General features: G+C 57.8%; 40 protein-coding genes. 18 read left to right on the forward strand and 22 right to left on the reverse strand.

The window, feature by feature from the left end; all coding sequences use genetic code 11:
* Positions 1-264: 264 nt before the first annotated feature.
* From ACYSMN_RS24000 to ACYSMN_RS24025, 6 genes are all read left to right on the forward strand, one after another.
* Positions 265-405 (forward strand): hypothetical protein, encoded by a 141-nt coding sequence (locus ACYSMN_RS24000; protein ID WP_488926467.1) that lies wholly within the window; start codon positions 265-267, stop codon positions 403-405.
* Positions 406-744: 339 nt separating this feature from the next.
* Entirely contained in the window at positions 745-996 is a 252-nt protein-coding gene (locus tag ACYSMN_RS24005; protein ID WP_488926468.1) for a hypothetical protein, read from the forward strand.
* A gap of 48 nt (positions 997-1,044) precedes the next feature.
* On the forward strand, positions 1,045-1,188 hold the full coding sequence (locus ACYSMN_RS24010) for a hypothetical protein (RefSeq protein ID WP_488926469.1): 144 nt from the start codon (positions 1,045-1,047) through the stop codon (positions 1,186-1,188).
* Between the two features lie 375 nt (positions 1,189-1,563).
* Positions 1,564-3,114: a hypothetical protein gene (locus ACYSMN_RS24015; protein WP_488926470.1), complete on the forward strand. Its 1,551-nt coding sequence runs from the start codon at positions 1,564-1,566 to the stop codon at positions 3,112-3,114.
* Positions 3,115-3,815: 701 nt separating this feature from the next.
* The gene (locus ACYSMN_RS24020) at positions 3,816-4,508 is read left to right on the forward strand and encodes a hypothetical protein (protein WP_488926471.1); all 693 of its coding nucleotides are present in this window, start codon (positions 3,816-3,818) and stop codon (positions 4,506-4,508) included.
* A 281-nt stretch (positions 4,509-4,789) separates the two neighbouring features.
* On the forward strand, positions 4,790-5,854 hold the full coding sequence (locus ACYSMN_RS24025) for a DUF6340 family protein (protein ID WP_488926472.1): 1,065 nt from the start codon (positions 4,790-4,792) through the stop codon (positions 5,852-5,854).
* A 126-nt stretch (positions 5,855-5,980) separates the two neighbouring features.
* On the opposite strand, the gene ACYSMN_RS24030 is transcribed toward ACYSMN_RS24025, so the two are convergent.
* Together ACYSMN_RS24030 and ACYSMN_RS24035 are read right to left on the reverse strand one after the other, a co-directional pair.
* The gene (locus tag ACYSMN_RS24030) at positions 5,981-6,412 is read right to left on the reverse strand and encodes a hypothetical protein (RefSeq protein WP_488926473.1); all 432 of its coding nucleotides are present in this window, start codon (positions 6,410-6,412) and stop codon (positions 5,981-5,983) included.
* Positions 6,413-6,567: 155 nt separating this feature from the next.
* Positions 6,568-7,329, reverse strand: a complete 762-nt coding sequence (locus ACYSMN_RS24035) for a hypothetical protein (RefSeq protein WP_488926474.1) — start codon at positions 7,327-7,329, stop codon at positions 6,568-6,570.
* Between the two features lie 809 nt (positions 7,330-8,138).
* On the opposite strand from ACYSMN_RS24035, the gene ACYSMN_RS24040 reads away from it, so the two are divergent.
* The 5 genes from ACYSMN_RS24040 (at position 8,139) to ACYSMN_RS24060 (ending at position 11,928) form a co-directional block, all read left to right on the forward strand.
* Positions 8,139-8,819 (forward strand): hypothetical protein, encoded by a 681-nt coding sequence (locus ACYSMN_RS24040; protein WP_488926475.1) that lies wholly within the window; start codon positions 8,139-8,141, stop codon positions 8,817-8,819.
* A gap of 283 nt (positions 8,820-9,102) precedes the next feature.
* Positions 9,103-9,621 carry a hypothetical protein gene (locus ACYSMN_RS24045; RefSeq protein ID WP_488926476.1) on the forward strand — a complete coding sequence of 173 codons (519 nt, stop codon included), beginning with the start codon at positions 9,103-9,105 and terminating at the stop codon, positions 9,619-9,621.
* A gap of 191 nt (positions 9,622-9,812) precedes the next feature.
* Complete coding sequence (locus ACYSMN_RS24050; protein ID WP_488926477.1) at positions 9,813-10,553, forward strand: metal-dependent hydrolase; 741 nt, start codon at positions 9,813-9,815, stop codon at positions 10,551-10,553.
* A 279-nt stretch (positions 10,554-10,832) separates the two neighbouring features.
* Positions 10,833-11,570 carry a hypothetical protein gene (locus ACYSMN_RS24055; RefSeq protein WP_488926478.1) on the forward strand — a complete coding sequence of 246 codons (738 nt, stop codon included), beginning with the start codon at positions 10,833-10,835 and terminating at the stop codon, positions 11,568-11,570.
* A gap of 73 nt (positions 11,571-11,643) precedes the next feature.
* Positions 11,644-11,928, forward strand: coding sequence for a hypothetical protein (locus ACYSMN_RS24060; protein WP_488926479.1), 285 nt, complete (start codon positions 11,644-11,646; stop codon positions 11,926-11,928).
* 277 nt (positions 11,929-12,205) lie between these two features.
* Here the strand turns inward: ACYSMN_RS24060 and ACYSMN_RS24065 are convergent, their stop codons facing one another.
* The 4 genes from ACYSMN_RS24065 to ACYSMN_RS24080 form a co-directional block, all read right to left on the reverse strand.
* The gene (locus tag ACYSMN_RS24065; protein ID WP_488926480.1) at positions 12,206-12,694 is read right to left on the reverse strand and encodes an ankyrin repeat domain-containing protein; all 489 of its coding nucleotides are present in this window, start codon (positions 12,692-12,694) and stop codon (positions 12,206-12,208) included.
* A gap of 228 nt (positions 12,695-12,922) precedes the next feature.
* Complete coding sequence (locus tag ACYSMN_RS24070) at positions 12,923-14,083, reverse strand: NAD(P)/FAD-dependent oxidoreductase (RefSeq protein WP_488926481.1); 1,161 nt, start codon at positions 14,081-14,083, stop codon at positions 12,923-12,925.
* Between the two features lie 542 nt (positions 14,084-14,625).
* Positions 14,626-15,288 carry a DUF2461 domain-containing protein gene (locus ACYSMN_RS24075; RefSeq protein ID WP_488926482.1) on the reverse strand — a complete coding sequence of 221 codons (663 nt, stop codon included), beginning with the start codon at positions 15,286-15,288 and terminating at the stop codon, positions 14,626-14,628.
* A gap of 75 nt (positions 15,289-15,363) precedes the next feature.
* On the reverse strand, positions 15,364-15,816 hold the full coding sequence (locus ACYSMN_RS24080; RefSeq protein ID WP_488926483.1) for a DUF4174 domain-containing protein: 453 nt from the start codon (positions 15,814-15,816) through the stop codon (positions 15,364-15,366).
* Positions 15,817-15,917: 101 nt separating this feature from the next.
* Between ACYSMN_RS24080 and ACYSMN_RS24085 the strand changes: the two genes are divergently transcribed.
* Complete coding sequence (locus ACYSMN_RS24085) at positions 15,918-16,622, forward strand: hypothetical protein (protein WP_488926484.1); 705 nt, start codon at positions 15,918-15,920, stop codon at positions 16,620-16,622.
* On the opposite strand, the gene ACYSMN_RS24090 is transcribed toward ACYSMN_RS24085, so the two are convergent.
* Entirely contained in the window at positions 16,612-17,580 is a 969-nt protein-coding gene (locus ACYSMN_RS24090; protein ID WP_488926485.1) for an alpha/beta hydrolase, read from the reverse strand. The two genes, ACYSMN_RS24085 and ACYSMN_RS24090, sit on opposite strands and share 11 nt — an antisense overlap.
* 167 nt (positions 17,581-17,747) lie before the next feature.
* Between ACYSMN_RS24090 and ACYSMN_RS24095 the strand changes: the two genes are divergently transcribed.
* The 3 genes from ACYSMN_RS24095 to ACYSMN_RS24105 all read left to right on the forward strand — a co-directional run bounded on the left by ACYSMN_RS24095 (position 17,748) and on the right by ACYSMN_RS24105 (position 20,440).
* Entirely contained in the window at positions 17,748-18,497 is a 750-nt protein-coding gene (locus tag ACYSMN_RS24095) for a L,D-transpeptidase family protein (protein ID WP_488926486.1), read from the forward strand.
* Positions 18,498-18,551: 54 nt separating this feature from the next.
* Positions 18,552-19,115, forward strand: a complete 564-nt coding sequence (locus tag ACYSMN_RS24100) for an NUDIX hydrolase (protein WP_488926487.1) — start codon at positions 18,552-18,554, stop codon at positions 19,113-19,115.
* A gap of 230 nt (positions 19,116-19,345) precedes the next feature.
* Complete coding sequence (locus ACYSMN_RS24105) at positions 19,346-20,440, forward strand: TolB family protein (RefSeq protein WP_488926488.1); 1,095 nt, start codon at positions 19,346-19,348, stop codon at positions 20,438-20,440.
* 287 nt (positions 20,441-20,727) lie between these two features.
* Here ACYSMN_RS24105 and ACYSMN_RS24110 read toward each other — a convergent pair whose 3' ends face one another.
* Positions 20,728-22,125: a DUF5723 family protein gene (locus ACYSMN_RS24110; protein WP_488926489.1), complete on the reverse strand. Its 1,398-nt coding sequence runs from the start codon at positions 22,123-22,125 to the stop codon at positions 20,728-20,730.
* A gap of 109 nt (positions 22,126-22,234) precedes the next feature.
* Between ACYSMN_RS24110 and meaB the strand changes: the two genes are divergently transcribed.
* Positions 22,235-23,212 (forward strand): methylmalonyl Co-A mutase-associated GTPase MeaB, encoded by a 978-nt coding sequence (gene meaB, locus ACYSMN_RS24115; RefSeq protein WP_488926490.1) that lies wholly within the window; start codon positions 22,235-22,237, stop codon positions 23,210-23,212.
* A 527-nt stretch (positions 23,213-23,739) separates the two neighbouring features.
* Here the strand turns inward: meaB and ACYSMN_RS24120 are convergent.
* The 12 genes from ACYSMN_RS24120 to ACYSMN_RS24175 form a co-directional block, all read right to left on the reverse strand.
* Complete coding sequence (locus tag ACYSMN_RS24120; RefSeq protein WP_488926491.1) at positions 23,740-26,346, reverse strand: DUF5916 domain-containing protein; 2,607 nt, start codon at positions 26,344-26,346, stop codon at positions 23,740-23,742.
* Between the two features lie 242 nt (positions 26,347-26,588).
* Positions 26,589-27,335 (reverse strand): alpha/beta fold hydrolase, encoded by a 747-nt coding sequence (locus tag ACYSMN_RS24125; RefSeq protein ID WP_488926492.1) that lies wholly within the window; start codon positions 27,333-27,335, stop codon positions 26,589-26,591.
* A gap of 328 nt (positions 27,336-27,663) precedes the next feature.
* The gene (locus tag ACYSMN_RS24130; protein ID WP_488926493.1) at positions 27,664-30,303 is read right to left on the reverse strand and encodes a M56 family metallopeptidase; all 2,640 of its coding nucleotides are present in this window, start codon (positions 30,301-30,303) and stop codon (positions 27,664-27,666) included.
* A complete protein-coding gene (locus ACYSMN_RS24135) occupies positions 30,300-30,713 on the reverse strand; it encodes a BlaI/MecI/CopY family transcriptional regulator (protein WP_488926494.1) in 414 nt (137 codons plus the stop codon). Before ACYSMN_RS24135 ends, ACYSMN_RS24130 begins: the two co-directional genes overlap by 4 nt.
* Positions 30,714-30,997: 284 nt before the next feature.
* Entirely contained in the window at positions 30,998-31,801 is an 804-nt protein-coding gene (locus ACYSMN_RS24140) for a DUF4097 family beta strand repeat-containing protein (protein WP_488926495.1), read from the reverse strand.
* A gap of 55 nt (positions 31,802-31,856) precedes the next feature.
* The gene (locus tag ACYSMN_RS24145; protein WP_488926496.1) at positions 31,857-32,573 is read right to left on the reverse strand and encodes a DUF4097 family beta strand repeat-containing protein; all 717 of its coding nucleotides are present in this window, start codon (positions 32,571-32,573) and stop codon (positions 31,857-31,859) included.
* A gap of 42 nt (positions 32,574-32,615) precedes the next feature.
* Positions 32,616-33,395: a DUF4097 family beta strand repeat-containing protein gene (locus ACYSMN_RS24150; protein ID WP_488926497.1), complete on the reverse strand. Its 780-nt coding sequence runs from the start codon at positions 33,393-33,395 to the stop codon at positions 32,616-32,618.
* Positions 33,396-33,564: 169 nt separating this feature from the next.
* On the reverse strand, positions 33,565-34,446 hold the full coding sequence (locus ACYSMN_RS24155) for a HEAT repeat domain-containing protein (RefSeq protein ID WP_488926498.1): 882 nt from the start codon (positions 34,444-34,446) through the stop codon (positions 33,565-33,567).
* Positions 34,447-34,479: 33 nt separating this feature from the next.
* On the reverse strand, positions 34,480-35,019 hold the full coding sequence (locus ACYSMN_RS24160; protein ID WP_488926499.1) for an RNA polymerase sigma factor: 540 nt from the start codon (positions 35,017-35,019) through the stop codon (positions 34,480-34,482).
* A gap of 240 nt (positions 35,020-35,259) precedes the next feature.
* The gene (gene folB, locus ACYSMN_RS24165; protein WP_488926500.1) at positions 35,260-35,616 is read right to left on the reverse strand and encodes a dihydroneopterin aldolase; all 357 of its coding nucleotides are present in this window, start codon (positions 35,614-35,616) and stop codon (positions 35,260-35,262) included.
* 242 nt (positions 35,617-35,858) lie between these two features.
* A complete protein-coding gene (locus tag ACYSMN_RS24170; RefSeq protein WP_488926501.1) occupies positions 35,859-36,890 on the reverse strand; it encodes a DivIVA domain-containing protein in 1,032 nt (343 codons plus the stop codon).
* 115 nt (positions 36,891-37,005) lie between these two features.
* The gene (locus tag ACYSMN_RS24175) at positions 37,006-37,938 is read right to left on the reverse strand and encodes a WD40 repeat domain-containing protein (protein WP_488926502.1); all 933 of its coding nucleotides are present in this window, start codon (positions 37,936-37,938) and stop codon (positions 37,006-37,008) included.
* Positions 37,939-38,196: 258 nt separating this feature from the next.
* Here ACYSMN_RS24175 and ACYSMN_RS24180 point away from each other — a divergent pair, with 258 nt between their 5' ends.
* Both ACYSMN_RS24180 and ACYSMN_RS24185 read left to right on the forward strand, forming a co-directional pair.
* Entirely contained in the window at positions 38,197-38,865 is a 669-nt protein-coding gene (locus ACYSMN_RS24180) for a 4'-phosphopantetheinyl transferase superfamily protein (protein WP_488926503.1), read from the forward strand.
* A gap of 67 nt (positions 38,866-38,932) precedes the next feature.
* Positions 38,933-39,538 (forward strand): redoxin domain-containing protein, encoded by a 606-nt coding sequence (locus tag ACYSMN_RS24185; protein WP_488926504.1) that lies wholly within the window; start codon positions 38,933-38,935, stop codon positions 39,536-39,538.
* A gap of 184 nt (positions 39,539-39,722) precedes the next feature.
* Here ACYSMN_RS24185 and ACYSMN_RS24190 read toward each other — a convergent pair whose 3' ends face one another.
* Entirely contained in the window at positions 39,723-40,598 is an 876-nt protein-coding gene (locus tag ACYSMN_RS24190) for a transglutaminase-like domain-containing protein (protein ID WP_488926505.1), read from the reverse strand.
* 367 nt (positions 40,599-40,965) lie between these two features.
* On the reverse strand, positions 40,966-42,117 hold the full coding sequence (locus tag ACYSMN_RS24195; protein ID WP_488926506.1) for a hypothetical protein: 1,152 nt from the start codon (positions 42,115-42,117) through the stop codon (positions 40,966-40,968).
* Positions 42,118-42,773: the final 656 nt, after the last annotated feature.

A 42,773-nucleotide genomic window follows, 5' to 3' on the forward strand; every position in this document is an offset into this window, starting at 1 on the left:
CAATCATTGTCAATCATTGTCAATCATTGTCAATCATTGTCAATCATTGTCAATCATTGTCAATCTACGTCTGCTAACAATGCTTTTCTTCTTTCACTATGCTACAGATAGTGACATAGCTGGTGTACATGATTTTCGCTCTACAAGCTCCTTCCAGATCATTGATGCTATACCCGCTGATAATAGGCGCGGGAGCTACAGATTTTGCGTTACTGCCAGCAGCCCCGCAGCCGCAAGGAGATTCTGGTGCATGTCGGGCGAGGATTGTCCCGTACCAACTCTGCCCGCTACCTCACTCCGCTGGCCGTGGAAGGCTACCTCGCTTATACTATTCCCGAAAGTATCAACAGCCGCTTGCAACAGTACGTCACCACGGCCAAAGGACTGCGGGCAGTGGTGGGCTAGTGTACATGTATTGTACATGTAGTGTCAAGACTTACGCACGACGTCTTATTGTTAGCCCCAGCGGGGCGGCATGTTGGTAGTCACCCGGTGGTTGTCAGGACCAAGCCCCGGCGGGGCGGCACGTACGGTAGGTGTCGCCCCGCCGGGGCTTGGGATCATGCATGCAACTGGTTACTACCGATATACCGCCCCTACGGGGCTACCAACAGGCCCGCCGTGCGTAAGTCTTAAGTGTACATGTAGTGTACATGTCAGGCAGTAAAAAAGCTCTTCGCAGCCCCCAAATGCCATTTGCACTGACAATGTAGTGTACATGTAGTGTATATGTAGTGCACACCGATGAACCGCAATCAAGACGCTTACCTCTGGCTGGATATCGACTGGTTTGCTGCCGACACCAACGGCTACCTCGTGCACTTTGCCTCCGGCGGTGGCCGGCTGCCGGTGTCGGTGGTATCGGCTACTGAGGCGGAGAGGGACTACTTGCGTGAGTACTTCCAGAATCTGCCGATACTGACCTCCGATGTACGTGTGAACGAAGACAGCACCCGCATCAGCGGCAGCCTAGACGACTACCTGCATTGCGCCTAGCACGGCTTGTTCTCCTTCGATAAGACCAACCTGCACTCGTCTCACGATATGCACTATACCCTCATAGCGGCTCCCGCGCAAGTGCTGCTCCTAGACGATTTACCCACCGACGTGGCCGCTCTGGTAGCCCGCACGCGCTTGCCTTTCGCCATAGTCGGCCTGAGCAGCATCGATACTTCGGTCATTGCTTAGATTCAGCCAGCATTCGCCGGAAAATTCTCTACTGTGATTCATCACCTCAGCGGGCTAAACTTATTTTTCCGGAAGCTCATCAGCGTCCGCATAAGTCGCTTATCTTGCACACTAAGCCCGCCTATCCAGCCGGCCCAAACCTCCACGCTTCACTGCTACTTCTGCCGCTTTAGGCTTCTTTGTTCTTTCTATGTAATGACGTCGTAACAGGAATCTAGTACCCTAACACAATCATTGCTGTAGCGAAGCAGAATGTTTTATATACTTAATTATATATACAAAGACTTAGTACCATTATTCTACTTACATAATATTATAAAGGATGTACAATTTGTATTTATCAACTAAATAAACCTTCACATACACTATGAACTAATGCCAAAGTATCTGTCTACTGAAGATTTCGCAGCGCTGGTCAGAGGAGAATTCACAAACAAGGATGAGTACAAAGAATGCTACAAAGAGGCTGGCAAGATTCTGTTAAAAGATGCAGAAATTACGTCAATCAATCTTGATGCAGAAAGGACATATAACCATGATATATACTTATCTGATTGTACAATATTAGATAGTTCTACAATATCTTCAGGAGACTTTCAAAGATTGGAGTTCAGCAATGTATCCTTTATCAATAAATCATCATCAATTATTAATGGAGGAAATTTCCAAAATATAAGATTTGAGAGGAAATGTCAAATTCCTCATTTTGTAATCAATAATGGAGTAATATCACACCTCGTACTAATCGAATGCGAATTTCATAATTTTAATATATACAGAGGAAATTTTGAGTTGATTGAAATTATGAGGGTTAAATCAATTACTGGTATAGGTATATGGGGCGGTGAATACAAGCAATTTAATATATCTGGCTCGAACAGAGCAAACGAATGCTTCATACCTGTAGTTGAAATAATTCACGGAAATTTTGATAATTTTTTAATTAGAGGCACATTTGAAATAGAAAAGATAAATATTAAATCTGGTAGCTTTAAGGAAGTAACGATACAAAGCAACAGTTTAAAAGAATTCTCAATCATTAGAGATAAAGAAAATACATTTCAAAGGCCTCTTAAACTTGAAAAAGTAAATTTCATTTCAATCAATAAACTAAACATAGAATTAATAAATGTAAATATAGAATCCGTATTTTTTACCAATTGTACCGCTGCCAGGGATTCTATAATAAAATTCATAGGGGTTAACATGGAAAATCTTGAGTTTAACAACTTCATTAATTATGGTCAAATTACCTTTATTAATTTTCAGTTAATCAATAAACAGAGGTTAGTCATTAATAAATCAGATTTGGGAAAGACTACATTTATTGATAGTAGAATCGACAACTCTACTTTAGCTTTTGACAGCTCTAAAATAACAGAAGTATTTGCAGTCGGAACAAAATTACCGAGTAACATCACAACTTCGCCTGACAATAAAAGACTTATATACGGTCAAATAAAAAAAATCTACGAAAATAGAGGTGATCTAATAGAAGCAAACAGCTTCTATTCTAAAGAAATGAACGCATATTACGACACCCTGACGTTTAAAGAATCTTTTTGGGAGAAAACTAACATTTTTTTCAATAAGTATTCAACCAATCACGGACAAAGTTGGAAGACAGGACTACTTAGCACTTTACTTGTCAGTGTATTTTTATACTATATATATTGTATGATTATTGGGATCGAAATCTCACACAAATTTGACGAACAAAGTATTTATAATTTCAATAGGATATTATCGTTTTTTCTTGATTATATCAATCCGGTTCACAAAACCGATTTAATCATAGATGAATTAAATATATCTAATTTAAATAATGTTGCCTACGCTAGAATATGGGAAGGTTTGAGCAGAATATTCACCGCTTATTTCATATACCAGTTAATCCAAGCATTTAGAAAGCACGGAAAAAAGTGACGCATGACCAATAGTATAATGCGAGTTTACCTAGTACTTATCTTCGAGCAAGGTCATACTTAACAACACAGTGGAAGAGCATTCTGATCTGTCACCCTAGCGAACTGGTATTCTTCTACCTATCCGCTTCCTTATCCACTGCAACCACCTCGGCAGCCCAGAGCAACTGCTTATACATTCGTTGCCAGGGCTTCTATGTCGATAATCATTGCTTTAAGAGCACTTTAGAAGCTTCTAAGGATGTTGAAGAGGGGGTTAAGAAGGTTTTGGGCGGTCCGTCCCAACAGCGGGGCCAGTTTGTGCTGGCTGTTTGCGGTTTCGCTTCTTCAGTCGCCCTCAACTCCCCCACCAGCCCGCCCCGCGCGGGCTGGTTTGGTTATCGGCCAGTCATTTCGGAGCGGTGGCGGCTCCGCTGACTGTTCCCGCCGTTCCGAAGGACCTTCCCGCCACTCCGACGCCTCTTCCCGGCGTTCCGATGGGTCTTCTCGCCGCTCCGGCGCCCGTTCCCGCTGTTCCGATGGGCTTTCTCGCCGCTCCGATGGGTCTTCCCGCCCTTTCGATGACCTTTCCCGCCGTTCCGAAGCCTGTTCCCGCCGCTCCGGAGCGTCTGCCCGGCGGCGAGCGGTGGCGTGGGTGACTTGTATATACTATTTTATTCATGTATTCTTATAAAATCATTAACCCTCTTTCTTTAAACACTTATGAGTAAGTCAGAAGTACGTCTCTATTCTGAACCCGATGCCGACATGCGCCAGCGGATGCGCACCATGCACGGACACTTTACTACCGATGCGGCCGCTTTCGGCAACTTTAATCCTGAACTGGCCGGCGGCTTCGGAGCCAACTGGCTGGCCGCCATCGACGCGGCGGACAAGGCCACCCCTACCACCGTGCGGGTGGGCGAGCTGAAGGAGGACACGACCGAGGTGGAAACCTACATGGCGCAGGCCCGGCAACAGGTGCAGGCGCTGTTTTACTACGTGGGTCAGGCCTTCCCCGACAACGAGGCCCGGCTGGAGCAGTACGGCAAGAAGCGCTACGAGAAAGCCCGCGACAACCACGAGCTGATGCGCGCCTTGGTGGAGTTGGCCGTGCAGTCGGCTACGCGCGATGAGGCGGCGCTGACCCCCAAGGGCTACTCGGCGGCCAAGCGGCTGGAGTTGCAGCAGCTCGGCGCGCAACTCACCACGGCCAACACCGCCCAGGAGCAAAAGAAAGGCACCAACCAGGAGGACACCAACGCCTACATCCGGCTCCAAAACACGGCCTTCGGCTTCGGGCAGCAGCTCAGCAAAGCCGCCAAGGTGGTCCTCATCGAAAACCCCACCCGGCAACAGCTCTACCGCCTCTCCGACCCCGACCAACCCGCCGGCCCGCCGCCGCCCGCCGTTTAGCCCTGGCCCTGCATATAGCTAGTACGGCTTGAGTACCCCGGCTCGCCCTCACGGCGGGCCGGTTTTGTGTCCGGTTGTTGCCGTTCCGCTATCCAAGCCAGAGCCTACTATCCATTGCTTCCGAAGGCAACAGGGGCAGAAGTTGGGCAGCTACTCCGCCTATTTTGGCATTTTCATTGCTCCCGGCCGGACGGTGGCGGTAAGAAGCGTAGACCGGATGGCGCTGCGTTCTGTTTTCGCCAGCCGCAGTTGAACCCGGCATCTTACCGTGCCTTTATGCTTTGCCTCACGTCTACGCTTACTTTCTGATGTTGCTCACGTTCCGAAAAACCGCGCTGGCCGGTAGCTGCTGGCTGGCTCTTAGTGGCTTGCTGACAGGCTGCGCGGCCTTGCTGCCGGCCCAATTCCAGCCTACTATAGCCATCAAGGCAACCGAGCCAGCCGACATATTCCTGGTGCCCACCGCCCGGCAAGTGGCCGTCATTAGCCGCTACGACGCGGCCCGGCTGCCTTATTCCAAGGAGCGCAAGGTGGAAGTAATGCGGGCCGGAGCAGCGCAAGCCCTGGACGCGGCCCTGCGCCAGCTCAGCACCGAGCCCGGCTTTCGAGCCGTGCGCCATGATACGCTGGTGCAAGCCGCCGCGGGCGAAGTCTCGCCGTTGCCTGCCGCTACGGTGCAGGCCTTGTGCCGCCGCTGGAACGTGCCGAGTCTGCTGGCTCTGGAAGGTTTTGAAGCCTCTATGCGCCAGGACCAGGTAGTGAAAGAGAAGAGCAGCGATGGCAGCACGTCCAAAACCGCCGCCTACTCTCTGGTGGTACGCACGCACTGGACGCTCTACAATGCGCAGGGCCAGGTGCTCAACCACTCTAGCACGGAGGCCGCCCGGCCCTATCAGCAACGGGCGGTGGTGAGTGGACTACTGGCAGCCGGCCCCGCCCTGGCCGCCGATAATGCCGTGCAGGAGCTGGCTCAGCAGGCGGGCACCCACTACGCGCATCGCTACAGGCCCACCCAGCTCACCTTGGAGCGCGACTACTACACCAGCAGGGGCCTCGAAGCCGCCACGCCCGCCCTTGCGCAGCGCGACTGGCCCGCCGCCCTCAAGCCGCTTCAGCAACTAGCCGCCACCTCCGATACCAAGCTCGCCAGCCGCGCCGCCTACAACCTCTCCGTGGTCTACGAAGCCCTCGACAACCTGGAAGAAGCCCTGCGCTGGGCCAGCCAAGCCGAGCAAAAAGCTCCTACTGATAAACACGCCCACCGGGTGCAAGCCCTCCGCCAACGTCAGCAAGCCGCCGCTATCTGGGAAGCGCAGCGGGCCGCTACCGGGACGGCTGAACGGTAGCAGCAGACTGGTTTCGCTGGTTGTAATAACAGGCATCGCGAATACCGTAGCTCCCGCAGCAGCCTCTTATCAACCGGGCGCTTCTATATTGGTATCGAGCGTTCCTACGTGTATTTTGAACGCCTCTCACCTAGGCATATACTTGGGAGGGGGCGGCGGCGGCGCTTCTTCGGGCAGTTGCGGTGGCACCGTTACCGCTTTATCCACTATCCAGGCATCTCGCACCGATGAAGCTTTCCAGATGGGCTTATCGATGTACCATCTCTTGCCAGATCGGGAAGACTGGCGAGCTGCGGCCAGCGTACTATCGACCAAATGCGTCACGCGCCGCTTAAACACCGCTGGCAGAGCAAACACGTTTTCATCGCCGTTGAAGATCAGTAGCAGCCTGCCCTTGTAAAGCAGATATGCTCCCGGCTTGGCGTGGGCGAGAAACAGCGCAGATGAACTGGTAGCTATCGTTAAGGATACCGAGCCCACAGAGTCCTTTTTGATGTAGAGCAAATACACCGGATGGTACGCCTGCAAGTGCGCTTGCGCCGAAAAGGCGTCGATCATGCGCAAAACAGCAGTATCCAACATTGTACCGCCGCGTACCACGTGTGTTTCCGCAGTTGTTCTGGGAGATGATACTTTAGGTACACTGGCCGGTTTTTGCCCGCAAGCAAGCAGCCCTAGCCAGAGTAAGCAGCCCCAAATAGTATTACGCAGCATCATTTCGCGGGCGTGTAGGGCGGCACTTTGTAATATTCATCCTGGGCTGTGCCAATCAAATCAAAATCAGATTGAAACAACTGGCTCAGCGTGGCGATGACGCTTTTGTTGGCGTTAAGGGCTTGGTGCGCCCGGCCAGCCAACCAGCCTGCGGCTTTCAAGCCGTAATGGTCGATGGCAAACACCGGCCCCCAATTGGTTTCTTCAGCGTAGGCATCATCCCATAGCCCGTAGTACCCTGGATTGGTTGCCCGGTCACCGTTGGGGTGGGTATGGATGGTGCCAACCACCCGGAGTCGAACTTGGTGGTGATAGATGTACACGCGGCCACCAATGAAATCGACGGTGCCGGCCTGCTGCGGCCGGTATTCGGTTTCGTCAATTTTATTTGTAAAAAGTTTGCCAACCGCGTTACGGCCTGCTGGGGGTAGCACCACCAAGCCGTCGGTGGTGATGATGGCCATGTGTTCTTGCCGCAATGCCAGGCTCTGAGCCCAGAGGTATTTTAACGCGGCGGCTTGCTGGGCGTATGGATACCACTTGCCCGTCATCAGCCGAACGCTGTGCTTGCTAGTATGTTTGCTAGCGCTCTGCTGCAAAGCCGCTGCTCGCCCACTCGGCACTAGTGGTGGCTTCGGCCGGCCTTGGTGCAGCGTCGCGGCACGCCCGGTGAGCTGGTGAGTAGGCTGCTGAGCACGACCCTGGTGCACGGCAGCCGCCCGCCCCTGAGGTCGGCCAGTAGGTGAATTAAATAAGCTCATAATAAAGCAATTATTGAATAGAGATAGACAAACTTAACGAAAAACCCATAGGCCTTTACTTAGAGCGGTTTCGGGATGCGTGTACGCAGAGGCGGGACCAGCCTCTGCCGGACACTGACTCCGAGACCGCTCTCGGTACGCGGCCGGTAGACGGGCGGTCGGGTGGGCGACGGACTTCAGTCCGTCGCCCCACTACGTAGAGCGGTTTCAGGAGGAGTATCCGCCGAGGTGGGGCCAGCCCCTACCTGTTCCGCAGTGTACTGACGCCCAAACCGCTCTAACTAAGTCGCAAGAGCGACAAGCTTCAACAATCAGACGTCTTAGCCAGTATGGGAGCGCTGCTTACAGTCGACCTTGGTCTTCTATAGATCGAAGCAAGATGGAGTTGATGAAGATATATCTCACCAAACCGAACCCAGCCCTTACAAAGTCGATCAGTTAGAGTTTGTAGCGTAGGCAGCTTCTGCTTTGGGTTCGCTACAACCCGCAACTCCTCAAGTCTCGTCCGTGTCGGGAGTCTCTACGTTCATCCTGGGTGCTTCTCCGTTGGCTCTAGGCACTTCTTTGGACGTTCCAAGCCTCCCTTTACTCTTCCGGGCGCCTCTATGAGCGTTCGGGGTTTCTCTTTATTTGTTCCGGGCGTCTCTTTGTCCGTTCCATGCACTTCTACGGCTGTTGAAGGGCTTCTTGGTAGGCTTTGGACGGCTCGTAGAGGGCTTTGGTCGATTTAGGTATTTTGATGTTGCTATTGAATGATAAATTTCGAATCTAGGTCAGTCCTTCATTCTTACGCTCTACTACTTCCTCTTATGCAACGTGAAACTGTCGAAGTGCGCCACTATCTCGGTTCCGATGTCGCTATGCGTAGCCGGCTGCGCACCATGCACCGCCATTATCTCGCTGATGCGGCCGCCTTCACCGCCCTCAATCCCGACCTGGGCGGCAGCTTCGGGCTCGACTGGCTGGCGGCCCTGGATGCGGCCGACAAAGCCCCGAACGTAGCTGTGCGCCGCGGCGAGTTGCGCGAAGAACCGGCCACCGTCGAAGAGCTGATGGAAGTGGCCCGCCGCATGGCGCAATCGGTGTTTTATTACGCGGACCAGGCTTTCCCTAAGAACCAGGGCCGCCTGAGCCACTACGGCAAAGACCATTACCAGCGGGCCTACGACGACCCCGAAAAGATGCGCCTGCTGCTCGATATGGCCGCCACTGCCGCCGAGCGCGACCAAGTCGAGCTGGCCGCCAAGGGGTTCAGCGCCGCCCAGCTCGCCGGCCTCAAAGCCCTGGCCAACTCCCTCGACGCGGCCGACACCAGCCAGGAAAGCACCGGCGACTACGTGCGGACGCAAAACCGAGCCTACAGCTTCGGACAGCAACTCAGCAAAGCCGCCAAGCTGGTCTTCGCCCAGGATGCTACCCGGCAGCAGCTCTACCGCCTCAGTGACACTCCGCAGCCGGAGGAGAAAATAGCCACCAGCGTTCTAGCCTGAACTTGCCGTTTGCTCTTTTGAGCCCGGTATAAGCAGCAGCCCGCCCTCCCGGTGGGCTGCTGTCGTTTTCGTAGAGCACTTGAGCAGAGAAGACGAAAAACGGAAGGAGCTTGCATAAATTTCCTGCCTGCTCGTTCTGATCCTCGTTTTCTTTTCCTTTTTGTCGCTTACTATATTGGGTATTGGGGGCTATAAAACCAGCCCTTGAGAAAGCAACAGATTTCCTTCTCGTATTATGAACTGTACTTTGCCAACCTTGTCCGTGACTCTTTATTGGCTTCGTTTGCTCTGTCTGTTTGGCTTGTGCGGCTCTACGCTAACCAGCCAAGCCCAGGAAACGACTTCCTATAGCCGGCCGCAAGTCCAGATACCAGACCCGGTATACGTGCTTAATTCCACAGTCATTATCAATGGCGTCTTTGCCAAACTTGAAGCCCAAGACGTCAAGAAGGTAGTCGTGTATAAGCCTGGCGCCCCGGATGCTCAAGCCGCGGCGCCGCACTTGAATAACTTAGGCGTCGGCGTGCTTGACATTACTTCTGCCAAGCACGTGCGTAGCCAGTCATTCCCTCAGCTTGGGCGTCAGCTCGGCTTGAAAGGCCCGCTCACGTTTGCGCTCAACGGGCACTCCCTCGACCCGCAAGCCGTCGCGGCCCTACGGATTGCTCCGGCTGCTATTGGCCAGCTTTATATTCTGCGCCCAACCGCTGAACGGCCCGACACGCGAGTAGATATTTGGTTGGTCCCGTCTCCTAAACCGGACCCCAGCAAGTATGCTCCCGGGACTATTTTTATTCGCTAGGGCGAGAGTTGGATAGTGACACATGCTAAGGTGATAACAAGCATATAAAGACGATAGAGAGAAGCCTACTTGCATCTCGCAGCTGAAAGAGTGAAGCGCATAGCTTCTTGCTGATATCACCTCGACACACCAAACAGCACGGATGATGAAATGCAAGTAAGCTTCTGTGCACTGCTTAACCCCACTAACTCATGTCCACTACCACCACTCAGCTTCAGTTTCTGGGCCACGCCTCTTTTCGCATCACCACGCCCGAGGGCCGCGTTGTGCTCATCGACCCTTGGTTCACGAACAACCCTTTCTTGCCGACCGGGCTGGGGGAGCCGGAGCGAGCCGACCTTGTGCTCATCACCCACGGCCACGGCGACCATTTCGATGCGGACCTGCCTGGGTTGCTGGCCCGCACCGGCGCCACGGCCGTAGCACCCGCGCAGGTGTGGGTCTACCTCCAGGAGCAGGGCGTGCCGCGGGAGCAGATGGAGACCATGAACGTAAGCGGCAGCATCACGGTGCACGACGTTCGCCTGACCATGACCGTAGCCCAGCACGCCGCCCACGTCGATTTGCCCGACGGCTCCACTACTCACCCGCACGATGGCGTGGGCTACCTCCTGCGCTTCTCCGATGGCGCGGTCCTCTACGCCGCCGGCGACACCGGCCTCTTCGGCGACATGCGCCTGCTAGCCGACCTCTACCAGCCCACCATAGCCCTACTACCCATCGGCGACCGGTACACGATGGGGCCGCTTGAAGCCGCTCACGCCGCGCAGTTGCTGCGCGTGCCGCACGTAGTGCCGTTCCACTACGGCACGTATCCGCCGTTGGTGGGCACGCCCGAGCAGCTCCGTACCCACCTCCTTTCTCTCCCCAATGGCGTAACCGTACACGCTTTGCAAGCCGGCGAAACCCTGGCGCTGGGGGAGCTGAGGTGAGCGTATAAGTGGACTTGAAAAGTCAACTGTGAAGCGGCTTGCTGAGCTTCTGGAGCTTCAAGAGAATAAAGCCTCCGAAGAAAACTTCCTGGCGTATGGCATCGTCGTCCTCGTTTCCATCTCAGATCATGAGCTGGAGCTGGTGGCCTTGTCACACAGGCTATCGTACAGGCCAGCAGTTGGGGTGTACCGCGTAAAGTCAGGTTTTACTGATTATTGGGTTGCTGTAAGCCGGGCTGCTGTCCTACTTATGCGTTGTTCCAACCTGGCAGCCTCACGATGATCAACTTGTACAAAATGCTGGTGCTGGCGCTGCTGGCTACGACCAGCACCGCCTGGGCGCAACGCCCGGTCAGCTTTGGCTTGTCTGCCGGCGCGGGTCCTTCTTTCGTGAGCGGCCCTTCCTATCTTGATTTAGGCGTTGATAGAGACGAACATATTGCTCAATATTTATCAGTGAAGAAAGGTGGAAATGGGGCCGGTCAGATAGCCGCGTACGTACGCGTACCAACCTGGCGGGACTATTTTATTCAGCCTGAAGTGAGCTACCAGCAGTGTTACAGCAAAGAATTCAGATACGCCCGCAAGCCTAGCTATGGCATTCTTTCAGTAGGCCCGAAAACGCAAACGCAGTTAAATCAGCAGGCTTTAGGCTTGGCTTTGTTGGGCGGCGGCTACTTACGGCAGGCGCCGCAATTTTACTGGTTGGCGGGTCCGGCCTACGCCGGGCGCATAGCCCCAACGGTAGATGGAAGCTCCAGCAATTTGAGCAAAGTAGAAAAGGCCCTCGACCAAAGCGCCGCCGTTGGTCAGTTCTTTCTGCACGCGGGCATCGGGTTTCAAGCATCCTATTGCGGCTTCGAGCTACGCTACGCACACGGCCTGACGCCTTTGATTAAGACGTTGCAGTACGAAGGGCAGAGCTATCCTTTGCGAGTAAACAGCCACCTGCTGGTTTTCAAAATTGACTTTCATTTCCCGCGTGTTCCGCCATCAGCGCAAGCTTCCCAACGCTGAGCGCGCCGCAGAATCCGGCAGCCACCATGTGCCCCATTCCCGTATGCGGGCAGTAACCAAACAGCAAGCTCTCATGACCAAAGACACCTTCTCCACCGGCCCCGCGGGCGTATTCGCGCGCATCGAGCAAGACGGGCAACACGTAACGGTGGTCAAAGTACAGGATGGATTGCACGCTTCCACCCCGGAACTGCGGCAGACGCTAACGAACCTGTTAGGCTTGACTTCCAACGATCTGCTGCTGGTGCTACGCTCCGATGGCAGTGAGCTAGAACAAGGCCCCGCCCAGGACCTTTACAACAAGTATCTCTCCACCAACACCGCCGCCGTAGCCGACGTAACGTGGCAGCCGCTCTAGGAAACTACAGGTAACCGTAGGCCAACTCAGCCGGCCCGTTGCTGCCGTTGTTTATGCTGTCGTGCTGACGACAGGAAGCATCTGGGGAAACAGTCGTTGCGATGCTCTTGCGTACAGATTTTACCCGGATACTGCACTGCGTTTAGCATGGCATACTACCTAAGAAAAGAGGCCCTGGCAAACAGCCGGGGCCTCTTTTCTTGGGCGGCCTGATGCTATGTAGTAGGGCCTCGCAGGGTCGTTTCTGCGGCCGGCCACATACTCAAACAAGCGGCAATTACTCGGGGAGCAGGCTCAGGGCTACTTCGTTGCCTTGCTGAATAGCCAGGTCACGGGCCGAAAGGCCGCGTACATCGCGTAGGGTGGTATCGGCGCCGGCTTCGAGCAGCACGGGTACGATGTTATGGCGGCCAAAGAGGGTGGCGAACATGAGGGCCGTACCGTCGTTGCCGTTGCGGGCGTTGAGGTCGGCGCCGTGCTCGATGAGCAGGCGGGCAATTTCGGGGTAGCCTTTGAAGGAAACGCCCATCAGAGCCGTGTTGCCGCTGGCGTCGTGCACGTTGGGGTTGGCGCCGGCTTGCAGCAGTAGGCGCGTGGCGTCGAGGTGGCCGTCGTAGGCCGCAATGATGAGAGCCGTGAAGCCTTTGCCATCCTGCGTATTCACATCGACACCCTTGGCTAGCAGGCGCTGGAGGGTATCAATGTCACCCCGGCGGGCGGCATCAAACAGTAAATCTTCGGGACGGGACGAGGTAAAGCTGGTCATAAGGAAACTGAAGAATGAAGTACGCCCTGCATACGGCAGAACAGGCAGCATGAGTTGCCGCTGGGGTTCCTAGGTTCCCAGGGCTGAAGCCCTGGGCTAGTCAGCGGCTCGCTCGATATAGCAACCGTGGGAAACAACCTTATGGTTAGACTTAAGTGAGCTTGGGAATAAACAGCCACGGGCTGCTTTTGTCACGAGATGAAATAGGGTTGGATTTCAATCTCACTTCTACCCCACTGCTCGCACCAGCCGCCGCTGTAGCCAGGGCCACGCCGCTGCCCGCACTACTACGTTTACGAGCCAGGCTTTACCGGCCAAAAAACGCATAAGACGATAGCGTCGCCGCAATTCCTGCCCAATCTGGCGGTCTACTTGGCGGGCGTATTCGGCTATAAATTCGGCGTCGAAGCGTTGGGCTTGGAAGCAGCGTTGCGCCTGCTCGGCCGCCAAAATGCCGCTGTGCACGGCTTTGTCGATGCCGTGGCCTTGCAGTGGGTCGATGAGGGCGGCAGCATCGCCGCAAAGCAGCCAGCGCCGCCCGTGTATGGACCGATTGGAACCGCCCAGCGGCAGGCCGAAACCGGTGATGGGCGTGAGCGGTATGGCCGTGGCGAAGCGCGGTGCTAAGTGCGGATGGGTGGCAAGCAACGTGCGCAGCTCTTCTTTCAGATCGAGCCGACGCGCTGCAACTTCCTCTGACAACACCCCAAACCCAACGTTGTATTGCCCGCCACCTACCGGGAAAACCCAGCAGTAACCGGCCCGAAATGCTTGCAGGAAATAGAAATCGGAAGTGTTGGCGGGGGCATCGGTGACACCTTGGTAGTAGGCTCGCACAGCGGCACAGTGGTGAGCCCGGTCGAGGCGGACTTGGGGTGCCAGTTGGCGAAATACTACAGAATTGGCCCCATCACAGCCGATAACCAAGGCAGCGCGCAAAGGTGCTTGCGCAGGAGTGGCTGGTCGGATGGTTACGCCTTGGTCGTCGGTTTCCACTTGCCGGATAGCGTAGTTTTCGAACAGCACGGTTGTGGTATGGCGGCGCACTAGAGTTAGAAGCGCGTCGTCAAAATGCAGGCGCGGACTGTTGAAGGCAGAATTGTGCCAGCGGATGCACAACTCCCGGCCGTTGGGAGCCAGCAGGCGGCTGTAGGTGGTGTCGGCGCGGTGCGGGGCGAGTAGTGTGTGCAGTTCGGCGGCGTAAGCTGGGTCGAGGCGAGCGAGGTGCTTCAGTGTGGGGCTGGGGATGGCGTCGCCGCAGATTTTGTCGCGCGGAAAAGTGGCTTTATCTACCAGCGCCACGCGCAGGCCACTGTGGCGCAAAGCCAGCGCACAAGCCGTTCCCGCCGGACCCGCTCCTACAATAACAACGTCGAAATCAGTAGACACACCATAAAAGTAGCACGCCCTGGCTGACTGCACACCCGGCGCGCCCGTCTGTCCGCTTTTTCAGCGGGCTGACGGGTTGAAGTAAGCTGATGTTGTTTCGAAGGGGTTTAGGAAGTCGTCCGCAACATCTCTGAACGTCCTGCTCCGACAGGCGGACGCCAGATCAAGCAGGACCAAATGGACTTCCTAGAACAGCTTCTTGGTCTGGCTATCTGCACACTCGCCGTAATTCATAATTCCTCATTCTTAATTCAGACAGGGCTTACGCACGGCGGCTTACGGGGAGCCCCAGCGGGGCGGTATATCGGTAGCAGCCAATGGAATATTAACCTGTAAGCCCCCTCGGGGCGACACCAATCGTTGGACGGGTGGTGTCGCCCCGAGGGGGCTTGATTCACTAGCATAATTGTTTTTTCTACCGATATACCGCCCCTCCGGGGCTAAACAAGCGCCGCCGGGCGTAAGTCCTATCAGAATTAACAGGTGGCGCGGATTCCGACCGGTCAGCCCGCTGAAAAAGCGGGCAGACCGGGGCAGGTGGGTTAATGGGCCGTGGCGTCGCGGAGGTATTCGCAGAAGGGCTGCATGGCCCGGAAGGCGGCGGGCACGTAGGTGGCGAGGTCGAGCTGCTGGGCAGAGGCGTCAGGCAATTCGTGGCTCACGATGAAGCTCTTGTGTTTGAGCAGCTCGATATCGGGGTGGTCGGTGGCGTAGCCAGTGGGGGCTTTTTTGAGCTTTTCGCCGCCGAGGCCCGCATAGTACTGGCGGAACTCAGGCGCTTGCAGCAGGGCGTGCAGGGCGGTGCCGTTGTAGTCTATTTCTTGGCGGATGCGGGCCAGTTGCTCCTTGTCGGGCTCATAAATGCCGCCAGCCAGCATGGTTTGACCGTTGGGGCCAAGCTGGATGTAGTAGCCGGGGCCCGCGCCAGCTTTGCCACCGCCAGAGAAGTAGGCACTGAAGTGCGTTTTGTAGGGGTCTTTGTTTTTGGAAAAGCGCACGTCGCGGTAGATGCGAAAGATGCACTTTTTGGGCTCCAAGCCCACTAGCGTAGCGTCGTGGGCGGCCATCTGCCGGAGCCATTGCCCCACGGCTACCTCAAAGTCGCGGCGAAGCTGGTCGTAAGTGGCTTTGCGGGCCTGAAACCAGTCGCGCTCGTTGTGTTGGGCGAGTTCGGATAGAAAAGCAAATAGCTGCGGCGTGTTCATGCGGACAGGAAAGAGGCGAGAAGGAGCAATGGGCCGGCGAGTATAGCCAAAGTTCCGAAGCTGAACCCTGCGCTCCTACCGATTTCGCATTTCCTGCTGCCGCATGGGCATGGCATCGATGGTTGAGAACAGGTCAATAGGTGGCTTAGGCTGGTTTTCGCGGCGTTTTACTCCTCCATCTTTCCCAATGAGCACCACCGTAAACGTGCCCGCCGCTACGCCGAGCCGCTGCGTGAGGTAGCGTTGGTCATCAGCGGAGAGTTGACTCATCACCACCTCCCGTACCAGCATGTCGCGTTCCGTCAAGCCGGCGCGGGCGGGCTCCAGCAATTTTTGCTGACGGCGCAGCGCGGCATCGTTAGCGGTGGGAGCACACAGCAGCAGCACGCGCTTTTGCCAGCGGCTAGCCTTCAGCAGCGCGGTTAGCGAGGTAGAAGCTGTTCGGTTGGTTTGGGCTGCTACTATCATTGAGCACAACGCCAAACCACCTAAAATCAATAGCCAACGGAAAGAAGAGAAAATCATCATAATCACAAAAATTCAGAAAAAGGTACAATAGTTGCTAAACGCCAGACCACCGCGTGCAACTATCCTTTGCAAGCGAAACTCCTACCTCCGATTTCTCCCTCTTGCTCACTTTTACTACATTCTTCATGTCTCTGTTTTCCGTTATCCCGAGTCTGGGCTGCGTCGTTGGTTTGTCGCTGCTCGCCGTCGTACCCGCCGCCGCTCAGGCACCCGATTCAACCGCTGCGGTGGTTCCTACCATTCCCGCTGGTGGCTCAGGCACTCTGTTCAAGCTGGGCACAGGCTTTAACGTCCATAGCACATTTATTGGCAGCTTCGCCAATACAATGGTGCCTTTAATGCTGGGCGCTGAACATCATCTTACGCCCGCTATTTCTTTATATGGCAATGCTTTCACTGGTGTCAAGTTGGGCCGCCGCTACCACTTTTACGACGGCTCCCGCGAATCCATCTTAGGCGACATGGGCTTTGACGTTGGGGTGCGTTATTACTACAATCAGGAGAAGCGCCGCCAGAAAGGACGGGCTACGGGACCATTTGCTGGCAACTATTTAGCCCTGCAATCCGCTTCCGTTTTTAACCCTGACTACTACCACTCTTACCGGTATTCCACCCTGACCGCTGTTTGGGGCATGCAGCGACGCATAGGCAAATATGGCTTGTTTGACGCCTACATCGGAGCGGGCATTGGCCGCGAGCCTAGGTATTACTATTACAATCCCGGCTCTAGCTCTGGCGCGGCGCGCTATGGTCTGGCACCGGAATTAGGTATTAAGTTCAGCCTAGGTGGCCGAATCAAGCGGTAATCGGAACAGAGCCCAGCCAGTCGAACACCGCTTGGTAAGCCGCCGCCCGCACTTCGGGAGCCGACAAAAACAGGTCGTGCAAGCCACCTTCAATAGTTTGTACCGTAACGTGGGCTCCGAGGCGCGGCGCCAGTTGGCGTATGTGCGTCACGTCGAGCACGATGTCGGCGCGGTGAAAATCATCGGACCATTGGCGGCCCCACGCCGTGCGGCTGGAGTGCAGCACCAGCACGGGCACGGCAATCTGCAGGCCTTGACGCACCTGTTGGTGTCCGTGCCGGATGGCGCGCAGCCACCCCGCATTCACGGCAAACACGCGGTTGGGTTTCCAAGCCAGGTTATACTCCCACTGGCCCCGATAAGCCCGGTGCAGGCTGTGGCCGTAGGTTTCGGTCAGACCGGACGGTACGGGCAAGTTGGGCCAGAGCTTTCCTAGTTTCGTGACCAACGGTACCGCCAGCCGTTTCAGCCGGGGCTGATTCAGGTCCAGAAATGGGCTATTGAGCACCAACGCCACTAACCCAGCCGCCGGTCGGCTGTGGGCGTAGAGCGCCGTAATCAAACCACCCGTAGAATGAGCGCTAAGCACAAGCTGCGTGGCTCCTTCGGCTTTGATGATGTCCAGTGCCGCGTCGAGGTCGGCGAAGTATTCGGTCAGGTCGCGGACGTTGTTGGGGCGCTGGTGCGGCAGCAGAGCGCGGCCGTATTTGCGCAGGTCAAGAGCGTAGAAGCGCAGACCGTGAGCAACGTACTGTTCGGCCATTTCGCGCTGAAAGAAATAGTCGTTGAAACCGTGCACGTACAGCACGGCCCGCGTGGCGGTTGGCAGGGTCCGGTGCCGGACCAACACGGCCCGGACGGGGCCTTCGTAGTCGGGCGGCTGGGCGAGAATACGCTGCTCGAAATCGGGCCCGAGTGGATCGGGCGCGTAGGAACTAGGGTCGGCGGAAGAAGACATAGGAGGAGTACGAGAAGAAGCAGCAAGGGTATCGGCAAGATGGCCTGCCATTTTCCAAAAAATATCTACTATATAAACTTATATAAATACTAAGCAGCGCTGCGGGTCCGTTGAAGCAGAAACTGGGCAGTAAGGCAGCTCACACCACGCCGGCCCATCCTTCTTCCATGCGTCTTCTTGCCCTACTGGCCGCGGCCCTGCTGCTGACTTTCTGTGCCCCTGCCTCATCCGTTCTACCGCCAGATCCGGCATTTCGGCAGCAGCAATTGCTTTTTCCTAGGGTGCGGGAGGCGTATGCTATTCACCAAACCAGTCTGCATACTCTGCTGGCGAAGAATGGTATCCGCGCCGAACGATTGGAGCTGTTTGTGCGGGCTTTTAAAATAGGCCGAAGGCTGGAAGTATGGGGCCGGGAGCAGCATGCGGGCCGCTTCGTGCTGCTGCGCACCTATTGGCTGGCGGGCACCTCGGGCACGCTAGGACCCAAGCGCCGCTCCGGCGACCGGCAGATACCGGAAGGATTCTACACCATCAACCGCTTCAACCCCGACAGCCAATTCCACCTATCGCTGGGCCTCGACTATCCCAACGCCGCCGACCGTAAGCACGCCGCCCCCGACCCCGGCGGCGACATTTTCATTCACGGCTCCAACGTCACTATCGGTTGCCTGCCCATCACCGACGCCTGCATTCGGGAGCTGTACGTGCTGGCCGTGGAGGCCCGCGCCGCCGGCCAAACCAGCATTCCGGTGCACATCTTCCCTTTTGAGATGACTGCCGAAAACCTGTCCCGCCGCCAAACCAGCCCACACGTCAGTTTCTGGCAGAGTCTCGCGGCTGGCTATCAGTACTTCGAAGACAACCACCAGTTGCCCTGCATGACGATAGACACCCAAGGTGCCTACGCCGTAGAATAGCGCGAAAATCGGTTTTGCGCTACGATTTTCGCGCGGTGGCCCTACCTTGCCGCCATGTCTGTATCCGGTTCTCTTGACGATTTCCCCATTCCTAAAAATCTGCGCGAGTCGGCGGTATTGGTGCCGGTGTTCCGCGACGCGGCCGGCGAGCTGCAAGTGGTGATGGTACGCCGCAGCAGCTTCGGTGTTCACGGCGGGCAGCTGGCGTTTCCGGGCGGCAAACAGGAGCCCGAAGATGCTTCGCTGCTCGCCACGGCGCTACGGGAGGCGGAGGAAGAAGTGGGACTAGCCGCCGCCAACGTAGAAATTCTAGCCGCGCTGCCGAGCGTGGTCGTGCCTTCGGGCTTTCGGATTGCGCCCTTTCTGGGCCGTATTCGGCGGCCGGAGGTGTGGCAGTGGCAGCAACGCGAGATTGAAGAAGTGCTGGAAATTCCGCTGCGCCACCTCGCCGACCCCGCCCAGCACACCGAGGAAGACTGGGAGTTACCGGGCTGGCCGGGCCCACGCCGGGTACCGTTTTACCACGTTGCGGGCGGCTACAAACTCTGGGGCGCCAGCTACCGCATCATTACGCCCCTCATTCAGCCGCTGCTCAACGGGGAGTTTGCCATCTTGTGAGGTACTAGCTCCCACCAGAATTACTTTCGGCGCGATTCCAGCACAGCAGTGCGCAGCCCCTGCCGTGGATTTAAGCAATTGTCCAACAGTAAGGGCACCTGCTATTATTTGTGCATTCTGAAAACCTACGCTTGTCTCACCTCGCAGATCTAAGTTCTCAAATCTCACGTCTCGCTATTTACTGCTCTGGCACGAAATTGCGTTATGCATCAGCCTCCACACTTTTCACCATGAAACGACTTCTCTTCCTGCTCCTGTTGGTTTCGGGCGCGGCCCAGGCACAACGCGAACAAGACATTTGGTATTTCGGCCAGCAAGCCGGCTTGAGCTTCCCGGCGGGTGGCGGGGCACCTACGCCGCTACTTAATGGTAAGATGACAACCTACGAGGGCTCGGCGGTAGCCACTAATGCGCAGGGCCAATTGCTATTCTACACCAACGGCGAAAACGTTTTCAACCGCCAGCATGCCATCATGCCCAACGGCCGTAAGCTCACGGGCTCCAGCGCCAGCACGCAAAGCGCCCTCATCGTGCCTGACCCCGGCAGCGGCAACGTGTTCTACGTGTTCACGGTGGGTGCCCAAGGCGGCAAAGAAGGCCTGCGCTATTCCGTAGTGGACATGACGCGCGACAATGGCCTCGGCGACGTGCCGCGGGCCAACATCCTGCTGATTTCGCCGGTGGCGGAAAAGCTGAGCGCGGTGCGCCATCAAAACGGCCGCGACGTGTGGGTAGTGGCGCACCGCTGGAACTCCAACGCCTTCGTGAGTTACCTCGTCACGGCCGACGGGGTGCAGGGCAAGCCAATTCTGAGCAACGTGGGCGGCATGCACTCTGGCCCCGGCCGTAACGCCATCGGCGCCATGAAATTTTCGCCCGACGGCCGCAAAATAGCCGTGGCTGTATGGCGCGAGGCTAACCGCTACGAGGTGTTCGCCTTCGACCGTAGCACTGGCTTAGTGAAGAATCCCAAGGTATTCTCGCCTTATCCTGAAGCGTACGGTATCGAGTTTTCACCCGACGGCAGCAAGCTCTACGGCTCCAGCAACGGCGAAGGCGGCGGCCAGGCCCAGATATTCCAGTTCGATCTGAAGACCAGCCAGGTAACCGTTGTCGGCAAATCGGCGAACCGCAAGGTAGGCCAGCTCCAGCGCGCCCCCGACGGCAAAATTTACGTGGCCCGCGAGGATAATCCTTTCCTGGGCGTCATTGAAAACCCCAACGGCGAAGGTACCGCCGCCAAATACATCGACGACGGCCTGAAGCTAGGTGGCCGGCGCGGCAAACTAGGCCTCCCCAACTTCATCACCGAGCCCGGCAAGTAACCTCATCCTGGCGCAATGCCTGCTGTCATTGCGAGCAGCGCGAAGCAATCCTTCCTCTCCGGGCGCAGAGCGCAGAGCGACCCTATAGGCAAAGCCCTGTTGTCATTGCGAGCAGCGCGAAGCAATCCTTCCTCTCTGTGCGCGAAGCCTACTGAAGCACCAAGCCCTTGACATCCGCGCTGGCGCCAAGGGCTTGTCTGTATAGAAAAGGTGAATCTTTGAGAGGAAGGATTGCTTCGCTCCGCTCGCAATGACACTCGGGCCTCCTCGCAATGACAGCTAGCCGCTTACTGCACCTTGCCGAACTTGAACCGCAAAAACCCGCTAGCAACGGAGATATAGGGATTTTCTGACGTCAGCAAACCTATCACGTCGCGGGTGCTGATGCCGGCTTCGTAGACGGAAGTAGCCAGCGTGAAGCCCAGCGGCAAGCTCACGCCATAGCCCGCGCCGCCCGTAACGCCGCTACTCAGTCGCAGCCAGCTGATGGGTTTGTAATCGACGCCGACGCCAATGAAAGGTGAGGTGAGGTTGCCAGCCACTTCGTTGAGAGGCAGCGTTACGTCGAGGCCGGTTTCAAAAAATTCGCTGATGCGGAAACCGACCCCGGCGCGGAGTTTAGTGGGCAGGTTGGCCTTGCGCTCCTGCCCCGTCTGGTACTGAAACAGGCTGTCGGTGCCGGAGGCGAAGATTTCGGCGGCTTCCTTGATGAAGTTGTAGCTCCCGATGCCAGCTGAGTTGAGTCTCTTCAATTTTTGGTCGTTGGCTGTGAGCAGGTTGCCTTCCCAAGTCAGATTGCCAATGTCGGTGACGGCTACGCCTAGGCGCAATGCCTTGCCCACTTCCGCCGCCACGCCTAAGTCGAAGCCGCTGCCTTTGCCCACGGGTTGCAAGCCGTTGGTGCGCGTTTTGAAGTTGAAGCTCGGGTTGGTGGTGAGGTTGCCGTAGTCGACTTCGAAAACGGGCGAAAGGGAACTGTAGGCCCGTAAGTCACCGGGTTTTACGCGCACGTCCAGAATGCCAATGCCCTGGATGTAACGGTAGCCCACCCCGCCCGACAACCGGAATAGCGGCAGGTCGACGAGGCGGCGGCCCCAGGCAATGTTGTACTCGTTGAGAGCAGAAAACTGCATTTCGGTGCCGTCCAGCGCCTCCGACACCAGCGGAATATTGGTGGCGCTGGTGTTGGCATAAATTGGCGCGTCCTTGCCTAGAAAGATAAGTTCAGCGGCATTTTTATTGAGGCCCACGTGCCCGGAAGCGCGCAGCCGGTTGCTAATGGCGATACCTCCGATAACGGGCAGCTGCACGGCCACCGCCAGCGTGGTAACGTCGCCGTTGAAGTTGGCAGCGTTGTCAGAGGTAAAGGCTTTGGCCAGATTAAGCTTATCGGCGGGCGTGAGCTTTTCGTTGGTGTCGTAGATGAACTTGCGCAGCTGCTGCCGCGTCAGCGACTGCGAGCTGGCGCCCAATCCGGCTTCCAGCACCGTGAAAGCCACTTTTGCGCCACCGGCCCGGCCCAGGTTGGCCGGGTTGATACCGATAGATTGATAGTCGGTGACGAAGGTGGTGCTGACGCCCCCGCGACCCGTGGCCGTGAAGTTGCTTAGCTCGTTTTGGGCGCGGAGCGGCACCGTGGCCGCCAGCGTAAGCAGCGCAACCAGTAAATGTTGGGAGAGTTTCATGACGAAAAATGTAGCCTAACCTTTAGCTTGCGCCCTCAGCCGCCGAGACCCACTAGGCCTCATGCCAGCGGGCGGCGGTGCAAGCTAAAGCTTACGCTACATTTTTCCTTTGGCCAAGCGCTTCTCCGTTTCCGAATACGCCGACGGCATCCTCAGTGGCAACCGGGTGCTGCTCAGCCGCGCCATCACGCTCGTCGAAAGCACGCTGCCCTCCGACCAGGAGCTGGCTCAGCAGGTGCTCGACGTGGTGCTGCCCCACGCCGGCCGCTCGGTGCGGGTGGGTATCACGGGGGTGCCGGGTGTGGGCAAAAGCACCTTCATCGAAGCCCTAGGCCTGCATCTGGTCCGGGAAAAAGGGCACCGGCTGGCCGTGCTGGCCGTCGATCCTAGCTCACAACGCAGCGGCGGCAGCATCCTCGGCGACAAAACCCGCATGAACCTGCTGGCCGCGCATCCGGCTGCCTACATTCGGCCTTCGCCGGCCGGACGCAGCCTGGGCGGCGTCACGCGCAGCACGCGGGAGGCCATGGTGCTCTGCGAAGCGGCCGGGCACGACGTTATTTTCGTGGAAACGGTGGGCGTGGGCCAGAGCGAAACCGCCGTGCACGGCATGGTCGACTTTTTCCTGCTGCTGATGCTGGCCGGCGCTGGCGACGAGCTGCAAGGCATCAAGAAAGGCATCATGGAAATGGCCGACGCCGTGACCATCACCAAAGCCGACGCCGGCAACGAGCAAGCCGCCCGCCGTGCCCGCGTGGAGTACCAAAACGCCCTGCACCTGTTTCCGCTGGCTCCCAGCGGCTGGAGCCCCATCGTCACGACTAGCTCAGCGCTGACGGGCGCAGGTATTGCGCCGGTCTGGGACGTGGTGCAGCAATATGTGCAGCAAACGCAGGAGAGTGGCTATTTCCAGCGCCGCCGCCAGGAGCAGCACCTGCATTGGCTGCACGAAACCATCCGCGAAGCCCTGGAAGCTCGTTTCTACGCCCGCCCGGAAGTGGCCCAGCGGCTAAGCAGCATCCAACAGCAAGTGACAGAAGGCCGTAAGTCGGCCTTCGGCGCGGCGGAAGAGCTGCTGGGGCTGTAGCACAGGAAGCTGTTTCGGGCCGCGTCTTTCCTGCCAACGACTCAACGCCCCCAGCTCGTGCCGCCAGACAACTTACTCAGTCTTTCGGAAGCTGATAACCCCATGCTGGGGCGTATGGCGTAGCCCCAGCGGGGCGGCATATCGGTAGCCTCACCACGTTATAGCAGTTTTCAAGCCCCATCGGGGCGACACAACCAGCCTCAAGTGTCGCCCCGCCGGGGCTGGCAATTCAAATACATAGCGGTATTACTACCGATATACCGCCCCGCCGGGGCTACTCTTTGTTATGTCGCTCGGAGCGAGCAGTAAGTCGTTCGGAGCGAGTTTATACCACCTTGAAACAAGCAGAAAGTCGCTCCGAGCGAGTTTTTACACCCTCGGAACGACCTTTTACTCGCTCGGAGCGACTTATTACACCCTCGGAGCGAGTAAAAAGTCGTTCGGAGCGACCTTTTATTCGCTCCGAACGACTTATTGGGGGTAGCGGCCGGCAGCGGCCGGGCCGCTACGGGGCGGAGGGGCCACCGCTACACCCGCTTGGGGCGCAGGGCGAGGTAGTCGAGGTAATAGAGGATTTTCACCGACACCGAGTTATTGTGCGGGGTGTTGATGGTGTTGTTCAGGTTGTTGAAGTAGAGCGGCGTGGCTTCGTTGGCTTCCAGGAAGTTGGTGCCCGCGTTTTTCCAAACGATGCTTATCTGCGAGCCGGGCGCGAACCACCAGGCGTACACGGCGTCCACGTTGAAGGCATTGTAGGTGTTGTCGCGGTTGCGGCGGTAGTCTACTAGCTCTTCCGCGCCGCCGGGCCGCAGCCGGATAAACTCCTGGTAGCGCACGTTGCTGGTGTAATGACGCGTGCGCACCGTCAGGGACATGCGGTTGTTGAACGTGTACGCCGCCGAAACCACGCTCGACACCGTCACGACTCGGCGGCGGCCCAGCAGCACGTCGTCGCCGAGCTCGTTGATGAGCGGCACGTCTAGCTCTTCTTCCTCGTCCAGGCCACTGTTGACGTAGCCGATCTGGTTGCGCTTGAACTCCCAATCGAGGCTGTAGCGGAAGTTAAGCTTGTTGTTGACGCGGTAGCGCGGCGACAACGACAGGCCGTAGCCCGCCCGGCGCGGACGCGGCAACCGCTCGTCCTTGGCGTAGGTCCGCACGCCGCCGTTCACGTCGAAAGCCAGCTTTTTGCGGTAGTCGGTGGAAAGAAAGCCGCCAAAATTGAAGCTGCCCGGCACCCGCACGTAATACTCGCCCAGCGGCGACACCCGCGGCTCGTAGAAGTCGTTTTTGGCCGGGTCGAGGTTGAGGTTGAAACCGGTGGTAATGAAGGTCTTCGTGAAGGTGGTGTTGCCGCCGGCCGCGAAGCTGACGTCCTGGTAGCGCGTGGGCCGGTAGAGCAGCGAATGGTTGATTTCGGCCCAGGTGTAGAGGTTATTGACCTTCCAGAACGGCTTGTACTTGTTGAAATTGGCGTACACGTTCTGCGTGATGTTGTTGTTGCCGAACAAGATGCCCAGGTCGTTGGGGTTGTATTTATCGGACTCGATGCCTTGGTTGAAGCCCCAGGTGAAGGCGCCGCTGATCTTCCCGAAACCTACGCGGTACTTGTAGCCGTCCTGGTCGCTGACCTGCTCATCGGACCCAAACTCAGTGCCCCGGCGGCGCGAGTACACCAAGCGGCCATCTATGGCGTAGGTGTTGCTTTTGGTGGCGAAGCGAAACAAGCCGCCCGTCACGTTGGCGTCGTAGGTGCGGCCGGCGCGCGTCACGTTGGTGTTGATGAGCGAGACGTAGGAGTTGTTTTTCAGGCTTTGGTCGAGTACGGCAATGCTGTAGTTGCTGAACGGCTGCGTGAGGACCTCGCGCTCCTGCCCCGTTTCGGTGTTGCGCACGGTGGCGTACACGTCGTTGCTCAGGGCATTGAACAAACCCACGCCTAAGCCTTTGCTGGTGCGGCCCGAGACTTTGGTGGCATTGAGCAGGCGCGTTTCGGAGGGGTTGCGCACCACTTTGGTGCTGTCGGTGTCTTCCACGTCGTAGAAGCCGATGGGCGTGGCCCCCACGCGGCGCGAGTAGAATAAGTCGCCTTTGTTGAATAGCTCGGTGCCTTCGGTGAAGAACTGCCGGTTTTCGTTGAACTGCACCTCGAAAGGCGAGAGGTTGAGCACCTGATTATCGCTTTGCACCTGCCCGAAGTCGGGCACGAGCGTGGCATCGAGCGTGAAGCTTTCGTTGATTCCCCACTTCAGGTCGGCCCCGCCGTTGAAGCTCGTAGTGGTGCGGCGCGTGCCTTCGTCATTGAGCGGGTTGTGGTTCACGTAGCCCGAAATGTAGGGCGTCAGCGACAGGCGCACGGGCGGTTTCACGTCGCGCACGCCCTCTAAGGCGCCCCACTGATTCACAAAACCGTCGATGGCTGGCTTCACCTCGTTCCAGAAAAACGCCTGGTTTTCGCGCTTACGCTGCCGCATGAAATTGAGGCCCCACTGTTGCTCCGGCTTGTTGCTGAAGCGAATGGCCGAGTACGGAATTCGCATTTCAGCCACCCAATCGTTGCCCTGGATGGAAGTGCGCGAGTCCCACACGGCGTTCCAATTGAAATCTTCGCCGCCAGCCGGCGAGTAGCGGCAATCCATCTGCACGCCGCCCGTCGTCACGAAGAAGCCGTAGCCGTTGAGTTTGTCCTGGTACGTATCGAGGAAGATGCCGATAAAATCGGTGTTGCCGAACTGGTCCCGCGGCGTCAGCTCCCGCATGATGGAATCGGGGCTGATATCGTGCATCACAGCCCCGATGTAGAGGTTGGCATCGTCGTAGAGAATGCGCACTTCGGTGGGGTGCTTCTCGGGCGGGCCGGGATTGGGGCGGTTCTGGATGAAGTTGGTGGCAATGGGGGCCTGCTGCCACATCGCCTCATCCAGCACGCCATCGAGCTTGATGCCTTCTGTGATGCGCAGGGCTTGCAGCTGCTTTTTGGGCGCCAGCGTGGTAGCCGCCGTGGTGGCAGTGGCCGCCGCTGGAGCCGGCTGCTGCGCGGAAGCATTGCCGCCCAGTAGCCAGCAGCCCAATAGAAAAAACAAGGACAGGTGGGCGCGCATCACGAAAAAACGGCGGGAGGAAATGTGTGGCAAGAGCGAAAAAGACGAGGGAAAGCCCGGCAGCCAAAGAGAAGGCCGTGATATACCCGTGCAGGCAGTCGGCCGGGGCAGCAACCAGCAACTGCGGCCATAGATGTGCGCGGCCGGGCAACCGTTGCTCGGGCTACCTATTTGTTGGGCAGAAAAAAACCGGCCGCAGTTGCAGCGGCGGTTATTCATTGCTGGTTAGTATACCTCTCCACACAGAAGCATCAAGGATGTGCGTTTACAGCTTCCTAGTGGCTAAGACTACTCTTTGTTGGCTTTCGTGCGGCCCCCATTATTTCAACAGTCGAAAGCTTATTGAATGGCTTCTCGAAGAAATCAGACAACACATTTAAAAATAAGGCAGGCTTTTCATAAGACCCAAAATGGCTAGCGCCAGGCATAATGAAGAGGTTAGCATTGGGCAAATGCGAGAACATCTGAAGTGAATGTTGCAGGCGAATAGCGTCCCGGTCACCTGACATAACTAGCACAGGAATCCGAATGGTACTTAAGGCTGACAACTGAATATGGGGTTGAGTGGCCATCAACGTGTAAAGCTGTTTGGTTTTTTGCTTGGCTGCCAAACGGGCTGTGTCTTGAATCAAGGCCACGATTTCAGGCTCTATGGCGCTGGAGTCTGGTTGTAGATTAGCCCCGAATACCGCTAAACGCTTTACTTTCTGAGGGTAGTTTTTGGCGAGGAGCAAACCAAGTATTCCTCCATCACTCTGCCCCCAAACATAGCATGAATCAATCCGAAGATGATCCAGTAATTTGACAATATCGTTAGCCATCAGATCATACGTCAGCACCGACGTATTATCTTTGGATTTACCGTGGCCTCTGCTATCCACGACAATAACTTGATACTTATTCCGGAAATAATTGATGCGCGAAGTTTGAGCACGGATAGAACCGCCATTGCCATGCAATAGAAGCAGGGGTTTTCCCGTGCCATATACTTCGTAGTAAAGGCTAATGCCATTAACAGACAAATACTTTCCAGCTTGCTCATTAGCTCCATACGAAGCTTTGGCTTGAACCTGTTGGCCATGACCCTAGCACCGAAGAGGCAAAAGAGTAGTAAGAGTATAGCTCTCATTCTCGAAGGCAGGAAGTAATGGGTAATACAGTTGGAAACAGTCATATCAGCAAAGGAAGAAGCATCCAGTATTCTATGAGAGGCCAAAAGAGTGACAGAACGTATCATTGGCTACATTTTTAGTCAAGCAGTAATCCTAATAATTTGGGAATTGGCAGAATTATTCTCCTGGAGAAAAAACCGGCCGCCGTTGCAGCGGCGGCCGGCAGGCATTGGGCTTTTTACTCACTCACTGAAATGTCGACGGCTGTAGTAGACTTGCCGCCTTTCGAGTTGCCGGAGCCACTGTACAGCTTCCGGTATTTCTCGGCCAGTTCCGCCGACTGGTGCTGGCCATTCACGCGCAGGCCGCTGCTGTTGAGCTGAAACTGAAAGCTTTTGTCGTCCTTTCCTATTAGCCCATCCTTGCGCAGCTCTTCCCGGATACGGTCGGTGTTGATGCGCGGTGGTGTGGGCGGCGTGGGCGGCATAGGTGGAATTGGAGGCGTAACCGAAATGTATGGAGCCCCTGGAGCGTGGGGGGCACGCGGCGCCCGGGGCGCTAGTGGTGCCCGTGGGGCGCGCGGCGGCCGAGGTGGGCGGGGCATGTCATCCACGTACATGTTGGAGCCAGTGGTATTCTCACTGATGCTGAAGCCGCCAGTGTCGCTCATCTTCTTGCCGCTGCGCTGCTCATACAGCTTAAGGTATTTGTTGAGCATGGCGTCCGGCTGCTTTTTGCCGTTCACCGTGAACCCGCTGCGCCGAAGCGTAAAGCTGAAATTGCCACGGTCTTCAATCAATTTGTCGCGCAGCAGCTCACTCACTACAGCTTCCTTAATCAGGCGGCTTTCGTCAGCATCGCGCCGGGCAACGGCCGCGTCGCGGTGGGCCTCCTCGGCATCACGACGCGCTTCTTCGGCATCGCGCTGGGCATCTTCTTCGTCCCGCATGGCATCTTCTGCCTCGTGCATGGCTTCCTGGCGCGCCTCTTCGGCTTCGTGGCGGGCTTCCTCGGCATCTTCATCTTCCAGCTCATGGCGGCGCTCAGCCAACCGCTCCCGCTTTTCCCGGATTCGCCCCCGCTCCTCGTCCGTTTTGGCGTTGCGTTCGGCTTCACGCAGGCCACGCTCGGCCTGTGTGAGGGCGTCGCGCGTGAGGTCGTCGTCATAAAACTCGCTCCCGCCACCATCATTATGAAAATTGAAAGAGTAGCTGCGGCCGTTTTTGCCACCGTACGCTTGGCGGCGAGCCTCTTGTACCTGCTCACGCACTTCGCGGCGCATACGCTCCTGCTCAGCCCGCGACATGCCGGGCATAGTTTCAAAGCGGAAACTGCGGGCGAAGTCGTTGTCGAAATGGAAAGCCTGGGCATCACCGGGGCCTATGCGAATCACTTGGGTCTGGCTATCGGCCTTCTTTCCTTTCTTCTTAACGTCGGCAGTGGCGGCGTCTACCCGCTGCCCGTTCACGTACAGCTCCGTCAGGCGGCCTTTCTTATCCTTCTCGATGACAACCGTGCCCGGCCCGCCACGGCGGCCTCGGCGCGGCTCGTCCTCGTTCACCACTACCACCTGCTTGGTGCGGCTGCGCTTGTTTTTGGCTTTTTTATCGTCATCAGCAGTAACAATCGTTGCTGCTTCCGCGGCTTTTGTTACAGCTGGCTCTGTTGCTTCTACTACGGCCGGCGCTTTGGGCATCAGGGTTGTGGCCGGTGCCGTTTCCGTGGCTTTGCGGGTGGTATCATCCTCGGCGGTCAGGAAGGGCAGGCGGTGCAAGGAGCCGGTCAGGCCACTTTTGTCCGAAGCAGGCTGCGGGTCGGCGAGGGCCACGGCGGTGCTAAGCAGTATCAAGCCCCCCAGCACCACGCAAGCCGCCATAAAGCCTTCCGAGAATGTGGGCGTGTCGCGTCCTTGTACCAGCCGCCGGATGCGGCCTAGCAGCGAGCCATCGGGTCCCACCGCCGACATCGCCAAACGCGGTGCGGCTTGCGGTGCCAAACTCTGTTCGGCCAAAGCAGCCAGGGCGCGGGCCAATGTCAGCGGGTTGCCGCCCACTAGCGCCGTAGCAGCATCGTCGCAGCAATTTTCGCGCTCCGTGCGCAGGCAGGCCGAGATGAACCACACGGCCGGATGGTAGAAGAACACCGTTTCGGCTGCGGACTGCAACAGATTCAGCAGATAGTCGCGCCGGGCTACGTGGGCCAGCTCGTGCGCCAGAATGGCTTCCAGGTGGCCGTAGTTCAGGCCCGCCACGGTTCCCAGCGGTAGCAGAATCATAGGACGCAGGTGGCCCACCACCACCGGCACCCGCACCAGCGCCGATTCCAGCAACGCCACCGGCCGTTGCAAACCCGCGCGGGTGGCCAGTGCCGCCAGCCGCTGCTGCCACTCTTCTTCCAAGGGCTGCACGCGGTAGTGGCGCAGGCGCTGCACGTAGGCCAGGCCACCAAGCAGGCGGAGCGTCATGGCCAGCAGGCCGAGCAGCCAAGCCGCCACCAACACGGGCAGGTTTTGGTCGAAATACGTTATCCAGGCTTGCATGGAACTGGCTGGAGAGGCAACGGAGGCTGCGGAGGCTACGGCAAGAGGCCCGGCCGAGCTTGGCGCCGAATCAGTGTTTACCACGAGAGTGGTAGCGTTGATTTCCGCCACTCGGGCCGCGTAATAATGACGCACGAACGTCACGGCAGCCAATCCAAGCAGTACCACCAGCGCCACCGCCGACACATTGTAGCGCACCGTGGCCTGATGGCGGCGCAACAGCAGCAGCAATCCGGCTAGGGCCAGCGCTACTACGGCTCCTTGCCAAAGTGAGTGAACGAGCGTCCAGCCCAGGGCGCGCACCAGCGCCGGAGGCAATAGTTGTTCGAGCCAGTTCATTGCTTGCTTGGTTGCGGGTTGTCGTTCTGCTGATTTTCCATGTCATCGAGCAAGCTCCGAATCTGGGCTAGCTCCTCCGCCGACGTATGCCGGTTGCCAAGGGCCTGCATCACGAGCTTCATGGCCGAGCCCCCAAAAGCGGATTCCACGAAACGGTCGAGCAACAGGCCCTGGGTTTCTCCTTCGCGCACGGCGGCGCGGTAGACGTGCGTTTTGCTGTCGTCCTCGCGCAGCACCAAGCCCTTGTCGAGCATGAGTTGCAGGATTTTGAGCGTGGTGGTGTAGCCGACTTCGCGCTTCTGGCTCAGCTGGTCGTTCACGAACCGGACGGTGTTGGGGCCGTGCTGCCACAGCACCTGCAAAATCTCCAGCTCCGATTCGGTGGGCTTGGGAATGGGTTTCTGACTCATGGGAAAAGGCTTTTAGACATTCTACGAACTAATTCGTAGGTCAAACATATACGAAGCATGTCGTAGAAGCAAGTTTAATCTACGAAATTTTTCGTGTGTCTAATCAAAACGCCTTTCACAATCTCAAAATAGGGCCGCTACCACTGGCTCACAAGCCTTTGCTGGAGTAGGCAGCTGTTTGGGCTTGTGCTTGTAAAGCCCGTCTTCCAGTATTCGCCGGCCGTCTGCCCATGCCGGCCTTGTGGGCCGGAGAAGTTGTTGAAGTTGCCTTCCCAAACTCGCGTTTATTTCTCCGCCCGCCTCACGGTTACGCCGCCGTTGGTTGTCACCACGGATACTGGAGCACCACCTTTGCCGAGCTTAATATTGAGTTCCCGCCCAATGCGGCCTTGCACCGTCATTGGGAAGTCGGTGCTCACGTTGCCGTGCACGGTGCGGGTGGTGAGCTGGGCCGAATAGGTTTCGGGAATGCGCCACGTGATACCGCCGTTGGTTGTCTTCACGTCCAGACCTTTGCCTTCCCACTCCGTTCCGGTTAGAGCCACATTCACGCCCCCGTTCTGGGTTTTACCGCGGACGTCACCGCCAACGCCCTTCAAGGAAATACCACCGTTCTGAGCCTCAAACTCCATCGTCGACTGCACGTTTTCGATGTGAATGCCGCCGTTGTGGGTGGTGAGGGCCAAGGCCGTCTTCTGCGGTACCAACACTTCGTAGCTCACCGACCACTCTTCACCGGCGCTGGATTCGGCTTTGAGCGTGTTGTTGGCGGTGTTGATTTTAATGGTTTTGGCCTGCTCTTGCAGCTTATCGGTGCTGCCGCCCCAGATCTGTACCCGGGCCCGTACGCGCACATCGGTGCCGGACCAGCTGCGCACCGTGATACCGCCGTTCTTGCCCCCGTTCACGGTTAGCGCCTGGCCAGACGCGGGCGCGGGCATCGTCAGGTCGCGGGTTTCGCAATACTGCTTGCGGTTGCCCTGCCACTCATTGTCGCAGGTGCTTTTGAATTCCGGCCCGGTGCCCGACTGTGCCGTGGCAGCCAGGGCCGTGAGAGCGCAAAAGGCGGTAGTCAGAAAAGTTTTCATCGTGAAGGCTAAGGCTAAGGATGACAAGGAAATGGGTTTCAGCGATGCTTGGCGGCTATTTGCGCTTGCGGAAGAACACGTCGCCACTAATCGATTCCAGTTGCAAGGATGGCCCGCTACCCCGGAGCGTGCCCTTCAGTTCGTAGCCGACTATCGGATTCTCCTTGCGGTTGATGAAGGCCACATCCTGGTCGGTATAGACTTCGCCCGTAATGGTTTTCATCGCCAGGACGGCTCCTTGAGTTGCGGGCCAGCTTATATCCACAAACCCGCTGATCGACTTGGCATCAATAGGCCCCGTCAGACCGTCGATGTCAATGTTGCCGCTGATGGTTTTCACCTGTAGCTCCGTGCCAGCCGGCAGGCTCACTTCGTAGTCGATGCTCACGCACACGCGCTGGCCGCTGTTTTTGCCGCCCCAATTGCTGCCGTAGTAGGAGCCGCTCCCGTCGGGCGGGCAGTCGCCGGGCTGAGCACGCTCCAGCATCTTCATATCCAGCTCCGACACCACGGCTATTTCGCTGGTGCCGCGGTCCATGCGCAGGGTTAGCGCGTCGTTGAGGCGGTTTTGGTTGATGTTCACGCTGGCGTGCACCTTCAGTTCGGAGCCGCTAGCTGCCCGGACGCGAATGGTATTGGCGTGCTTGAGGTTGAGCAACACCCGCTGCCCGGCCTTGAGGGGAGCATTCTGGTCGATGATGCGCTGGGCCGCTGCGGGCCGCCCGCCACTCAGCAATGCGCCGAGCAGCAAAAGAAATCCAAACCGTATCATAACTGAGGAGGACAATGGTTGGGGAAACATGAGAAAGAGCGGCTACTTGGCTTTGCGAAGGAAAATGTCGCCGCTCACCGATTTGAGCGATATATTGGTCCCGCCGCCGTTCACGCGGCCATCTACTGTCTGGCCGCCCACGTGGTGCAGGCCATCGGCACCTTTGCCCAGCGCCAGTTCGAAGTCGGTGTAGATTTCACCCGAAATGGTGCGCATGTCCAACGTGGCTTTGGCGGGGGCAGGCATGCTCACATCCACGTCTCCACTCACCGAAGAGAGGGCGCTGGGAGTGGCAGGCACCGCGCTGAAGCGCACCGTAATGTCGCCGCTCACGGAGTTGGCTACCACTGGGCCAGCAATGTTTGTGGCTCGCAAATCGCCTGCTTTCAGCGTGGCCTCTATCCTACCCGCCAAGTCGCGCATCTCCAGTTCGCCACCGTTCCAGTTGGTTTGCGTGAAAACCACATCGGCCCGGCGCGGCACCTGAATGGTGTAAGTGGCCGATTTACGCGAAGCCTTCACGATGCGTACCGTGTTGCCGGCGGCGCTGGTCACGGCCAGGCCCATGCGGGTGTTGTCTTCGGCGGTGTTGTAGACCGGGCGCAGACCTTCGGCCCGCTTGGGCGGCTCCTCGAACCCGTTACCGCGAATCACCACTTCGTCGCCGTCGTAGCCTTCCACCGTCACGTCGCTGGCCTGCATTTCCAGCACAACTTTACGGTCTTGCTTATTCGAAAACTTGGCTTTGTACTCCTGGGCTCGAAGTAACGCCGGACTGCCAGTCAGTAAGGCGAGCAGGGCGAGGGTTTTAAATTTTTTCATGGTATCAAGCTGAATGTCAAGGCAAGACAAGGATTTCACGTGGTAGCGTTTGGCGCAGCCGAGTGCACAGCGCGGCCAGTGCCGTACTAAGCTGTCGGGCTACCAACTAAGTGAATGCCGTACGGTGGGTTGAAAAAGTGAAGCAGATTAGGTGTGGGCCGTGCCTTGCTTAAATCAGCAGGCCAACGCCGCTTTCCGCTTGCTGGCGCACAGCCGGCAGAACATCGGGCTGCTGGGACAGCTGTTGGAGATGGGGCACGGCGCGGGCTTCGCGCAAGGTCACGAGCAGCTCAATCAGGGTGATTTGCACGTTCGGATCGGTTTGCAGCGGCAGGGCGTCCACCAGCGCGGGACCTACGCGTGGGTCGGCGCGGAGGCGGTAAAGGGCTTTGCAGGCCGCAAGGCGCACGTTGGGGTTGGGGTCGGTGTCGAGGGTGTGAATGAGCGCCTGTACGGCGGGGTTGCCGGGTTCCACGCGGGTAGGGGCTTCATTCACGAGCTGCAACCGTTCAGTAGCCGTGGCCGGCTCCCGCACCGCCGCCGCCAGCTGCACCGACAACGACGCGGGCTTGGGGGGAGTGGCTGCCACATCGGGCCGCTGCCCAAACCGGACCGTGAGGCCCAACGCTACTCCTAGCACCAGCAAAGCAACACTAGCGGCTATGCGCAGCCATGCCCCCGAGCTTGCGCCCCACATCGACACCACGCGCCCGGTCTCTTTCTCTGGCGCTATTATTTGTGGTGAGGAAACGGCAATAGTTAAGGGTGGGGCTTCGGCCTTAGCAGCGGCTAGAGCAGCTTTTTCCTGCTCCAGCAACGCCATAAAGTTTTCACGCAACACCAGTGGTGGGGGCAGCGATGGTAGAGCGTCTAGGTCGCTGAACAGGATATTCAGTTGTGCTAGCTCGGCTTGGCAGGCCGGGCAAGTGGGCAAGTGGGCAGCTACCTGGGCCATTTCGGTGGCTGATAGTGCATGGTCGGCGTAGTCGGGCAGGAGCGGCCGGATAGCGGCACATGCAGGACTGAGCAGATCGGGAGAAGTTGAGTTCATGGCTTCGCTTGAGGTGCCTCAGCGGCAAGCAGTTTAACTAAGGTAAATACGGCGCAGGGCCTCCAATGCCCGGTGGGCTTTCACGCGGGCGGCTCCTTCTGAGCACCCGAGCATTTCGCCTATCTCGGCGTAATCGAAGCCCTGGAAGCGGTGCAGCACCAGGATTTCGCGCTGAGCGGCGGGCAGCAGCGCCAAGGCCTCTTGCAGCGCCTGGTTTCGGTCGTCGGTGGCGAGCTGGGCCTGCGCTGCCCGGCCGTGCGCCGAGGTGCGTTCCATTTTCTCCACGTCGTCGGTGGGCCGTTGCTGCTGCCAGTGGTCGGCGTGCACGTTTCGGGCCAGTTGGTAAATCCAGGCCCGAAACGGCTGCCCCGGCTGGTAGCTGGCGCGGTACTTCAGCACGCGGTAAAATACGTTCTGAGTCAGATCCTGCCCTACCTCCCGGTCGCCCCCATTGAGACGACACAGAAAGCCGAACAGCGCCGCCTGGTACCGTTCAAACAGCAGCGTCAGCTGGTCCAGGTCGTCGGCCCGCACGCGGGCCATCAGGGCTTCGTCGCTGATTGAGGCTTCCACCAAAGGCTGAGTTGAAGTTGACAATACACAAGGCGGTTGTAGAGTGGTGATGGCAGGAGTACCAGCACACGGCCCGTTCGTTACAAGCTCCCATAAATTTTTTTACCAACCGCAAAGTCAACTCGCCGCTGAAAGCAAGAAACCTTGCCTGGAAGCTTCCAAGCAAGGTTTTCGGGCAAGAGAAGCCACCTAGAAAATCGCCCGCACATCCGTACCGTCATGCTGAGCCACCCGAAGGCGTCAACGCTTCTCCTCCAAAGTCACCTTTGCGGTGTGGCAAATACCACCTAGCGGCGGATTGAATTTGTACACGCTCACCTTCACGGCAGCCACAAACGGAAACCGGGAATACACCCGGTCAATTACGCGGTGAGCCAAATGCTCTAAAAGGCGCGCGGGAGCCAGCATTTCCTCCGCTACCACCCGGTACAGCACCTCGTAGTTCACGGTCTGCTGCAACTTATCCGAAGCCCCAGCCGCGTGCAGGTCGGTTTCCAAATACAGGTCCACGCCATACTTGTTCCCTATCTTCTGCTCCTCGTCATAATAGCCGTGAAACGCGAAAAACTCCATTCCTTCCAGTGCAATCTGGCCCATGATGTTGATGTGCTGATGAGGTGATGTGCTAATGTGCTGATTCGTTGTTGGGTTGATTAACTGATGTACTGGCAAAAAAGCTTTGCCTGGAAATTTACATTGACCAGCGTATCCCGAACAGCTTAGGCACAACAAAGAAGCATCAACTCAGCGCTACAAAAAAACGAAGCCCGCCAAAAGGCAGGCTTCGTATATCGGCCACAAAATCCGTGGAATCCGAAAAATCCGCTCGAATCCGCGGTTCAGATTTCGTCAAAGAACGACTTCTCCGACGACGCGGCGGCCATACCCGGGTGGCGGGCCGGCTCGGGCTGCGTAATCTCGGGCTGGCCGGGGCCGAAGGGCTGAATGTCGGGCGCGGTGGGCTCAATGGTGGGTCCGGTAGGATCGGGCACGCGAGCCGGCTCCGGCTGGTAGATGCGCGAAGGATCAACGCGGCCGGGGTTTTCGTCGGGAGATGGGTTGGGCTGAATGTCGGGGCCGGGAGTCTGGGCGGGGGCGCCGGGGTCGGGTTGCTGACCGGGCTTGGGGTTATAGCTGCCGGGCTGGAGGACGGCGGGCTGAGGCGCGGCGGGCCGGGTTTCGGGTGCCACTGGGGCCGAGCCGCCAAACGAAGCAGCCGATGCACCGGCCACTGCCGCTACCGATGAAGTAGATGAGGAGGTAATAAACATAGAGGTGCTGGCTTCGGGTGAATGATCGGGACGATTCACCTTTACGCTAGCGGCGCGGGAAAGGATGGCGGCCGTGCTGGCTTTGGGCCGGGCTTTGGCTTTTTCCACCTTGTCGAGCGCGTCGGAAGCCAGATTGTGCAGGTCGCGCACGAGGCTATCGAGCTGGGCTTCGAGGCGCTGGCACTCCTGGCCGAGGCCATTCACCTCCTTCTGCATCTCGGCAACCGTTTTCTCGGCCTGCTGATACGCTTCCTCCACTACGGAACGGGCTTTTTGGCGGGCATCAGCAAGAAGCTGCTCTACTTTGAGCTGGGCTTCGCGGATACGGAGTTCAGCGTCGCGCTGGGCCTGCTCCGTGATGCTGTTGCTGGTGTCTTCGGCGGTTTTGAGGGTGCGGTAGAGGCTGGTTTCCACCTCGCGCATCTTGCTCACGTCCTGCGTGGCGTGTTCGAGCTTGACGCGCAACTCGCGGTTTTCGTCGCCCATTCGTTCCCACTGCTGGGAGAGAGTGAGCAGAAACGCCTGCACTTCGTCTTTGTCGAGCCCCCGAAAGGCTTTTTCAAAGGTCTTTTGGCGGATATCGAGGGCGGTAATTTTCATTCTGTAGTAGAGGGAAGTGAGTGTTTAGTAGTGGGTATAGCCGCTCAAGAGGACGTAGAGAAAGCAGCGGCGGCAAAGCATTTCCTGCGCTGTTCCTCTTACTACTCACTACCAACTACTCAATACTAAGCTGCCAAACGGCCAAACTACGGTCGTCGCTACACGAAACTAGCCTATTCTGCCTTCCCGGCCAAAACAACTTGTTGACGGAAGTGCCGTGGCCCGCGTGCCGCGCCTTGTCTACTACCCGCAGCAATTGCAGCGTTTCGGCGTCCCAGAGCTTGATGCTCTTATCCATGCTGCACGTGGCCAGCAGCGCCCCGTCGGGGCTAAAAGCCACGTGGTTTATAGCAAAAAGGTGCGCCACGATGTTATGTTGCTCAGCATAGCCGGTCGCTACGTCCCAGAGGCGCAAGTGCGCATCGCGGCCCGCCGTGAGCAGGTAGCTTCCATCGGGCGAGTAAGCCGCTGTAAATATCGAGTTAGTGGCACCTTCCCACTCGTGCTTGACAGCCAAAGAATCGGCGTCCAGTACGCGCAACTGCCAATCGGAGCCGCCCACGGCTAGCTCACCACGCTCCTGGTGCAGCGCCAGGCAGCGCAGGCTTTTGTCGGACAGTCTCAGCAGGGTTTCCACCTTGAAATCAGTTGTCCGCAGCACGGCCAGCGTACCATCGCCCAACGCCACGTATACTCGCTGCCGGGCTTCGGAGTGGATGATATCGAAAATGGCAGTGGGCGGCAGGGCTGTGGCAAAAGCCAGTTTTTTCTCGGTCAGATCAATAGCCTGCACCCCCTGGAAATTATGCCCAATAACCAGCAGGTTGCGCACGGGCAAGTGCAGCAGCGCGTACACCGAGTTTTCCACCTTGGCTATCAGCTCGCCGTCTTTTTCGGGCTCCTCCGCACTCCAGGCCGCCACGAGTCCATCAGCGCCAGCTGAGTAGAACGTATCAGCGCCGGCCGTACCAGCCAGCGCGTACACACAGTCGCGGTGGCCCGTGAGAGCCGCGAGCTTCTGAACCTGCGGACGATAAAGAAAAGGCATGCCGCGAAGGTAGCGCCTGCTGGCTTCGCGCGGCGCACGGTGTGTCATTGCGAGCAAAGCGAAGCAATCCTTCCTCTCATAGCGCGAACCGTACTTGAAGCAACAAGCCCTCAACTCCGCCGTGGATGTTGAGGGCTTGTCTGTGTAGGAAACTTGGCTCTCTGAGAGGAAGGATTGCGTCGTCGTGCCTCCTCGCAATGACAGGCGGGTCTTGTACCCCCGTATCTTTGCCTACTTACTCACTTACCGTTTTCCATTTTGCCGCTGCATTCCATCTCCCCTATCTCCAGCCAGGCACTGCTCGGGCTGTGGCAGCTTACGGAACCGATTGAGGCGCTGTGGCCGCTGCTGCCTAATTTATTGCACTACACTGCCCACTTTCCAGCGGGCCGCGACGAAACCCGCGCCCGGCAATGGCTGACGGGCCGCGCGCTGGCTCATTGCCTGCTACGGGAGCTCACCGATATGCCCGCCACGCTCTGCAACAATGCTAACGGCCGGCCGTTCTTCGCGGAAATACCGGGTTTGGGCGTGTCTCTGTCCCATTCCGGCGAATGGGTGGCGGCGGTGGTAGCACGCGGCGCCGTCGTTGGCATAGATATTGAACTGGTACGAGCCAAAGCGCAAAAGTTGGCGCCGCGGTTTCTATCGGAAGCCGAGCGCGCTGACGCCGGGGACGACACAGCCAAACACAGCGTGTACTGGAGTGCCAAAGAAACACTCTATAAGCTGCATAGCCGCCGGGGCCTGGTGTTCAAGGAGCAAATTTTGCTCGATCCGTTTGGGCTGCGAGAGGCAGGTGTGTTGACGGGACACCTGCTCGTCGAAAACTCTCGCAGCCAACACCAGATTCAGTACCAGCGCCCAGCTCCCGATTACGTGCTAACTTACGCCATTAGTGAAATGGCTGAATGGCTGAATGATTGAATGGCTGCCCGTTCAACGATGCCTCTTGATTTAGCCATTTACCCATTCATTCAATCATTCAACTTCCATGTCCATTCGTCGCCTTTCTATTATCGCTGCTGCTGCCCTACTCTTCACCGTAGCGGCCGTGGGAGTAGCCCGCGCCCAGGGTGGCCGCACCGTGAGCGACTTCAGCTTGAAAAATAACGCTAACGCCGACGTGGCTCTGAAAAGCTACGCCAGCAGCAAAGCCGTAGTGGTAGTTTTTCTGAATCCGAGCTGCGCATACTCCAAGCTCTATCAAAACCGGCTAGCCGCGCTCAATTCGCAGTATGGCGGCCGCGGCGTGCAGTTTCTGTTCATCAACGCGCCCATCAACCTGGAAGCCAGCGCCGACTTAAGCGAAGCCGACAAGCTCAAAATCAAGGCCACCGCCGACTTGCCTTTGCTCACTGATGAAGGCCAGAAAGTGAGCGGCCTGCTCGGCGCCACCAAAACGCCCGAAGTGGTGCTGCTCCAGCCCGCCGGCGATGGTTTCGCGGTCCGCTATAAAGGCGCCATCGACGATAACCCGCTGGTAGAAGGCGACGTGAAGGAGCGCTACGTGCAACAAGCCCTAGATAATTTACTCGCCGGCCGCCCCGCCGGCGTACCCGATAAGCGCGGCGCCGGCTGCCTCATCAAGCGGAATTAGATAATCCTGCTGTCATTGCGAGGAGGCACGACGAAGCAATCCTTCCTCCTTGTGAGACCAGCTTCATAAGCAGACAAGCCCTTGACGCCAGCACAGACGTCAAGGGCTTATCGTTTCAGGAAGTTTCGCGCTTTGAGAGGAAGGATTGCTTCGCGCTGCTCGCAATGACAGCGGGGTATTGCGTCTATTCTTCCTCTTCCGGATTATCGGTGGTGGAGCTTTCTTCGTTGGTGAGGATGCCGAGGAGCTGGGCTACTTCGGCGGCTTTGGCGGGTTCCTGGAGCTTCTCGAAGCTGAGTTGCAGGTTGCGCAGCGCCCGGCGCACGATGTCGAGGTGGGTGCAGGGCTCGTAGAAGATGTCGTTGGAGGTGAGGTTGAGCTGCACGATGTAATGCTCTATATCGGTGCGGGTCAGGATGAGGCCGCGGTTGTAGCAGTTGATGTAGAAGGCGTCAAGTTGCGGCGTTTCCGGGCGGTAAGTCAGCACGAACAGGTTGGGCAGGTTCACGCCGAACACCGGCAGCCTGAGGCGCTGCGCCACCAGCAGGTAGATTACGCACAGCGTAAGCGGGTTGCCGCGCCGGGTTTCCAGCACACGGTGCAGCATGGAGTTGGCCGGCGAGTGGAAGTTCTGCGTGTTGGCGGCGAATTTGTGCACCCGAAACAGCACGTGGTTCAGCACTTGCACCTGCTCGGTGGGCAGCATTTCGGGCCGCAGCAGAGTCCATACTTCAAATCGCAACTGCTCGATGGCGCGGTTCAGACTCTGCAAATCGGCATCGGGATATTGGTAGGAATTGAGCAGCCACATGCCTTCGAGCAGGTTTTCCCCGCCCGATTCGCGCCATACGCGCAGGCGCTGCTGCAAGCCCTCGAACTGCAAGTGGTGAATCAGGTCTTCGAGCCGCTGCTGCTGCTGCGGGTCCAGGGTTTCTTCCCACGACTCTTCCAGAAACGGAATGATACTCTCGCCCAGGTTCTGTATCCGGTCCTGAATCTGCGGCGCGACTTCTGGATCGTCGAGCAGGGAGATAAGGGCTTTGATTTCTTTATTGGTCATGTAAAGCAGATGGACGGGCCAGCATAGGCAACCCCCAAAGCGGGAAAGAAGCAAATAAACGCAACCGGCACGGGTTTATCACCGCCAGCCGCCAGCAACTAACACGCAAAACGGCGCGGAATGTTTATTCCCAACCTCGCCTCCGGCCTACTTTCCTTCGGCAGCCCACCGCACCCGCTACGCTAGCGGAGTAAGTCCGTTTCAGCCAACTCCTGTGCCTCGCCGCCGCAGCCGCTCCTTACGGCTTTGGGGGCTTACGAGCTGCTTGGCCCGCCGCCAAGGCAGCACAAGAGCCGGTAGTTCGCGCAATGGCCCACGGAGAACCTGGCGGCCAGTGGGCCAGACCAAGCCACGATACCGGGCGTCTCTATAGGTGAATAACAATCGGCCCCTGGCCGGGCTTCGGAATCCTGTAGGCCTTCAAAAAGGCTTTGAGCGCGGCCGGGTCTTGCTCATACGCCTGCACGTCGGCGGCCAGCTGCTTGATTTTAGCTTCCAGCTGGGCTTTTTGCCGCTTGTAGTCGTAGTCCAGGGTGGCGGCGGTGGGCAGGCCGTAGTAGGACTGCCCGCTGAAGTCGGCCAGGTCCATCTGCTCCTCGTACAGCGCGTCGTCCAGCTCGCGTGCCTGCTCGCGCAGCAGCTTGTTGTAGTAGCGCAGCTGGTCTTCCGCCAGGTTTTCGAGGTGGGTCTGGTCGATGCGTTGCAGCTCCAGCTGCAAGCGCAGCAGGGTCAGCAGCTCGTTGTCTTCGTAGGCCAGCGTGACTCGTTGCAGCAGGGAGGTTTTGCGGGCCTTCTCGGCTTCGTCGGGCTCCCGGTCGGGGTGCAGCACTTTAACCAGGTCCATGTAGAGCGTCCGCACGGCTTTGGTGATGTTCTTTTCCTCGGCCTGCTTTTTGGCTTCGGCGGCCTGCTGCTTGGCCGTTTTGGGGCGCTGGGCGCGGCGTTCGGCTTGCTGCTGCGCCTGCTCGGCGGCGGTAGCCTGCTGCACGGCCATCTGCTGGGCCACGTAGTTTTCGAACTTCTCCGGGGTGCTCACGTCCACCGCCGGGTCGAAGGTGATGCCGAACCGCTGGCTGAACATCTGTTTCATCATTTCGGCGGCCTGGGCATCCAACTCGGCATCGACCTCGTCGAAGCTCTGGGCATCGTGCTTCTCGAAGATGGGCTTCAGGTCGTCGTAGCCGCGTTCGATCAGGTCGTAGCACACGTTCAGAATCAGGTCCACGATTTTGCCGCGCTCCGTTTTGGTGAGTTTTCGGGTATCGAAAGCCTGGTCGAGCAGGCGCACGAAGGCCGCTCGTTGGTCGTTGTGCCGGGCCTGGAGGGGGCGGTACTCGGTCTGCACACGCTGCCGCAGGCGGGTGGCGGCTTCGCGGAAGGCTACCACTTCCTGCTCCAGCTTGGCAATGCGCTTGGTGAGGCGGTTGAACTCTTTCTGCGCCTTGGAAAGCGGCGTATTATCGGTACCCGGCGACTGGATGTGGACCAGCTGCGACGCAGGGGCGGTTTTCTTGGCCATTACAAAAGAGATTTGTCGTGCAGACGGCGCCGCGCACGGCCGGTTTTACTGATTCTTACTAGGCCCCGAAGATATAAAACCAGGACTTACGCGCCTGGCTTTCTCAGGGTGTGTCTCGGGGTGCTGATGCCCAATCTCCGAGACACGCCGCATTGACCGCGAGGAATACTACCAGACGGGTCGTGCGCGAGTCCTGGAAAAGCCACCGCCCCAGCCGGCACCCAGGCCCTGAGACGCTCTCATCCCCGACCAAAACCGCATCTGCACCTCCCGAAGCCGCGTCTGTAGCATCCGAAGCTCTGTCTGCACCTCCCAAAGCCGTGTCTGCACCTTCCGAAGCACCATCTGTAGTTCCCGAAGCTCCGTCTGGGGCAACCGAAGCTCCGTCTGGGGCTCCCGAAGGTCCATCCACTAGCTAATTCCGCTGCTTTGGGCGTTACGGGCGGCGCTTCGGGGCCTGCTGCCGCACCGCCTGGCCGAGCAGCTCAGGCTTCGGATGCGCGGGGCGCCGTTATGGCAGCTGCTTCTCGCACTAGCCGACCCAAGTTGCGGGGTAGCCGCGTCGCGGCTGAAGGTTTGTAGAACACCCGGCCCAAAACGGCCCTGCGCCGCGTAGCGGTGCCAGAGACGCCCGCCGATCTGGCACCGCTACGCGG

The organism is Hymenobacter sp. M1-2 (assembly GCF_057808495.1).

Bases quoted from the DNA above. Each gene is read 5' to 3' on its own strand.
- ACYSMN_RS24005 (WP_488926468.1), top strand. From the start codon at position 745: ATGAACCGCAATCAAGACGCTTACCTCTGGCTGGATATCGACTGGTTT.
- ACYSMN_RS24010 (WP_488926469.1), top strand. From the start codon at position 1,045: ATGCACTATACCCTCATAGCGGCTCCCGCGCAAGTGCTGCTCCTAGAC.
- ACYSMN_RS24015 (WP_488926470.1), top strand. From the start codon at position 1,564: ATGCCAAAGTATCTGTCTACTGAAGATTTCGCAGCGCTGGTCAGAGGA.
- ACYSMN_RS24020 (WP_488926471.1), top strand. From the start codon at position 3,816: ATGAGTAAGTCAGAAGTACGTCTCTATTCTGAACCCGATGCCGACATG.
- ACYSMN_RS24030 (WP_488926473.1), bottom strand. From the start codon at position 6,412: ATGATCGACGCCTTTTCGGCGCAAGCGCACTTGCAGGCGTACCATCCG.
- ACYSMN_RS24035 (WP_488926474.1), bottom strand. From the start codon at position 7,329: ATGAGCTTATTTAATTCACCTACTGGCCGACCTCAGGGGCGGGCGGCT.
- ACYSMN_RS24040 (WP_488926475.1), top strand. From the start codon at position 8,139: ATGCAACGTGAAACTGTCGAAGTGCGCCACTATCTCGGTTCCGATGTC.
- ACYSMN_RS24050 (WP_488926477.1), top strand. From the start codon at position 9,813: ATGTCCACTACCACCACTCAGCTTCAGTTTCTGGGCCACGCCTCTTTT.
- ACYSMN_RS24055 (WP_488926478.1), top strand. From the start codon at position 10,833: ATGATCAACTTGTACAAAATGCTGGTGCTGGCGCTGCTGGCTACGACC.
- ACYSMN_RS24060 (WP_488926479.1), top strand. From the start codon at position 11,644: ATGACCAAAGACACCTTCTCCACCGGCCCCGCGGGCGTATTCGCGCGC.
- ACYSMN_RS24065 (WP_488926480.1), bottom strand. From the start codon at position 12,694: ATGACCAGCTTTACCTCGTCCCGTCCCGAAGATTTACTGTTTGATGCC.
- ACYSMN_RS24075 (WP_488926482.1), bottom strand. From the start codon at position 15,288: ATGAACACGCCGCAGCTATTTGCTTTTCTATCCGAACTCGCCCAACAC.
- ACYSMN_RS24080 (WP_488926483.1), bottom strand. From the start codon at position 15,816: ATGATGATTTTCTCTTCTTTCCGTTGGCTATTGATTTTAGGTGGTTTG.
- ACYSMN_RS24090 (WP_488926485.1), bottom strand. From the start codon at position 17,580: ATGTCTTCTTCCGCCGACCCTAGTTCCTACGCGCCCGATCCACTCGGG.
- ACYSMN_RS24095 (WP_488926486.1), top strand. From the start codon at position 17,748: ATGCGTCTTCTTGCCCTACTGGCCGCGGCCCTGCTGCTGACTTTCTGT.
- ACYSMN_RS24100 (WP_488926487.1), top strand. From the start codon at position 18,552: ATGTCTGTATCCGGTTCTCTTGACGATTTCCCCATTCCTAAAAATCTG.
- ACYSMN_RS24105 (WP_488926488.1), top strand. From the start codon at position 19,346: ATGAAACGACTTCTCTTCCTGCTCCTGTTGGTTTCGGGCGCGGCCCAG.
- ACYSMN_RS24110 (WP_488926489.1), bottom strand. From the start codon at position 22,125: ATGAAACTCTCCCAACATTTACTGGTTGCGCTGCTTACGCTGGCGGCC.
- ACYSMN_RS24130 (WP_488926493.1), bottom strand. From the start codon at position 30,303: ATGAACTGGCTCGAACAACTATTGCCTCCGGCGCTGGTGCGCGCCCTG.
- ACYSMN_RS24135 (WP_488926494.1), bottom strand. From the start codon at position 30,713: ATGAGTCAGAAACCCATTCCCAAGCCCACCGAATCGGAGCTGGAGATT.
- ACYSMN_RS24140 (WP_488926495.1), bottom strand. From the start codon at position 31,801: ATGAAAACTTTTCTGACTACCGCCTTTTGCGCTCTCACGGCCCTGGCT.
- ACYSMN_RS24145 (WP_488926496.1), bottom strand. From the start codon at position 32,573: ATGATACGGTTTGGATTTCTTTTGCTGCTCGGCGCATTGCTGAGTGGC.
- ACYSMN_RS24150 (WP_488926497.1), bottom strand. From the start codon at position 33,395: ATGAAAAAATTTAAAACCCTCGCCCTGCTCGCCTTACTGACTGGCAGT.
- ACYSMN_RS24155 (WP_488926498.1), bottom strand. From the start codon at position 34,446: ATGAACTCAACTTCTCCCGATCTGCTCAGTCCTGCATGTGCCGCTATC.
- folB (WP_488926500.1), bottom strand. From the start codon at position 35,616: ATGGGCCAGATTGCACTGGAAGGAATGGAGTTTTTCGCGTTTCACGGC.
- ACYSMN_RS24170 (WP_488926501.1), bottom strand. From the start codon at position 36,890: ATGAAAATTACCGCCCTCGATATCCGCCAAAAGACCTTTGAAAAAGCC.
- ACYSMN_RS24175 (WP_488926502.1), bottom strand. From the start codon at position 37,938: ATGCCTTTTCTTTATCGTCCGCAGGTTCAGAAGCTCGCGGCTCTCACG.
- ACYSMN_RS24185 (WP_488926504.1), top strand. From the start codon at position 38,933: ATGTCCATTCGTCGCCTTTCTATTATCGCTGCTGCTGCCCTACTCTTC.
- ACYSMN_RS24190 (WP_488926505.1), bottom strand. From the start codon at position 40,598: ATGACCAATAAAGAAATCAAAGCCCTTATCTCCCTGCTCGACGATCCA.
- ACYSMN_RS24195 (WP_488926506.1), bottom strand. From the start codon at position 42,117: ATGGCCAAGAAAACCGCCCCTGCGTCGCAGCTGGTCCACATCCAGTCG.